The following is a 57,005-nucleotide window of genomic DNA, read 5'->3' on the forward strand; positions in this document are numbered from 1 at the left end:
CACCCCAACCCCGCCACCGGCCGAGCCGCCGCCGCTCGATACGCCTGCGACCTACCAGCCCGGTGAAGGCGGCATCGACAGCGGCACGGTGCAGATGTCGCCGGTCGAGGGCAGCGCCGTTTCGATCGGCAAATTCCCCGGTGCCGTCGGTCGCGGCAATGCCGAGGACATCAATCGCACCGGCTACACCTACGCGCCGGAAGTTTTGCAGCAGACGGTTCCGGGCGTCATCATCGAGGACGCGCAGGGCAACGTGTTCCAGCGCAACTTGCAGTACCGCGGCTTTGAATCCTCGCCCGTCAACGGCGTGCCGCAGGGCCTTGCAGTCTATCAGAACGGCGTGCGCATCAACGAGTCCTTCGGCGACATCGTCAACTACGACTTCCTGCCCGACAACGCCATCGACGGCATGACCATCATCGGCGCCAACCCGGTGTTCGGTCTCAACGCCATCGGCGGCGCGGTGACCATCTTCATGCGCGACGGCTTCAGCTACGAGGGCGCCGAGCTCGACGTGCGCGGCGGCTCGTTCGGCCGCTACCAGGGCGCACTGACGGTCGGCCACAACAGCGGCTCGTGGGGCGGCTTTCTGGCGCTGGAAGGCATCCACGACAACGGCTATCGCGACTTCTCGGCTTCGCGCATTCGCCGCATGTACACGGACCTGGGCGCCAAGGGCGACGGCTCGGAGTTCCACCTGAACTTCACCGGCGCGGCAAACTTCGTCGGCGTGACCGCGGCGGCGCCCGTGCAGCTGCTGGCGCTCGACTGGAGCAACACGTTCACCTCGCCGCAGACGACCAAGAACCAGGTGGCGATGACCTCGCTCAACGGCAATATCGACGTATCGCCGACCTGGTCGCTGCAGGGTGTCGGCTACTACCGCTGGTTCAAGCAGTCGCACGTCGACGGCAACATCTCGGAAGCAGAGGAGTGCACTGGCATTCCGGGCGTGCTCTGTCTCGAAGGTGAGGACGACGAGCTGCTCATCGGCTCCGGCCCCGGCGTCAATCCGAACGGCACCATCCCCGAGGACATCACCGACCCGATCGGCTCGCTCGACAACACCTCGCAGCTCGCCAACAGTTGGGGCATCGCCGGGCAGGCCGTGAGCAAGGCGCCGCTGTTCAATCTCGGCAACCAGTTCCTCATCGGCGCCAGCTACGACCACGGCAACGTCGGTTATGGCGCCTCCTCGACGCTGGGCGGCTTTGCGCCGAAGTTCGTCGTCACCAGCCTCGGCATCGAGCTGCTCGGACCCGATGAGGTCTCGCCGCGCGACCTGACGACGATCAACGACTACTACGGCATCTACTTCTCCAACACGCTCGACCTCACCACCGACCTCACGCTGACCGTCGGCGGCCGCTACAACTTCGCTCGCGTGCAGATCATCGACGAGACGGGCACGGCGCCACAGCTCAACGGCGACAACACGTTCCAGCGCTTCAATCCGATGGTGGGCAGCACCTACCTCATTCACCCGGGGCTGACGCTCTATGCCAGCTATGCGGAGGCCAACCGCGCCCCGACGCCGGCCGAACTCGCCTGTGCCGACCCGAACTTCCCCTGTCTCCTCGAAAGCTTCCTGACCGCCGACCCGCCGCTCGATCAGGTCGTGTCGCACACCTGGGAGCTCGGTTTGCGTGGCAAGATGATCGGCAACAGCAATCAGCGCCTCGAATGGAGCGCCGGCCTGTTCCACGCCCTCAACAGCGACGACATCATCACCATCGCCGACCAGATCTCGGGCCGCGGCTACTTCGATAACGTGGGCGACACGCTGCGGCAGGGCATCGAAATCGGCGCCCGCTACACCGACCCGCGCTGGTTGCTGTATGCCAACTACGCGCTCGTCGACGCGACATTCCAGTCGAGCTTCGTCATCGCCTCGCCCAACAATCCTTCTCCGGCAGCCTTCAACTGCGAGGACGGACCGGGCACACCCGTCGATCCCGATGAGCCGCTGTGCGTGCAGGTCAACAGCGGCGACACCATTCCCGGCGTGCCGCTCAACCGCTTCAAGGCCGGCTTCGACTACCTGATCACGCCGCAGTGGAGATTCGGCGCCGACCTCGTCGCCGCCTCGAGCCAGATCTTCTTCGGCGATGAAGGCAACGACAACGCCCCGCTGGCCGGCTACGCCAAGGTCGACCTGCACACCTTCTACGACGTGACCGAGAACGTGCAGCTCTATGGCCTCGTCTATAACCTGTTCAACTCGGAGTACGGCCTGTTCGGCAACTTCTTCAATCTCGAGGCGGCCAACGAGGCCTCCGAGGCCAATCCGGCAACCGGCCCGGACTTCTTCACCAACGCGCGCACCATCACGCCGGCGCCACCGCTCACGGCCTACGCCGGCATGAAGATCCACTACTAGCGTTCACATCTGTCATCCCGGAAGCCGTGAACATAGTGAGCGGCTTTCCGGGACCCAGCGTAAGGGTCGTCGAAGACTCTAACGATGGGAGCATTCGCTGGCTCCCGGGTCTCGCTGCAGCTTGCGCCTCCGCTCGCCCGGGATGGCAGACCCAGCTATCAGACGTGCCTTGCGGCCTACATCTGCGTGACGTAGGCGCGCTCCTCGATCACATCGAACTCGCAAACCGGAGAGGGTGCCCCGCCACCAAGCGTCAGCACGACGTGCGGGTGCCTGAAGCGGGCCGGCCAGCGCTCGCTGCTGAGCTGCCAGATCTGCACGTCGACGTTGGAGCGTCCGATGGCGAGATCGACGGAAGCGGGCCGCGTCCATAGCGGAGATGCGCCGCCGGTCGGCGTCAAGGCCTGCGCGCTCTGGCAGGCGGCGATGGCGCGCTCGCGGTAGGCGCGGATCAGCGCCTCCTGGGCGCCGTCGCGGTAGAGGCGCTCCTGGGCCCAGATCTTCGCGCCCGCCAGCACGGCGAGCGTGATAACGAGGGCTCTCAGCATGGCGGACGCGCTCCACCGAGGATAAGACGACCCACCGGTGGCATGCCGCGGCGCACCAAGCAGGGTAGGTCCGAGTTTCCCCGGGGTTGGTGAATAAAGAGTTGCCGAGCGTATCGCCGCGCTTGTCAGGGCGCCGTCATTGCGGCATGGATCGCGGCCAGTTCGCCGCAAGTTCGCATACCCGGGGGGAAGGACCGACCTATGAAGAAGAAAATACTCATCACCTGGCCACTGCCGGAGGCCGTCATGGCTCGCGCCCGGGCCACCTACGACGTGATCGCGCACGGGGACAACCCCAAGATCACCGTCGACGAGATGCTGGAGACTGCCAAGTCGGTCGACGCCATCCTGCTGACACTCAACGAGAAGTGTCCGAAGGCGGTCATTGAGAAGATCCCCGAGAACATCAAGTGCATCTCGACCTTCTCCATCGGCTTCGACCACATCGATCTCGAGGCCTGCAAGGCGCGTGGCATCAAGGTGGGCAACGCGCCGCACGGCGTCACCGTCGCCACCGCCGAGATCGCCATGCTCTTGCTGCTCGGCTCGGCGCGCCGCGCCTCCGAAGGCGAGCGCATGATTCGCACCCGCTCCTGGCCCGGCTGGCAGCCGCTGCAGCTCGTCGGTCAGCGGCTCGACGGCAAGAAGCTCGGCATCTACGGCTTCGGCAAGATCGGCCAGGCGTTGGCGCAGCGCGCCCGCGGCTTCGACATGGAAATCCATTACTACGATATCTACCGGGCCAAGCCCGAGGTCGAGGCGAAGTACAACGCCACCTACCACGACAGCCTCGATAGCCTGCTCAAGATTTCGCAGTTCTTCTCCATCAACGCGCCCTCTACACCGGAGACGCGCTACTTCTTCAACAAGGACGTGATCGAGAAGCTCCCCCACGGGGCCATCGTGGTGAACACGGCGCGTGGCGATCTGGTCAAGGACGAGGACATGATCGCTGGCCTGAAGTCGGGGCGTCTCGGCTATGCCGGTCTCGACGTGTTCGCCGGCGAGCCAAAGATCAACGAGGGCTATTACGATCTGCCCAACACGTTCCTCTTCCCGCACCTTGGGAGCGCGGCGATCGAAGCGCGCAACCAGATGGGCTATGAGGCGCTCGACAACATCGACGCCTTCTTCGCCGGCAAGGAGATGCCGTTCAAGCTCGCGTAAGCTGCGGGGTCGGCAGAAGCAAAAAGGTAAGACGAGAGGGGGAAGCTCGGGGGATGGTGTGAGGCGGCGCCAGGCTCCGCTTGGGGAAGCGGGGCGGCGCAATGAGGAGCACTGCCAATGGAACCTACCGAGCAAGCCACGACCGAGCAGCGCAAGTCCACCTTCGGTGATACCGCCGTGTGGATGCGCGGACTGTTCATGCTTCTACTGCTGCTGGCCTTCGGCGTCGGCCAGGGCCTGCTGTGGCTCTTGGCGATCGTGCAGTTCTTGTGGCTCATCTTTGCCGGGGAGCCGAATGCCTTTCTTGCGCGGTTCGGCCAGTCCTTGTCTCTGTGGCTTGCCGAGACGGGACGCTATGTCTCCTGCGCCAGCGACGTGAAGCCGTTCCCGTGGGCACCCTGGCCGTCGGCGCAGTAAGCATCAGTCGGCGACCTCGGTCACAAGCCAGCGCGCGGTGCGCAGCAGGCGCGCATCGTCGTGCCGCGGGCCGACGAGCTGCACACCGACCGGCAGGCCTTTGGCTTGCAGTAGCGGCAGCGACACGGCCGGCATGCCGAGGTAGGTCCACAGGCCGTTCATGATCGGACTACCTGTCGTGCCGAGACCCTCCGGCGCCGGCCCTAGCGCGGCGGGGGTGAGAATGGCGCTGAACGTCTTCAGCGTCGCCGTGATGGCGCGGTAGGCAGGCTCGCGGCCGGTGATGGCCCGCAGGTACAGCTGCGCGTCGATGTCACGACCCGCTTCGAGGCGCTGCGTCAAGCCGGGCGAGATCAGCTGCGGCGCTTCATCCATCAGCGGGCCGTAGTAGTGCGCGTTCTCGGCCAGCTGCACGATCCGCTGCCACTCGATGACGTCGGCGAGCAGCGGGATGTCGAACTCGACGACGCGCTCGCCGAGCCGCGCGGCAAGCGCGGCAAATGCGGTTTGCATCTCAGGGTCGGTATCCACCCAGGGCGGCGGTTTGACAAACGCCAGACGCGGCGGGATCGGTGGACGCGCCCGCGCCGTGCCGAGCAGCCCCGGCCGTCCACGACGGATGCTCGTCGCGTCGTCGGGATCGAAGGCAGTCATGCAGTCGGTGAGGAGGGCGAGATCCTCCACCGAGCGCCCGTAGACGCCGACGGTGTCGAGGGTATGCGACTGCATCAGGACGCCGCCGCGCGGGACGAGGCCGAGCGTCGGCTTGAAACCGTAGACGCCGCAGAACGAGGCGGGGCGGATGATGGAGCCGGCGGTCTGACTGCCGAGTGCCGCGGGCACCATGCCGTCGGCGACGGCCGCCGCCGATCCGGCCGACGATCCGCCGGGCGTGTGGGCGAGGTTGTGGGGATTATGCGTGCGCGCCGGCGTCAGCAGGGCCAGCTCCGTCGTCACCGTCTTCCCCATGATCACCGCACCGGCACTGCGTAGGGCGGCGACGCAGGTGGCGTCGCGCTCGGGCCGGCGCCCGGCGAAGACGGGTGAGCCATTCTCAGTCGGCAGATCGCAGGTATCGATGATGTCCTTGATGCCGATCGGCACGCCGTGCAATGCACCCGCGGCGGGGCGCGCGCGCAGCGCGGCGTCCGCCTCGCGCGCCTGCGCCAGCGCCAGGTCGGGATCGAGGTGCTCCCAGGCCTGCACCTCGTCCTCCCGCGCGCCGATGCGCGCCAGGCAGGCGCGGACGAGCTCCTCCGAAGAAAGCACACCGTCGCGGATGGCTTCGGCCGCGGTGGTCGCCGTGAGCGCGGTGGGGTCTGCTATGCGGGGTCGACTCATACTTTCGGCGAAGCTCCGGCGGGCAGGCTGTGTCTCGAGGGTGGCATCAGCGCAGCCGCCACAAGGCTGCAAACACTTGGTTTCCTCATCCCTTAACGGGCCCGAGCCTCCTGCTCAATCTCAGCGCAGATGGCTTGACGGACCTTCGTCTTCCTACCTATAGCTGCTCCCTTCGCCGACAAAAGAATACCCCCTGGGGTGCCTCATGCTCGGTTTCGACCGGGGCGCCATAGGGATTGCTGCGAGATGCGAAGAGCATTGCCGAGGGGAACGCCAATGGCCAATCAGACCGGCCGCCATTTCCTGCAGATTCCTGGACCGACGCCGGTGCCGGAGCGGATTCTCAATGCCATGTCGCGGCAGATGCTCGACCATCGCGGCCCGGCGTTCGGCGAGTTCGGCCTCAAGCTCCTCGCCGACATCAAGTCGATCTTCAAGACGTCGAACCCGGTGATCATTTACCCTTCCTCCGGTACCGGTGCCTGGGAGGCGGGCTTCGTCAACACGCTGTCGCCGGGCGACCATGTTCTCGTCATCGAGACCGGTCAGTTCGCTGTCCTGTGGCGCAACATGGCGGAGCGACTGGGCTTGAAGCCCGAGGTGCTGCATACCGATTGGCACAGCGGTGGCGATGCCGATGCGCTCGAGGCGCGCCTGAAAAAGGACAAGGCGCACGACATCAAGGCCGTGTGCGTCGTGCACAACGAGACCTCGACCGGCGCTCGGACGTGGATCGATGACATCCGCAAGGCGATGGACGGCGCCCGTCATCCGGCGCTGCTGATGGTCGATGCGGTCTCCTCGCTGGCGGCCATGGATTTCCGCCACGACGAGTGGGGCGTCGACGTCGCCGTATCCGGCTCGCAAAAGGGTCTGATGCTGCCGCCGGGGCTGTCGTTCACCGCCGTCAGCCAGAAGGCGCTCGCCGCCTCGAAACAGGCGAAGCTGCCGCGCTCCTACTGGAATTGGGACGATATGCTCGCCATCAACGCCGCCGGCACGTTTCCCTATACGCCGGCCATCGGCCAGCTTTACGGGCTCGCCGAGGCGATCGCCATGCTGCACGAGGAGGGCCTCGACAACGTCTTTGCGCGCCATGAGCGCCTGGCCGAGGCCACGCGCAGGGCGGTGCGCGGCTGGGGGCTCGAGACGTGGTGCCGCGATCCCAGAGCGCATTCGCCGGCCGTCACGGCCGTCGCCATGCCCGATGGCCACAACGCCGATGCCTTCCGCAAGCTGGTGCTTGAGAACTTCAACATGTCGCTCGGCACCGGCCTCAACAAGCTGGCCGGCAAGGCATTCCGCATCGGCCACCTCGGCCATACCAACGAGCTGACCATACTCGGCGCGCTCGCCGGCGTGGAAATGGGGCTGGAGCTTGCCGACGTGCCGCATCAGAAGGGCGGCGTCGCCTCGGCCATGGCGTATCTTGCCGAGACGGTGCGGCCCGCGACCGCCAAGGCGGCCTGATCGCGAGCCCTTGAGCTCGCCTACTGCGCGGCAGCGCGGATGGCGGTGGCCTTGATGCCGGTCCTCGGCACGATCGACGGACCGGAATAGCCGGCCGCGGCCAGCTCGACCTTACATTTCTGGCCGAGCTTCATGTACTTGGCGACCACGCAGCTCTTGACCTTGGCATAGGTCGGCGACGGGCCGATGCACCCCAGGCGGCGCACGTCGCTCTCGCACGCGGCGCGCAAGGCAGGTGTGACTTCCGGTGGAAGCTTCAGCTCTTCCGCGAATGCGGCCGAGCTTGCCGCCAACGCCGCACACGCGACCAGAACGCGTGATCTGCGCATATTTGACTACCCCTCGAGTGAGTGACCCATGGCCACCATCACACACATCGAGGCAGCAGAATGTTGACCGATGGCGCACATGCGACAGCGGACCACACGAACAAGTCGCATATCAAGTCGCATATATCGGATTGTTGCGCCGGCGGCTGGCCGGCAGGTGGCTGTGCCGGCTCAACTTTCTCGCTTCGCCCGGTTCGCGACGCGGGCGCGATCGAGCGCCTCGGCAACGCGCACGCTGTCGACCTCATCCTTGTGGATGACGTCGCTGGCACCGGCAGCGATCAGGCGCGTGCGATGTGCCGGCGTCACGGTGCCGCTGACGACGATGATCGATCCGTCGAATCCGGCGTGACGCAGCTTGGGAATGGTCAGCAACGCTTCCGCCGGTGGATTGCGCATATCACCAAGAAAGGCGAGTGCCGGCATCTTTTGGCAAAGGTTGTCGAGCGCATCCGCCAGCGAGCATGCCCACCGTATCGGCACCTGATAGCCGAATAGAACATGCAGCGTAGCGGTGAGGCGTTCGGCATCGACGGCCCTATCGTCGATGATCAGAACTTCGCTCGGCAGCTCCTGCCGGGCGCGCGACGTGGCGAGATTGCTGCGCTTGGTCAGATGCCCGCAGCCAGTCGTCCGGCCGGCTGGCTCATCCTGAGGTTGCCGCGCGGATTGAGGCTCGAGACCAGTCGGTGCGGCGTTTTGCGCGCTTTGCGTGTACCTATGTGGAATCATCAACCCAGCGTAGACAGGTGGTGCGCCGTCCGCCAACTGCCAAATGGTAGCAGTTGGGGCCGCCGCCGCCAGAGGCAGTGCGGCTACGGGCAGGGTCGTGTTTCGGCGCAGCTTCTCTTACGCGAGCGCAGCGTCACCGCCGACCGCCGCACGCCGAAACGCCGCGAAGCTGTCGCTGATGCGGCGTGTTTGCGGGTCAGAGCCGGCAGTATGTGCGACCACCGCATCGGCGACGCGCCGGATGGCATGCGCCAGCTCGCCGGCGAGCGGCCAAGTCCGCTCGGCAGGCGCCTCGGGGTGCAGGAGTAGGCGGTGGGCGTCCTCCTCGGCCAGCGACAGCTGGAACTCGCCGGCTGCAGCGGCAGTGAACATGGCCTGCTCGTCGACGCCAAGGCTGTTCCACAGCGAGCGGCGGATGCCGAGGAACAGCGCCGTGCCATGCCGATTGATGCTGGCCCCGGCCGAATACGGTGCGACGCTCGGCAGGCCTAGCGCATAGCTGACAATGGCGCCGCCGCATTCGGCCGCGAGCACCTCGCCGCGCTGCATCGCGTCGGCAAGCTGCCCCGGCGGCAATGACACCGGATCGAGGCCCAGGCCGCGGGCGACGTCGCGCGCAAGGCCATGCACCTGGGCCTTGCGTCCGGCGAGGGCGCTCATCGTCTCGATGCGCTCGGCAGCCAGCAGGTAGCTGTGCGCGCCGGTGTGCGCGGCGAGCAGGGGCTTTATCCCGATATCGCCGCCAAGATCGTCCCACAGCGCCTGACCGCCGCCGACCGAAATCCAGGTCTGTAGGTGCTGCGGGCTGACTCCACGATCGCCCGGCAGCCCTGCGAAGTACGCGAGGCCGCGCGGCGCCTGCGCGAGGTTATGGGCGCCGCCGAAATAGAGATCGGCGGCTCCTTCGCGCACGCCGGCGAGACCGTCGGCAACTCCAAATTCCAAGACGATGCGGTAGCGCCCGTCGCTCATCGCGGCGATGTTCTGCCCGAGGCGTCGCGCCCAGTCGGCAGGACCGGCGCAGCCCTCCTGCCACGGCATGGCGAGGTGCAATTCCCGCAAACCTTTGATAGCGGCGGGGGCCGCGAGCGAATTCGTGGCCGTGGCTGTCGCAGCGGTGGCCGCGGCTGCGGCCGCGCCCGTCGACTTCAGGAAATCGCGCCGGTCCATCGAGCCCGTCCCCTCTCGCCAAGCGTCGCGCGCATCAAAGCCGATCAGTGCCGAATTGACAACGGGGGCAGCCCTCTGGCCGCGCTAAGCGCGCGTTACAGACGGTTGAGCACCAGCAGGTTCAAGACTTTGCGCACTCGATGGCGACGGTCTTGCTGGAGCCGAGGCTGACCGTTCCGGCGCTGCTCATGGTGCCCGATGCGCCTGGCTGCTGCGCGTCCTGTCCGAGTGCGCTGGAGAAGGCATCGTTAAGCGCCTGCGTGTCGCTGTCGTCGGGCGGCTCGTGGATCGCCGGCTTGCAGCTGGCCGGCGCGTTGGCGCCGAGCTTGATGGCATCCGCCTCGGCGAAATCAAAGGCGATGAAGTAGCTCGAGTCGAAGACCGCGAAATTGAAGCCCGGGGCGTCAGCAGGGACGGGCGCCTCGAGCGGCAGCGTGAAGTGCAGCGTGAGAATGCCCTTGTCGCTGTAGTCGAGCCAGTAGTCGACCGGTGGCTTGAACTTCAGCGTCTTGTCGCCGAGCTTGGCGAAGGTGAAGTACTCGAACTCCTTGAGCCCGTCGATATTGACCTGCGCCAGCTCTTTCAGCTCCTCGCGGTCGTATTTGCCGTCGCCGTTCTTGTCGAGGCCCTCGATGGCTGTCTGCGTATAGATCTCGTCGAATGTCCACGCCTGCTGTAGCCCCGTGATGGTGCCGTTGTCGTAGAGCACCGTCTCCTTCATCGTCACCCACACGTGCGGGTGGGCGCCGGCGCTCGAGGCGGAAAGGCTCAGCCCGGCAGCGATGGCCGCCACAGCTAGGATGAATTTCGCGGGACGCAAGTCGCTTCTCTCCTAGGTCGATGCAGTAATCACAGTGAGCCCGAACCGGTGACTGCGAAAAGTGGATGGAGCAGGAACGTGGCGGTTGCGTGGTTGGCGAGGCTGCACTAGCGTAGCCGGATATTATCACATCCAGCAATCGAATGGATCTATAGCATGGCGGGCGGCCTTTGGACGCTGGGACAGACTTTGCGCGATGCTTGTGCCGGCGCCATGCGGGCGGTTGGCCTTATGCGCCTGCTTGGCCTGGCCATTACTCCGGTGACGGCGCACGCCGAGGTTGCGGATGTCGTCGTCACCATCAAGCCCATTCATTCCCTCGTCGCGCGCGTCATGGAAGGCGTCGGAGCCCCGACGTTGCTGGTCGAGGGCGCCGCCTCGCCGCACAGCTTTTCGCTCAAGCCGTCGCAGGTGCGTGCAATCAATGCTGCTGCCGTATTCATCCGCGTGTCGGAGCGTCTGGAGCCGTTCACTGCCAAGATCGTCCGCTCGCTGCCCGCAGGCGTTGAGCTCGTGACGCTCGTCGACATTCCTGGCCTTCATCTCCTGAGCCAGCGCAAAAACGGAACCTTCGAGGCTCACCGCCACGACCATGCCGCGGCGGACCACGCGGACAAGGACGATGCCGTCGATGACAGTCATATCTGGCTCGATCCCGACAACGCCAAGGTCATTGGCAACTATGTCGCCGGCGTACTTGGCGCGCGTTATCCGCAGCACGCCGCGCAGTTCCGGACCAATGCCGAGCGGCTGAGCGCTGAAATCGGTGCGCTGACGAGCGAGCTCGAGGCGACGACCGGGCCGCTGCGCAACAAGCCGTTCGTCGTCTTTCATGACGCCTATCGGTATTTCGATGCTCGCTTCGACCTCGATGCCGTCGGCTCGATTACGGTTAGCCCCGACGTGCAGCCGAGCGCCAAGCGCTTGACCGAGCTGCGCCAGAAGATCCGCTCGCTCGAAGCTGTGTGCGTCTTCGCCGAGCCGCTGTTTCAGCCGCGCCTCGTCGCCGCCGTCATCGAGGATACCGATGCCCGTGCGGGCACGCTTGATCCGGAGGGCACGGGCCTGGAGCCGGGTCCGCAGCTCTACTTCGTGCTGATGCGCAATCTCGCTGCTAGTCTGAAGTCGTGCCTCGCCCCGGCATCGTGAGGCCGAAAAGCGAAAGGGCAGCGCGAACGCTGCCCTTCAGCGTTGAAATATCGCGCCCGGCCTGGCTTAGAGCGAAGCGCTCTTGCCCGGCTCGTCCGAATGGACGGACGTAGCCTTTTTGGCATCCTCGGCGGCCTTCTTGGCAGCCTCGGCAGCGGCGCGGGCAGCCTCAGCAGCCTTGGCGGCGGCTGCCGCCGCCCTTTCGGCGATGGCCGCCGCGTCGTCGTGCGGGGCGGCAGCGGCGGTCTCATGCTTCTTGTGCGCTTCGGTCTTCTTGGGGACCTTGCGCTCGAGCGGCTTCTCAGCCGCGGCGGCGAGCGTCGCGTCGTCGGCGTTGGGGTCGACGGCAGGCGCACCCATGTCGTTCGTTGCCGCTACCGTCTCGACGGCAGCCGACGGCGTGCGCGGGCGGATGCTGCGCGGTGGGCTCTTGTAGGCGGGTGCCGAGGCCATCGGATTGAAGGGCGCCGGCTCGTCGCCGGAAGCGACCGCCTGACTGTTGAAGCGTTGCCAGGTCACGGTGACCTTGGTGCCGACGGGCACGCGCGGATAAAGGTCGAGCACGTCCTCGTTGAGCATGCGGATGCAGCCCTTCGATACCGCCTGGCCGATGGTCCACGGCGCGTCGGTGCCGTGAATGCGATAGGTGCTGGAGCCGAGGTACATGGCGCGCACGCCGAGCGGGTTCATGCGATGTCCGCCCGGGACCCACAGCGGCAGCTTCGGGTTTTCGCGCAGCATCTCGGGGGTCGGGCGCCACGATGGGTTCACGCGCTTGTCGGTGACGCTGGTCGTGCCCTGCCAGCGGCTCTGCTCGCGCGGCACGGCAATGGGATAGCTGGTGGCCGTCCCGGCCTTGGTGATGAGGTACAGCCGGCGATCGCCGAAGCTGACGATGATCTGCCCGGGCGTGTATTTGGGGTCGAACGAAACAGTCTGCTTGCCGCCGCCCCACTCCTGGCTGCCGCCCCAGAGAAATTCGAACAAACCCTGGGCGTGCGCCTGCGGCGCAGCGACGGGGGCGGTGGCGGCGAGGGCTGCCAGGGCAAGAGAACTCATCAGACTGCGGGAGGGCATTGCTGAATGGCTCCGGAAGGTTCAGCTCGGTTGGAGGGAGCTTGAGGCGATATGGTGAATGCAGCGTATATAACAGTCCCACTTTTTCGCGGCAGAGCATGCAGGACACAGTTGTCCTCGGATCGCACCCTGGATGGCGGTTTGGGGATTTTTTGCCCGCGTTGTTTCCTTCATGCACGCTGAAGGGCCTGGATATGCGGCATTTGCCTGCTTGAAGGTGCGGCAGGCGAGTCGCGCGTCATGCTGATTCGGTGCTTGGCAAGAGCTGTGCTGTGGAAAAAACCGCACATCGAAGTGGCGCCTGCGCAACCATAATTTCCTCTTTTTGTTCCCTTTTTGATCTTGACCTAAATCGCTCTCGCGTCTAGAACAAAAAAAGAACGCGACGGCATTCGAGCTGCCGTCGCCTCGGTTGGTGCGAGAGCGTTCCCGTGGACCAGGCGGCCCCATCCCCCACCCCACCGTCCGGCCGTCTGCAGCGGATCTCGCGGCCAGAGCCAAGCCCCAGTGCGTGTCCGCGTAACGGGTTGCGTAGCGTTGGGCTTAGGCGCTCTTGCCCGAACCGGAACGGCGAGTCCCTCCTCGCCGTTCCGGAGGACGGGGTCTTGGCGGGCAACCAGGCGGATGTGCTCGCCGATCTGCGCACGCGCATTACGGCGCTGGAGCGTAGCCATTCTCTCATCGCTTCGCCCGAGTCTGCGGTGCAGCCCCAAGGCTCTCTCGCGGGTGTGTGGACGCTCGGCGCCGCCGAGCTCGACCACCGTCTTGGCGCTGGCCTAGATGCCGCCTCCCTGCACGAGGTGAAGGCCGAGCCGCACGCATCGGGCGTTGCGGCGGGCGCCGGTGCCGGCAATTGGGCGGCAGCGCTCGGCTTTGCCTTGCGCCTGGCCGTGCGCCGGCTGCACAGCATCGAGACTTCGCATGCGGGCCCTCCACGCATCCTGTGGTGCTGGCCGTCCGTGTTCGCGCGCGAACTCGGCGCGCTCTACGGGCATGGTCTTGCCACGCTCGGCCTCGAGCCATCGACGTGGCTGTTCGCCGAGACGGCGCGTGCCGGCGACGCGCTGTGGGCGATGGAGGAAGGCCTGCGCTCTGAGAGCCTGGCGCTCGTCATCGGCGTCTTGGGCGAGGTGGAGCTGACGCCGGCTCGCCGCTTGAGCCTTGCCGCGGCGGAGCATTCGACACCCTGTCTCATCGTCACCGATCCACGTCTTTCCCCCGCCGGATCTACCGCCACACGCTGGCGCGTCGGAGCACGCAAGAGCGCCTCGCATCCTTTCGACGGGGCGGCGCCCGGTGCGTCCCGCTACGCGGTCGCGCTGGAACGCTGCCGGCATCGCCCGCTGACGCGTGAGCCGCTGCCTTACCTCTTGGAATGGTCGGATGAAACGCATCGTTTCCGTGTGGCTGCCGCTGTGGCCCATCGAGCGGATGCGCCGCGCGCAGCCGTCGCTGGTTCCCGATGATGCGCCGCTGGCGCTCGTCGAAACGGGCACGCATGGCATCCGCATCACCGCCGTAAACCCCTATGCGGCGGGGAAAGGCGCGCGCATCGGTCAGGCCCTCGCCGATGCGCGCGCCGCCTTGCCGGGGCTCCTGACGCAGCCGGCCGATAGGCGCCGCGACCGCGCCGCGCTGTTGCGCCTCGCCCGTTGGTGCGGACGCTACGGTCCCAATCGCAATATCGATGGCGACGACGGGTTGTGGATCGACATCACTGGCGTTGCGCACCTTTACGGCGGCGAAGCGAGATTGCTCGATGATCTCATCGCCAGGCTCTCACGCTTTCAGCTGACGGCACGCGCCGGCCTCGCCGATACACTCGGTGCTGCGCACGCGCTCGCCCGCTATGCCCCCTCACCAGCGCTGGCGCGTGAAGGAAAGGCCGAAGCGCAGCTTGCCAAGCTGCCCGTCGAAGCCTTGCGGCTGGCGCCGGACACCGTGCTGCTCTTGAAGCGCCTCGGCCTCAACCGCATCGGTGATCTCTACCGTCTGCCGCGCGCGGCATTGCAGCGCCGCTTCCGCTCGGCCAAGGGCGTCGAAGCGGTGTTGACGCGCCTCGATCAGGCCCTGGGCGTACGGGCCGAGCCTTGCCAACCGCTCATCGAGCCGCCGGCCCTCTACGTGCAGCGCTGCTGGCCCGATCCGCTCATCTCGCCTGAGCGACTCGAAGCCGAGACAGCGCGGCTGGCGCAAGAGCTGTGCGCGCATCTTGCCGCGCGTGGGCTCGGCGCCCGTCGTCTTTGCCTGTCGCTCTACCGCGCCGACGGCAGCATCGCCGAAGCGCGCGTCGGCTTGAGCTCACCCTCGTGGGCGCCCGAGCATATGACGGTGCTCATCGGCGAGAAGCTCTCGGCGCTCGATGCCGGCTTCGGCGTCGATGTGATGGTGCTGGCGGCGGTGCAGGTGGAAAAGCCGTCCGGGCAGCAGGGTGCGCTCGCCCCGCGCTTGAAGGGCGGGGCACGTGCCGATGCGGCGCAGCTCGTCGACCGCCTGGCCAACCGTCTCGGTGCGACGCGTATCACGCGGCTAGAGCCGCGCTCGAGCCACATCCCCGAGCGTGCCGAGGCGCATGTTGCGGCGCTCGCGCGCGCGCACGAGCACTCTTGGCCGCTGCCTTGCGGTCCGGCGCGCCCGCCGCTGCTGCTGGCGCACCCGGAGCCGATCGGCGTCGTCGCCGAGGTGCCGGAGGGGCCGCCGGCGCGCTTTACCTGGCGCCGGGTTGAGCACCGCATCGTGCGCGCGCAAGGCCCGCAGCGCGTCGCGCCCGAATGGTGGGACGAGATCGCGCAGAGCGGCACGCGCGACTACTACCGCATCGAGGACGAGGGCGGCGCCGGCTACTGGGTGTTCCGCGAGGGGCTCTATGGGCGCGAGGAGGCGGCGCCGCGCTGGTTCCTGCACGGACTGTTCGGGTAAGGAAGTGAGTACGGGGAGTGAGTATGACGATGAGCTTTGATACTTTATCGTTTGCCAAGCGATTGACCGAGGCCGGCGAGAAGCCGGCAGTGGCCGAGGCACACGCCATGGCGCTCAAGGAATTCGTGATGGATACCATCGCTACCAAAGCAGATCTACGTGATCTCAGCCGCAGCCTCGGCGAGGAGATCCAGGATGTGCGCGATGATATCCAGGGGGTGCGTGGCGAAATCGCCGATGTCCGCTCCGAGATGCGGGGCGAGTTCGCAAAGGTGCGCACCGAGATCGACGGTTTGCGTGGCGAGCTTCATCAGGAGCTTGCTTCCTTCCGCAAGGAGGTGAATGAGCGCTTCGCCACCAAGGACGAGCTGCGTCACGAGATCGGCCTGTTGCGCAAGGACATCGACGCCATGGGTCTGAAGCTCACGGTGCGCATGGGCGGCATGCTCGCCGTTGCCGTTGGCGCGGTGGCGACGCTCGGCAAGGTGGTCTGATTGCCGTGAGCGCTTTTAAGAACAAAACGACAACACGTTACGCCGAGCTGCAGGTGACGACCAACTTCTCGTTCCTGCGCGGGGCTTCGCACGCCGAGGAGCTCGTCGCACAGGCGCATGCGCTAGGCTTGTCGGCGCTTGCCGTCACCGATCGCAACACGCTCGCCGGCGTCGTGCGTGCGCACCTCGCGGCGAAGGAGCTGGGTCTGAAGCTGATCGTCGGGGCGCGGCTCGACCTGCAGGATGCGCCGAGCCTCTTGTGTCTGCCGCGCGACCGGCAAGCCTATGGGCGCCTGTCGCGGCTTTTGTCTTTAGGTCAGATGCGCGCCAAGAAGGGCGCGTGCACGCTCTTTCTCGATGACGTTGCGCGCCACGCCGAGGGTCAAATTTTCCTCGCGCTTCCCCCTGACGACTGGGATTGGCGCATGCTCACGCCTGCCGCCGCAGAGGTGTCCTCTACTGCCGCCATCCTTCCTTTCCGCAATACGAAAATTTCCTCCTCTTCCCGCGTGCGTCACGCTGAAAGCGTGCCTTCGGCACGACGAGAGGGCGGGGGTGAGGGGCCGAAGTTGGCGCCGAAGCAAGAGGTTGCCCCTCACCCTAACCCTCTCCCCATGCAAAAGGGCATGGGGAGAGGGGATGTGACCTTCGAAGCGGAGCTGCGGCGCGTGAAGCAGGTGCTGGGAGATGGAGCGCAGCTCTATCTCGCGGCGAGCTACACCTATCGCGGCGACGACCGGGCGCGCATCGCCGCGCTGGGCGCGCTGGCAGAGCGTTGCGGCACTCCGCTCGTCGCCACGGGCGACGTGCTCTATCACGCCCCGCACCGGCGCCCGCTGCAGGACGTCCTTTCCTGCGTGCGCGAGAAGACGACCATCAGAGAAGCCGGCCTCGAGCTCGAGGCCAACGCCGAACGTCACCTCAAATGGCCGATGGAGATGACGCGCCTGTTCCGCGGCCACGAGGACGCCATCGCCCGCACGCTGCAGATCGCCGAGGCCTGCCGCTTCTCGCTCGACGAGCTCGTCTACGAATACCCCGACGAGCCGACGCCGTCCGGCAAGACCCCGCAACAACACCTCGAGCAGCTCTCCTGGGAAGGCGCGCGCTGGCGCTTCCCCGACGGCATCCCCGACAAGGTGCATGCCCTCATCGCGCGCGAGCTGCAACTGATCGATCAGCTCAACTACGCGCCCTACTTCCTCACCGTGCACGACATCGTGCGCTTCGCGCGTTCGAAGGGCATCCTCTGCCAAGGGCGCGGCTCGGCCGCCAACTCCGCCGTCTGCTACTGCCTCGCCATCACAGCGGTAAACCCGACCGAGATCGACGTGCTGTTCGAGCGCTTCGTCTCCCCCGAGCGCCGTGAGCCGCCCGACATCGACGTCGACTTCGAGCACGAGCGGCGCGAGGAGGTGATCCAGTACATCTACGCGCGCTACGGTCGGAATCGCGCCGGGCTCGCCGCCACCGTCATCTCCTATCGCGCGCGCTCGGCGGTGCGCGACGTCGGCAAGGCGATGGGGCTGTCGGAGGATACGGTCGCGGCGCTCGCCGGCATGGTGTGGGGCACGACCAGCGGCGGAGAGCTGCCCGAGAAGCACGTGCGCGCCGCCGGTCTCGATCCCAAAGATCCGCTGCTGGCAACGGTGCTGGAGCTGGCGCACGAGCTGATGGGCTTTCCGCGCCACTTGTCGCAGCACGTCGGCGGCTTCGTTCTGACGCGCGGGCCGCTTATCGAGGTCGTCCCCGTCGGCAACGCGGCGATGGAGGACCGCACCTTCATCGAGTGGGACAAGGACGACATCGCCGCCCTCGGCCTGCTCAAGGTCGACGTCCTGGCGCTCGGCATGCTCACCTGCATCCGCCGCGCCTTCGACCTCATCGAGCGTCACGAGGGCAAGGCGATGACGCTCGCCTCGGTGCCGCGCGAGGATCCTGCCGTCTACGACATGCTGTGCAGGGCCGATTCCATTGGCGTATTCCAGGTGGAAAGCCGCGCGCAGATGAACATGCTGCCGCGCCTCAAGCCGCGCTGCTTCTACGATCTCGTCATCGAGGTGGCGATCGTGCGCCCGGGGCCCATCCAGGGCGACATGGTGCACCCCTACCTGCGCCGCCGCGACGGTGTGGAGCCGGAGCATTATCCCTCGCCATCCCCTGAGCACGGCCCCAGGGACGAATTAAAGAACATCCTCGGCAAGACCAAGGGCGTGCCGCTATTCCAGGAGCAGGCGATGCGCATCGCGCTTATCGCCGCCAAGTTCTCCGACGCGGAGGTGAACGAGTTGCGCAAGGCGATGGCGACCTTCCGCCGCCGCGGCACCATCGGGCTTTTAGAGGAGAAAATGGTCTCGCGCATGACGGCGCGCGGCTATGATGCGGCATTCGCGCAGCGCTGCTTCAACCAGATCAAGGGCTTCGGCGAGTACGGCTTTCCCGAGAGCCACGCGGCGAGCTTCGCGCACCTCGTCTATGTGTCGTCGTGGATCAAGTGCCACCATCCGGCGGCGTTCGCGGCGGCGCTCTTGAACTCGCAGCCGATGGGCTTTTACGCGCCGGCGCAGATCGTGCGCGATGCGCGCGAGCATGCCGTCGAGGTGCGCGAGGCGGACGTCAATCTCTCCGACTGGGACTGCACCCTGGAGGCGGGAGGCGCCGACGGCCGGCCGGCGCTGCGGCTCGGCCTGCGTCAGATCGACGGCCTGCAGGAGGAGGAGATCAAGAAGCTCGTCGCCGTGCGCGGAGCTTCCCTCTCCCCATCGTTTCTTCAGCGATGGGGAGAGGGTCAGGGTGAGGGGCAGTCGCTGGCTCCGGCGCAAGTTGTTGCCCCTCACCCCGGCCCTCTCGTCGTGCCGAAGGCACGCTTTCAGCGTGACGCTAGCGGGGAGAGGGGGAAGTTCCGCGACGTGCACGATCTGTGGGCGCGGGGGCGGCTGCGCCTCGCCACGCTCGAGAAGCTCGCCGCGGCGGATGCCTTCCGCTCCGTCCAAGCGGAGCTTGGCTTCGCCAAGACGGGCCTCGACCGCCGCCAGGCGCTATGGGAGGTGAAGGCGCTCGCCGCCGCCGAGCCGCTGCCGCTGTTCTCCTGGAGCGAGACGCGCGAAGCCGCCGCCGAGCCGTTCGTGCAACTGCCCGAGATGCGGCTGTCCGAGCACGTGGTGAGCGACTATCAGACGCTGCGCCTATCGCTCAAAGCGCATCCCATGAGCTTTCTGCGCGAGCGCTTCAAGGCGCGCCGCGTACTCGCCTGCGATGAGCTGCGCAGCATCAAGGACGGCGCCTGGGTCGCGGTCGCCGGCGTCGTCTTGGTGCGCCAGCGCCCCGGCTCGGCCAAGGGCGTCGTGTTCATGACCATCGAGGACGAGACCGGCATTGCCAACGCCGTCGTGTGGGCGAAGACGCTGGAACGCTTCCGCAAGGAGGTGATGGGCGCCCGCCTCATCGTCATCCACGGCCGCGTGCAGCGTCACGAGGACATCATCCACGTCGTGGCGGCACGGCTGGAGGACCGCAGCGACTGGCTGCAGCTATTGTCGGCCGAGGGCGCTGCGATAAAGGCGCCGGTCGCCAACGCCGACCACGTGCGCCATCAGGACACCCGCGCGGCACCGCAGGGGCAGCACAGCGGGCACCCGCGCTGGGCCGGCCACCCGAGGAACGAGCGCATCATCCCCAAATCGCGCGATTTTCATTGAGGCATATAGCCCGGCAGCATCACCGTGTTGGGCACACCGTCGGCACCCATGAACACCGCCAGGATGCGTGCTGGTATTTTGCCCGTGTTGCGTCCGTTGTGCGGCCAATCGATCGCCTCGATCAGCGCGTCGCCCTGGCGATAGACGCGCGTGCCCTTGGCGCCGTAATCGACGCTGACCTCGCCTTCGAGGATATAGCCGAACATCGGCACGTCGTGCTGGTGCCAGCCGGTCTCCTCGCCGGGCAGCATGGTGACGATGGCCGAGACGATTCTCGCAGGCGCCTGCGTGGGATAGGCGATCGGCTGGGTAAGGATCGTCTCCCCAGTGCTGAGCAGCGAGGTAACGGTCTCGCGCGTCATGCCGCGGTCGGCGATGGCGATAATAAGCGCCGCGCCCAGGAGAACCGTCGCCAGCTGCCAGACGAGTGATCGCGCCTTCGACATACGATGACCTTTCCAACGCCCATTGTGCTCGGCGGCATGATGGCGGAAGTTGATGAACAACTCTCGCCTCGCCGGTGGCCATGCTCCCTCGCCAGATCCTACGCTTCGCCGCGCCTGCCCTGGCTATCGTCATGGCCGCGTCCGCCCAGACGCAGCTCGTCGATCCGCGCAGTGCGCCCGAGGCTGCGACGGGGACCGAAAACCACCAGCTGGCGACCGCCAAGCGGCACATGGTCTCCGCCGCCAACGCCATCGCCGCCGATGCCGGCCGCGACATGCTGCGCGCCGGCGGCTCGGCCATCGATGCCGCCATCGCCACACAGCTCGTCTTGAACCTCGTCGAGCCGCAGTCGAGCGGCATCGGCGGCGGGGCGTTCATCCTCCACTGGGATAATGCCAAGGCGGAGCTGAAGGCATACGACGGGCGCGAGACGGCGCCGGCATCGGCGCGTCCCGACCGCTTTCTTGTCGACGGCAAGCCGATGCCGTTCGACGAAGCCGTGCTGTCGGGCCTCAGCATCGGCGTGCCCGGACTGGTGCGCCTATTGGAGGACGTCCACAAGCAGCATGGCAAGCTGCCATGGGCGAAGCTGTTCGAGCCGGCGATCCGCATTGCCGAGCAGGGCTTCGAGATTTCGCCGCGCCTGCATTTCCTTTTGCGCCTCGAGGGCGCCGACAGCTTCGTGCCGGCGGCGCGGCGCTACTTCTTCACCGAAGGCGGAAGCGCGCTGCCAATCGGGCACCGGCTGAAGAATCCGGCCTTTGCGGCGACGCTGCGCGCCATCGCGGCGGGCGGTTCGGCCGCCTTCTACGAGGGCCCGATCGCGCAGGCGATCGTGGACGCAGTGGCGTCAGCGCCGACCGCTCCAGGCGGCATGACGCTCGACGACCTCAAGGGCTACAAGGTGAAGGAGCGTGCACCGCTTTGCGTGACCTACCGCGGGCACGAGGTGTGCGGCATGGGCGCGCCGTCCTCGGGGGGCACCACCGTGGCGCAGACCCTGAAGCTGATCGAGACCTTCGACCTCGGTAGCAGTCCGGATGCGGCGCTCAATGCGCACGCCGTGCATCGCATCGCGGAGGCGCAGAAGCTCGCCTATGCCGACCGCAACCGCTTCCTCGGCGATCCCGACTTCGTCGCCATTCCAGAGGGGCTGCTCGATGAGACCTACCTCGCGCAACGTCGCGCGCTCATCGATCCGCAGCGCGCTGTCGACAAACCGCAGGCCGGCGCGCCACCTGCACCCAAGCGCCAGTCGTTCGGCGTCGATGCAACCATCGAGCGGGCGGGCACCAGCCATATTTCGATCATCGATGGCGACGGCAACGCCGTGGCCATGACAACGACCATCGAGGGCGCATTCGGCTCGCACAACTGGGCGGCGGGCTTCCTACTCAACAACGAGCTGACGGACTTCTCCTTCGTGCCGGTCGACGCCGCCGGGCTCCCGGTCGCCAATGCCGTCGGAGCGGGTAAGCGCCCGCGCTCGTCCATGGCGCCGACCATCGTCTTCGATGCACGGCGGCACGTCGAAGCCGTGCTCGGCTCGCCGGGTGGCAGCCGCATCATCCTCTATGTCCTCAAGACGCTGATCGCGTTGCTCGACTGGCGCATGGACGCCCAGCAGGCGGCGGACCTCACCAACTTCGGCAGCCAGGGGAGCGGTCTCGAGATCGAACTCGACTGGCCGGCGGTGCCGCTGGCGCTCACCTTGCGACCGCTGGGGCACCGAATCGCACCTTCGCTGATGAATTCCGGGATCCACATCGTCATGCGGCGAGGGGGTGGGCTCGAAGGCGCCGCTGACGCGCGTCGGGAAGGGGCCGCACTAGGGGATTGAGCGCGGCGCCGCGGCATGCGAACGGTAGGCGCCCCGCAACCCAACAATGAAGCAATGCCCGCGAGCTCCCGCTCCATCACGGTGCTCGGCGCCGGAATCCTCGGTCTCTGGCAGGCGCTGACGCTTGCCCGCGCCGGGCATCGCGTGCGCCTCCTCGAGGCCAGCGCCGAGCCGTTCGCGGATGCGGCGAGCCTCTATGCCGGCGTCATGCTGGCGCCCGAGCGCGAGGCCGAGACGGCGCCCATGATGCTGCGTCAGCTCGGCCGTGAAGGGGTGGCGCTGTGGCGCAACCTTTGTCCGGCCTTGAAGACGAATGGCAGCCTCGTCGTTGCCGCCGCCCGCGACCGCGGCGAGCTCGATCGCTTTGCCCGGCGCACGCAGGGACATCGTCTCCTCGATGCCGCCGAGATCGATGTGCTGGAGCCCGACCTCAAAGATCGCTTCACCGCCGCGCTGTTCTTTCCCGAAGAGGCGCACATGCCGGCGCCGGCCGCGCTGGCGTTCTTGCTGGCGGAAGTGCAACGGGCCGGCGTCGACATCGTGTTCGGGGTCGCATCGCCGGGTGAGGAGGAGACGGTCATCGACTGCCGCGGGCTGGCGGCGCGCGATGCGCTACCCGAGCTGCGCGGCGTGCGCGGCGAGCGGGCGCTGATCCGCACGCGCGAGGTCGCTCTGCGGCGCCCCGTGCAGCTGCTGCATCCGCGGCTGCCGCTCTATATCGTGCCGTGGGAGGACGGCCTCTACATGATCGGGGCGACGGTGATCGAGAGCGAGGATGCAGGTCCCGTGAGCGTGCGCTCGGCGTTGGAGCTGCTGGGCGGTGCGTATGCCGTGCATCCCGCGTTCGCCGAGGCGGAGATCGTCGATCTCGGCGCTGGCGTGCGTCCTGCCTTCCCCGACAACATGCCACGCGCCATCGTGCGCGAGGGCGGAAAGCGTATATTCGTCAACGGTGCCTACCGGCACGGCTTTCTGTTGGGGCCGGTGCTCGCGCGCGCCGTTGCCGACTACCTAGAGAGTGGTGCAACGTCGGAACTGATACGCGCAGAGAATTGATGAGCTTAGCCGGCACGGGCGAGGAGCCCTGCTGCGCGCCCCTGCGCGACGGCGCGAACCTGGGCTCCGATCTCCGGGTTGCGGTCGATGAAGCGATGGAAATCGTCGCAGTCGAGCACCAGGAGATCGGTCGACTTGACGGCCGTCACGGTTGCTGTGCGGCGCTCGCGCGTCAAAAGCGCCATCTCACCGCAAAAGTCGCCCTCTCCAAGCCGCACCTTGCCCGTCGGAGCGTCGACCTCGAGCTCTCCACTGGCGATCAGATACATAGCGTCCCCCGGCTCGCCCTTGCGGATGATGACGGTACCGGCGGGGACCGTGCGCGCCTTCAAGATGGCGACGAGATCGGAGATCGAGGCCGCATCGAGGTGGGCGAACAGCGGCACGTGGGCGACCATGGCGAAGGTCACGACGAAATCCCTGCGGCGGATCTCCTCGTAGAAGCCGCGCCCGATGATGGCGACGGGCAGCGCGAAGCAGAAGATGCCAAGCATCACAGTGATCGCCGCGATCATGCGGCCGAGCGCCGTCACTGGAGTGAGCTCGCCGCCACCGATCTTGGCGAGCATGGCCGCCGACCACCACATGGCTTTCGGCATATCGCCAAGCCGCTCGGGCTGCATTTCCCCTTCCACCGCGTGCATGGCGGCAGCCGCTGCCAGCATCACGCCGCCCAAGATGATGACGCAGGCGAGCAGTGCGCGCCGTTCCGCCGCGAGCACGCGCCCGATGGTCGCCAGCGCCGGCGAATAGCGGGCAAGCTTCAAGAAGCGTACCAGCCGGGTCAGGCGCAGGGCCGGAACGCCGGGGAAGAGAAGCTCGAGCAGCAGCGGCACGAAGGCCAGCGCGTCGATGACCATCATCGGCGTCGCGGCAAAGCGGGCCCGGGCCCGCCAAGCACCGAGCTTGTGCAGCAGCGGATGCTCCGGCGCCACCCACAGGCGCGCTGCATACTCGACGGCGAATACGAGCACGCACAGCCTGTCGAAGAGCTGCAAGTTCTCTCCGTAGGCGGTTTCTATATCGGGAAGCGTCTGCGCGAGCGTTGCCGCGACGTCGGCGAGAATGACGAGCACTAGGATCCAGTCGAGGACCCGCGAGGCGAAATCCCGGCGACGTCCATGTTCCAGGATGTCGAACGCTCGCTCGCGCGCAGTCGGATGCCTGGGTTCCGCGTCGCTCAACCAGCACCTCTTTCAAGGCCGCTTCGGGCATTGCGGCTCGAAAGCCGCCGTGCATGCCCGTTGCGCCAGTCTAGCCCAGGAGCATCGGCTTGGGAGCGGACGTTCGAATGGTGGTTACGCGGACACGTCTCGCGGGCTCGTCAGGTGACGACGGTCGCCTTGGGGCCCATCATCGCCTGGATCTGCCGCAGCGAGCGCGAAGCGCGCCACACGTTCTCGATGCGGAACACCTCGTTGCCGCCGCCGAAGATGGCGATCTTGCCTTCGATGTCGCTGGTGCCGAGGCCGACGATGCCGAGGCCGAGGATCTTGTGGTCGAGGATGTCGTCGCTGAAGCGGGTCAGGCGCACGTGCATCACCGAATAGCTTTCCGGAGCGCGCCCCAGGATGCTGGCGAAGCGCTGCACACGCTCGATCTGCGCGCCGCGGAAGCGCCAGTAGCTCAGGCGGTCGAAGCCGAAGACGATCACCACCCAGACGACGAACAGAGCCGCGGAGACCATCATGTAGAAGGCGAGGTTCATGTGCACGAGAATTGCGGGCGGTGTCTTGAACAGACCCTCGATGCTCATGATGAACTGCGTTCCGACGGCCGCGCCGATGAGCAGCAGGATGAGGAGAATGGAGCCGATGCCGCGTGCCTTGACGGTGGTGGCGAGCGCGACGAACAGCAACAGCATGGTGAAGGAGATGCCGACCCAGGCGCTAGGGTGAATGAGCAGCGGCTTGCCGCCGCCGATGGTGAAGGTCTCGCCCTGCGCGTAGGTGAGGAGGGCGCAGAAGAAGCCGTAGGCCCACACGACCCACCAGTAGAGAATGGGAGAGTGTGGATAGATGCGCACTTCCGTCGGAGCGCCAGCCGCAGGTGCGGCCTGCGGAGCCGTCTCAAGCCCAGTCGACGCCATGCTATCCCCCCGAGCCCTGGTGCTGGGACGTTAGCGAGCCTGGCGGCTATAAATTCAACTAATAAACTCGCTTCGTCCCTATATGCAGCTATTCATGGCACTGGGCGTGGAGTACGTCAACGCGAGTAACGGCCGAGCGCGCTTGAGATTTCGGGCCTGAAGCTGTTGAATTGCGGGCAGATGCACGGCGAGGACGACGATGCGGGGAGCCGCGAAGTGAGCGTTGAGACGCGCTGCAAGGTGGACATCCTGGTGAACGGCGAGACGCTGGCGACGTCGGCGGCGACGCTGCACGAGCTCGTTGCCGAGCGCGGGCTTGCCGGCGCGCGCATTGCCACGGCGCGCAACGGCACCTTTGTCCCCGAGCGTGCACGCGCGATGACCGCACTGCAGGCCGGCGACCGCATCGAAATCGTCTCTCCCCGTCATGGCGGCTGAGCTGCATCAATGAACGCTCCCGAGCTGCCAGCCAAGGCAAAGAGCGCGCTGACGCTATACGGCGTGGAGCTGCCTTCGCGCATGCTCATCGGCACTGCGCAGTATCCCTCCCCGCACGTGCTGGCGAGCGCGGTGGAGGCGTCCGGCGCCGGTATCGTCACCGTGTCGCTGCGGCGCGAGCAGGCGCGCGGGCGCACGGGCGAGCGGTTTCTGGAGCTGATCGAGGCGCTGGGCGTGCGGGTGTTGCCCAACACGGCGGGCTGCCACACGGTCAAGGAAGCAGTGACCACCGCGCACATGGCGCGCGAGGTTTTCGACACCGACTGGGTGAAACTCGAGGTCATCGCCAATGACGACACGCTGCAGCCGGAGTTATTCGGGCTCGCCGAGGCAGCGGCGGCGCTCAACGCCGATGGCTTCAAGGTGCTGCCCTATACGACCGAGGATTTGTCGGTCGCCGAGCGGCTGCTCGGCGCCGGCTGTCAGGTGCTGATGCCCTGGGGGGCACCGATCGGCACCGGGCGCGGTCTTGCCAACCCTTACGCGCTGCAGAGCCTGCGCGCCTACTTCCCGGGCGTGCCGCTGATCGTCGACGCCGGCATCGGCGCGCCCTCGCACGCCGCGCAGGCGATGGAGATGGGCTTCGACGGCGTGCTGCTCAACACGGCGGTGGCCAAGGCCGGCGACCCGGTACGCATGGCGCAAGCGTTCGCGCGTGCCATCGACGCCGGCCGTACGGCCTATGAAGCCGGCTTGATGGGCGTGCGGGACATGGCCCAACCGTCGACACCAGTGGCCGGCACGCCGTTCTTTGAGCTGAAACGCGACCGATGAGTGGCACACGCTGCGGCGGGCTCGACGTTTTCTATCCCATTGTACCGGATACAAGTTGGGTCGGCCGTTTGGCGCCGCTCGGCGTGCGCACCCTGCAATTACGCATCAAGGCCGCAACGGCTGCCGAGGTGCGCCGGCAGATCGCTGAAAGCCTGACGGTTACGCGGCGCTACGGTTGCCAGCTGATCATCAACGACTTCTGGCGCGAGGCGATCGAGGCCGGTGCCGACTACGTCCACCTCGGGCAGGAGGACCTTGCCGGCGCCGATGTTGCCGCCATCAAGTCGGCAGGAATGCGCCTCGGCATCTCGACGCACAGCGAGGACGAGCTCTCGACAGCTCTCGCCGCCGGCCCCGATTACGTGGCGCTGGGACCGATCTACGAAACCAAGCTCAAGGCGATGAAATGGGCGCCGCAAGGGCTGACGCGCATCAACGCCTGGAAGGCGCGCATCGGATTGCTGCCGCTTGTCGCCATCGGCGGCATTACGCCGGAGCGCGCTGACGGCGTTGTCGCAGCCGGCGCCGATAGCGTCGCCGTGATCACCGACTTTATGACGGCGCAACATCCTGAGCGGCGCGTCGAAACATGGCTCGACTGGGCAAAGGCGCATCGCCCATCGGAGCCGAGATATGTTCGCTGACACGCTTGCACTCGCGCGTCATGTAGCATCAAATGTCGTGCATCGTGTGCGGCATCGGTCCGGCGTACTGCCGATCGCGGACATTGCATGGCTTTTCGCTTCAAGCTCGGTGAGCCCTTCGATGAGGGTTGCAGGCGTATCGCCGTCGAGCAGATCGAGCGTGCGCAGATTTTGCTGCAGGGCAAGGGCGATCAGGCCATCGCCGTGCATGAGACTCGCAAGTCGCTGAAGCGCCTGCGGGCGCTGTTGCGTCTCATTCGCCCGGCCATGGGCGAGCAGGCCTTCAAGGCCGAGAACGGGCAGCTGCGCGACGTCGGCCTCAGTCTTTCTGGTGCCCGCGACCGGCACGTTCTGCTCGAGACCGTGAACAAGCTGGATGCCCTGGCCCGCTTCGGGCGCAAGGGGCTCGCGGAGAGCTTGCGTCAAGCCATAGTTGCGGCCAACGGCCAAGGCGCACCGCTCACCATGAAACAGGCGCATGCTCGGCTGGCGGACGCCAAGAGGCGCCTTTCCAGGTTGCACGTCGCCGGTAGCGGCTTCGACGTTGTCGGCCCCGGATTGGAGCGGTCGTATCGGCGGGCGCGGCGCGCCTTCACGGCCGCCTACCGCGATCAGACGGATGAAGCGTTCCATGAGTGGCGCAAGGGGGCGCAGGCGCACTGGCGGCAAATGGCGCTCTTGTCGCGCGCCTGGCCTGACTATCTCGGCGCGCGCGCGCTCGAGGCCCGCAACCTGTCACAGCTCCTGGGCGATGACCATGACCTCGCCATGCTCGTCGCCTTCGTCCATTCCGAAGCTGCCGCCTCTCTTCGCGGCGAGCAGGCAGCGCTAATCGAACGCGCCGCGAGGCAGCGCCAAGCGGAGCTGCGCGACACCGCCAAGCCACGTGGGGAGCGGCTGTTCGCAGCCAGCCCCAGGAGATTGCGCCGCAGCATCGGGATCTATTGGGATGCGGCCGTGGCGCTGAAGGAGCACGAGCTGGACAAGGAGGGGGCAGGCGCCAAGGTCGCGCCCGCCCAGCCGACCCGACGGGTGCGCCGGCAGAGCGCACCCCGCCAGCGGCCGCCTGCCGCCGCGAAGGTTTGAGACTTCGCCTCGGCCGACCATATTGGCTATGGTGCGCGCCGCTACCCGCCGCAATCCGAGGTTTGCCCGACCGTGAACGAGATCAAGACGCCCACCGCGTTCGAGCGCGATGTGACGCATCGGCCGGCCAGCCACCCCGCCGCGCGTTGCGGGCGCATCGGCGTTCTGCTGCTCAACCTGGGCACGCCCGACGGCACCGACTACTGGTCGATGCGCCGCTACCTCAAGGAGTTCCTGTCGGATGAACGGGTCATCGAGCTGCCGCGCTGGAAGTGGTGGCCGATCCTCAACCTTATCATCCTTACCGTGCGCCCGGGCCGCAAGGGCAAGGACTACGCGACGATCTGGAACAACGAGCGCAATGAAGGCCCGCTGAAGACGATCACCCGCGCGCAGGCGCAGAAGCTCGCCGCCGCGCTGGGGATGCCGGAGCGCATCGAGGTCGACTTCGCCATGCGCTATGCCAATCCGACCACCGAAAGCCGTATCCGCGCGCTGATGGACAAGGGCTGCGATCGCATCCTGCTCGTGCCGCTCTACCCGCAGTATGCAGCGGCAACCACGGCGACGGCCGCCGATCAGGCCTTCCGCGCGCTGATGCGCATGCGCTGGCAGCCGGCGGTACGCGTTGCCCCGAGCTATCACGACGATCCCGTGTACATCGACGCGCTGGCGACGGCGATGCGCCGCGATCTCGCCGCGCTCGACTTCACGCCCCAGGTCATCATCGCCACCTTCCACGGCATGCCGCAGGCCTATCTCGAAGCGGGCGATCCCTACCATTGCCAGTGCCAGAAGACGTCGCGGCTGTTGCGGGCGGCGCTCGGCTGGCAGGAGGATAAGTGGCTGACGACGTTCCAGTCGCGCTTCGGCAACGATCCCTGGCTCCAGCCCTACACCGACGAGACGGTGAAGCGGCTTGCCGCCGAGGGCGTGAAGCGCCTGGCGCTGGTAGCGCCGGGGTTCTCGGCCGATTGCCTGGAGACGCTCGAGGAGCTCAACGGCGAGAACCGCCACTACTTCGAGGCGGGGGGCGGGGAAAAGTTCGCCTATCTGCCGGCGCTGAACGACAGCGATGACGGCATTCGCGTCATTGAGGCCATGGTGCGGCGCGAGCTGCAGGGCTGGCTGTAGCGCCAGTTCGTGCACGTTCATGCACCAGTTCATGCACCGCCTGCGCGCTGTTCCATAAGTAACTGCCGCCGAACTATTTTTTAACCTTATGTTTTCCTCCGAGCGCTACCTTGCGCACCAGCCCTCCTATGCCTTTTCCCGGGGATCCAATGGAACCTGACGTCTTCAGCCCGTTTTCGGGCGGCTTCGAAATCTTCGGCGTGCTGCTCGTCATCCTGGCGATCGTCACCCTGTGGTCGACGGTCAAGATCGTCCCGCAGGGCACCAACTACACGGTCGAGAACTTCGGCCGCTACACCCGCACCTTGCAGCCCGGCCTGCACATCCTGATCCCGGTCATGGAGCGCGTCGGGCACCGCATGAACATGAAGGAGCAGGTGCTCGACATTCCGAGCCAGGACGTCATCACCCGCGACAACGCCATGGTGCGGGTCAACGGTGTCACCTTCTTCCAGATCCTCAACGCGGCACGCGCCGCCTACGAGGTGGACGCGCTCGAGCCCTCGATCGTCAACCTGACCATGACCAATATCCGCACCGTCATGGGCTCCATGGACCTCGACGAGCTCCTGTCGAATCGCGACCAGATCAATGCGCGGCTGCTACAAGTCGTCGACCAGGCAACGGAAGCCTGGGGCATCAAGGTCACCCGCATCGAGATCAAGGACATCGACCCGCCGCGCGACCTCGTCGACAGCATGGCGCGGCAGATGAAAGCCGAGCGCGACAAGCGGGCTCAGATCCTCGAATCGGAAGGTCTGCGGCAGGCGGCCATTCTGCGCGCCGAAGGCGAGAAGCAGGCCGTCATGCTCGAGGCCGAGGGCCGGAAAGAAGCTGCCTTCCGCGACGCCGAGGCGCGCGAGCGTGCCGCGCAGGCGGAAGCGACGGCTACGCAACTCGTGTCCGACGCCATCGCCAAGGGCAACGTGCAGGCGATCAACTACTTCGTTGCCAACAACTATGTGAGCGCGCTGGAATCGCTGGCCAAAGCGCCGAACCAGAAGGTTATCTTGATGCCGCTCGAGGCGTCCTCGGTGATCGGCTCGCTCGCTGGCCTGGCGCAGATTACGGGTGAAGCTTTCGGCGGCGGTGCTCCAACGCAACCGGCGCCGTCGCGTGGCAGTGTCCCGCGCGCATAGCGATGGCGATCAGACGCCAACCCTTGCTATGCTGCGGTGTCGCGTTGGAGGTGTGAGCCATGGGTTTGTCCGAATTCTTCTGGAACCTTGGCGCGTGGAACTGGTTCATCGTCGCCGTGGCGCTGTTCGCGCTCGAATCGGTCGTTCCTGGCGTGCACTTCGTCTGGTTCGGCGTCGCGGCGGTGATCGTCGGAGGCCTCGGCCTCACACTGGACATCGCATGGGAGTGGCAGCTGATCACATTCGCCATCATTTCTTGCATCACCGTGTTCTTCGCGCGTCGCTACGCGGCGCCCGACATAACCGCCAGCGACCAGCCCGATCTCAACGTACGCGCTGAACAGTACGTGGGGCGTGTGGTGACGGTCGAGGAGGCGATCTCCGGCGGCCGTGGCAAGGTGCGCGTCGGCGATACGGTGTGGAATGCGCAGGGGTCCGATGCGCCGCACGGCGCGCGCGTCAGGATCACCGGGACGAACGGCACCTGTCTGCTTGTCGAGCATGCCTTCAACTGAGCAAGACCGGCGTCCGAGCGCCCTCATCTGGCTGCTTGCCGTGGTGAGCCTCGTGCTGCCCATTACCGGCGTTGGCGCGGCGCTCTACGGGATTTTCAAGATTGTCAATGACGCCGCGATCGGCTGGGCCTGGCTCGCGGCCGGCGTCCTGCTGCTCATCGGCGACCTCGTCATCGACCAGAAGTGGTCGCGCTCCATCACCTCGAGCGAGCCGGATCTCAACCGCCGCGGCGAGCAGCTCGTCGGACAGGTGGTGACCGTCGTTGAGGCAATCCCGCCTGACGGTCGCGGCAGCGTACGCGCGGCTGACACCGTCTGGCCCGCCGAAGGTGCCACGGCTGCTGCGGGCGCGCGCGTGCGCGTCTCCGGCTGCAAAGGCACCGTGCTGACCGTCGAAGCGGTCTAAATTCGGCTGAATTGGCTCCCAGCGGCGCATTTGTTAAGATGGCAGCATGAACGAACGTGTCAAACGGCTGACTGAGGAGATTCGCAAGCTCCCCCCAGAGGAGCAGGCGGAACTTATCGACGAACTCGTCGTCCTCACCTATCGCGAGCCTGATCCCGAGGTCGATGCCGCTTGGGCGGAGGAGGCCGAGTGCCGTCTGGCCGCGATCCGTAGCGGGCAGGCGCAGACCATTCCGCTGGAAGAGGTCATGGAAAGGCTTCGCAAGCGGTTCGGCCGCGTGGAATGAATGTCGACTTCTACCCAGCAGCTGCTGCTGAGTTGGAACTGGCCGCTCAATGGTACGAAGAGCGGAGCATCGGGCTAAGGCAGGAGTTTCTCACCGAGTTCCGCCCAGGGGTTCGGCAGATCATGGAACATCCGCACGCTTGGCAGCACCTTGGGTGCGGCGTGAGGCGCTACCGGTTGGGGCGGTTCCCCTACGGCATCGTTTACGTGACTGAGGATGATCAAATCGTGGTCCTCGCCGTCGGGCATTTGCGTCGCAAGCCAGGATACTGGAAGCCCCGGCTGAAAAACAAACGCTAGGCCGCAATCAGGCGATGCCGGCGCGCAAGAGATCGTGCACGTGCACGATGCCGACCGGCTTGCCGCGCTCGACGACGAACAGCGCCGTGATGCGCGAGGCGTTGATCAGCTCCAGCGCCGCCGAGGCAAGCATACCCGGCTTCACCGTCTTGGGCGCGCGGGTCATGATGTCGACGGCGCGGCGCCGAATGAGGTTCTCGCCCATGTGACGGCGCAGGTCGCCGTCGGTCACGATGCCGACGAGCTTGCCCTTGGCGTCGATAATGCCGAGGCAGCCGAGGCTCTTCTGCGTCATGACGACGAGGGCCGCGCTCATCGGCTCGGTATCGCGCGCCAGCGGAACGCGATCGCCCGTGTGCATGACGTCGGATACGTATTTCAGGCTGGCGCCGAGCGAGCCGCCGGGGTGGAACGCCTTGAACTCCTGCGGCGTGAAGCCTTTGGCCTCGAGCAGCGCCATGGCCAGGCAATCCCCGAGCGCAAGCTGCATGGTGGTCGAGGTGGTCGGCGCCAGGCCGTGCGGACAGGCCTCCTTGCAGCGCGGCAGCTCCAGCACGATGTCCGAGTGCTGACCGAGCGCCGAGTCGGCGCGCGAGGTGATGGCAATCAGCGGCACGTTGTAGCGCCGCGAATAGGTGATCAGCGGCTTCAGCTCCACCGTTTCACCCGACCACGACAGGGCGAGGAGCAAGTCGTCGGGTGTGATCATGCCGAGGTCGCCGTGCGAAGCCTCGGTCGGATGCACGAAGAACGCCGGCCGCCCGGTCGAGGCGAAGGTCGCAGCGATTTTCTGCCCGACGTGGCCGCTCTTGCCGATGCCGGTGACGACAACGCGCCCACGCGCCGCGCGCAGAATGCGCAGCGCATCGCCGAAGGCGCGGCTCATCGGACCGGTCAAAGCCTCGCGCAGGCGGCTGAGACCTTCGCATTCGAGGTCGAGCGTCCGCAGTGCGGATGCAACCGGCAGGCGGCTCAGCTTCTTGCCGTCCTCAACCGCAGCGAATTTGCGCAAGGGCCCCTCGGCCGCCGTCATGGCTTCAACACCCCCGATGCCTCCAGCGACGCGTAAGTCTTAATAGCTTCTTACAATTTTCCCGCACTGTCCAGCGCGTGCGGACCGCCGTTCACCGCCGCAGCGGGCAAACTAAACAGACCGTTAACCGACGCTCTCTAGCGTTTTACCGGGCACGTACGGCGTTCGCGTGACGAGTGGTCTCATGGGAGCGCCTTTGGCTGGCGAACGCAAGATCGTCGGGTTGGTACTGGGCTTCGCCGCGTTCGCCGGCGTTACGGTCGTGCTCGCCCCGATCCCCGCCGCCGCGCAAATCCTCGATCCGCCGGCGCGTGGCATCGAGCCGCGCCGGCCCGTGCAGCTGCGCCCCACCCTCCCCGACGATGCGGTCCTCGAGGAGGAACGGCGCCGGGCCTTCGACGATGGCCGCTTCGGGCCCAACGAGACGGCGCCGGTGCCGCCGGTTGCCCCGCGCCAGGACGGGGACGAGCAGGCAGGGGAGGCTGGCCCTGGAGCCGGGGGCGACGACGAGGCCGCGGTCGAGGACGATGGCCTTGCCGGGGACCAGGCGGCACGCCTACGCCGCCTCGCCGTACCGCAGGACGGCGACCCCATCACGGTGGTCGAGCCGCCGGCCCCGCAGGACGGCCTGATCGATCTCAGCGAGCCTACGGCGCCCATCGAGGGCGAGGAGGACATCACCCAGGTCGACATGCGATCGCCCGAGGACGTACGCGCGTTCGCCGCCGAGCCGGCAGGCTACGACCCGCTGCTGCTGCAGGCCGAAGAAACCAACCCGGTATTCAGCGAGAGCAGGTTTCAGGGCTTTGTGCTCGACCCGTTTCCGCCCATCGGCACGAAGATCGGCAGCTTCCTGTTATTTACAACCGTCGAGGCCAACTACGACTACAACAGCAACCTTTTCGCCTCGCCCGTGGCCTTCGGTGACAGCTCGCTCGAGGTGCGGCCAGCGGCGCGTCTGGCGTCGAACTGGAGCCGGCACGCCCTTGAGGCGCGCGCCAGCGGCGATCTCAGCTTCCACGACCGTTTCCCGTCGGAAGACGATCGCGCCTACCTCGTGGAAGGCTTGGGACGCCTCGACGTGACCAGCCGCACCAACCTTCAGGGCTTGATCGCCCACGAGGAGGCGCAGGAAAGCCGCTCGGCGATCAACGCGAATACCGCCGGCTCGCGCCCGAACATCAATGTCGAGCGCTACCGCGCCGCCTTCAATCACCGTTTCAACCGGCTCTCGGTGCAGATGCGCGGTGGCATCATCGACACCGCCTACGGCGACGACATCATCGACGGGCAGGTGCAAAGCAACGCCGACCGCAACTACACGCTCTATGAGCAGGCAGTGCGCCCGAAGTGGGAGTTCTCGCCGTATCTGTTCCTGTTCTCGGATATCGCCATCAACCAGCGCGACTACGACGTGGCGGCATTCTCCGACGGCATCCTGCGCAGCTCCACCGGCCAGCGATACCGCGTCGGTGTGTCGTTCGGCGATGTCAGCGAAATCCTGCGCGGCAACATCAGCCTCGGCTACGGGCGGCAGACGCCCAACAGCCAAGAGCTCGAGGTCATCGATGGGCTGCTCATCGATGCCGATCTCGCCTGGCAGGTGACGCCGCTCACCGTGCTGCAGTTCACCGCGTCGAGCGAGGTGGCGGAGACGACGACGGCCGGCTCGGGCGGCGTCATGGAGCGCAACTACGGGCTCGAGGCACGCCACAGCTTCACGAAATACCTCGTCGGTCTGGCCGGCCTTGGCTACCTGACCCGCGACTTCGTCGGCGCCGGCATCACCGAGGAGCAGCTCACGGCGGCCGTCGGTAGCGAGTACTACCTCAACCGCTGGGCAGTGCTGTTCGCGCGCTATGAACACACCGACTTCCAAAGCTCGCAGCCCGCTAGCAGCTATACCGTCGAGGAGGTGCAGGCCGGCGTGCGCCTGCGTCACTAGCTGAAAAGCCGATCGGCCTAGACGAGCTTGGCGATGCCGGCCTTGAGCGCCGGGGCGAGATCGGGCCGGTCGAGGCCATACGCGACGTTGGCGAGCAGGAAGCCGATCTTGGTGCCGGTGTCGTAGATGGTGCCGTCGAAGCGGACGGCATGATAGGGCTGGCCCGCATTCAGCATGGCGAGCATGGCGTCGGTGAGCTGGATCTCGCCGCCGGCGCCGCGCTCCTGCGTGGCGAGGATATCGAAAATCTGCGGCTGCAGAATGTAGCGCCCGGTGATGTGCAGGTTCGACGGCGCCGTGCCCTGCTTCGGCTTCTCCACCATCTGCGTGACGCGCGAGACCTTGGCCGCCTTATCCTCGACGCCGACGATGCCATAAAGATGCGTCTCGCTTTCCGGCACCGGCGAGACCGCGATGTGATTGCCCCCATGCGTGTTGTAGGCCGCAATCATCTCGGCGAGACACGGCTTGCCGCCGTAATGCAGCATGTCGGGTAGCAGCAGCGCGAACGGCTCGTCGCCGACGATGTCGCGTGCGCACCACACGGCGTGCCCGAGCCCGAGTGGCGCCTGCTGGCGCGTGAAACTGGTGCGTCCGGCCTCGGGCAGAGCTTGCGCCAGCTCGGCCAGCTCCTTGCTCTTGCCGCGCTCGGCAAGCGTCGCCTCGAGCTCGGGCTGGCGATCGAAGTGGTCCTCGATGGAACCCTTGTTGCGGCCGGTCACGAATACGAAGTGCTCAATTCCTGCGGAACGCGCCTCGTCGACCACGTGCTGAATGACCGGACGGTCGACGACCGTCAGCATCTCCTTGGGGATCGCCTTGGTGGCGGGCAGGAAGCGCGTGCCAAGCCCCGCCACGGGAAACACGGCCTTGCGGATACGCTGCGGGGAGGCGGGCATGGGGAACTCCGAGCCTTGCTAGTTGTGGGATGGGGCAACTGGTGCGGATCTTGAATGGCGGGCGGCAAACCTGTGTGTGCGATTGAATCAATGCATAGTTAACGCCCCGCAATGGTAAGGTGCGCCCTCGAACGGCCGCAGCATCCGGAAGGCACGAAGCAACGATGAGCATCCTCGTCACCGGCGGAGCCGGGTACATCGGAAGCCATATGGTTCTCGAGCTCCTCGATAGTGGGGAAAGCGTCGTCGTTCTCGATAATCTGTCGACCGGGTTCCGTTGGGCGGTGCCGCCCAACGCCACGCTCGTCGTCGGCGACATCGGCGACCAGGAACTCGTCCGCAGCATCGTGCGCAAGCACGGTGTGAAGTCGATTATCCACTTCGCCGGCTCGATCGTCGTGCCGGAATCTGTCGTCGACCCGCTCGGCTACTATCATAACAATACCGTCAAGTCGCGCGCCCTCATGGAGGTCGCGGTGGAGATGGGGATCGAGAACTTCATCTTTTCCTCGACGGCGGCAGTGTACGGCATGCCGAAGGAGATTCCCGTGCGCGAGGATGCCGCGCTGGCGCCCATGTCGCCGTATGGCTCGTCCAAGCTGATGACCGAGATCATGCTCGCCGACACCGCGCGCGCGCATAATTTCCGTTATGTGGCGTTGCGTTATTTCAACGTTGCCGGCGCCGATCCGAAGGGCCGCTCGGGCCAGTCGACGCCGCACGCGACGCACCTCATCAAGGTTGCCTGCGAGACCGCGCTCGGAAAGCGGCCCTACATGGAGGTATTCGGCACCGATTATCCGACGCCGGACGGCACGTGCATCCGCGACTACATCCATGTGACGGATCTGGTGCGCGCGCACATGGCGGCGCTGCGCCACCTGCGCGACGGCGGCGACTCCGACGTGTTCAATTGCGGCTATTCCAAAGGCTTCTCGGTGCTGCAGGTGATCGAGGCTGTGAAGCGCACGTCGGGCGCCGATTTCGAAGTACGCATGTCGCCTCGGCGCGCCGGCGATCCGGCTGCCATTGTGGCCGCCTCCGACAAGATCCGCGTGCGCCTCGGGTGGCGTCCCGAGTTCGATTGCCTCGAGACCATCACCGTGCAGGCGCTGGCTTGGGAAGCGCATTTGCAGCAGTTCAAGCACGCGAGTTAGCCCGCGCTTGGTGCTGGGCCGCAAATTTGCCGGGAAAATTGCGTTGACGAAGGTCGGTGGGCGCCGGCCGCGCGAGGCGTTGTGAGGAGGATCGAGTGAGGATTGCCAGCATCGCAATTCAAGCCGCGCATCTAGGTCGGCGCGCGGTCGCCGCTGCCGGCGCGGCGCTGACCTTGCTCGCCGTCATGGCCGCTCCCGCGCTGGCCGCCGATCCGTTTGCCGACTTCCTCGAAAGCCTGTGGCCGGAGGCGCAGGCCGAGGGCGTCTCGGGTGCCACGTTCGACGCCGCCTTCCGCGGCCTGAAGCCGGACTACTCGCTGCCCGATCTCATCATCGCCGGTCGCAAGCGCGACGACAGCGCCGGCCAGGCCGAGTTCACCAAGTCGGCGTTCGAATATCTCAATCCAAAATATCTCGCTTCGCTGGCCGTGCAGGGACGCAAGTTCCTCAAGGAGCATGAGAGGGACATCCTCAACATCGAGAAGAATACCGGCGTCGACCGCTACATCATGGTCGCCATCTGGGGCCGCGAGACTGCGTACGGCACCCATAAGCTGCCGCACGACGCCATCCGCGTATTGGCCACGCAGGCCTTCACCGGCCGACGCAAGGATGAGTTTCGCCTCGAGATCATCGCCGCGCTGAAGATGCTGCAGGCCGGCGTGCCGCGCTCGAAGATGCGTGCTTCCTGGGCCGGCGCGGTGGGGCTGACGCAGTTCATGCCGACCGAATATTTCAAGCACCTTGAGGACGGCGACGGCGACGGCAAGGCCGATATTTTCGATAGCGTACCGGATGCGCTCGCTTCCGCCGCCCGCCAGCTCGCCAACAAGGGCTGGGTGCGCGGGTTGCGCTGGGGCTACGAGGTTCACATGCCCGCGCGCGGCGACTGCTCACTCGAGGGACCGCCTGGCGAGCGCACGATCGGCGAATGGATGCAACTCGGCTTCCAGCGCACCGGCGCCAAACCCTTCCGCCCCGAGGAAGAAGGCATCCGCGCCTACCTGATGATGCCCTCGGGCGCCTATGGGCCCGGCTTCCTTGCCACCGAGAATTTCAAGGTCATCCGCCTCTACAACACGTCCGACCTTTATGCGCTGTTCGTCGGCGATCTTTCCGACCGGATCGCGGGCGCCGGCGGATTCCACGTTCCCGCTGCGCAGGTCGCCCAGCCGCGGACGGCGCAGGTGAAGGAAGTCCAGGAGCGTCTGTCGCGGCTCGGCTATCCCATGGACAAGATCGACGGCAAGATCGGCTCCAACACCCGCCGGCAGGTCGGCACCTACCAGAAGACGAGCGGCCTCAAGATCGATTGCTGGCCCACCGAGGCGGTGCTCTCCCACCTGCGTTCCAACGCCGCGCGCGCCCCGCAGTAGGCGCGCCAATCGCCAGTAGAAAATTCCGCTCCGCGTGCTATGCCCTGCGCGCCGGCAGTCCCCCTTCATGCCGGCTGTCCGGTCGCGGAGGAGGCACCATGGATCGCTGGGTCGAGGAGACGTTTCACCCCCATTGGCGCGTGCGCCTGGCCGCAGACGAGGTGCTGCACGAGGTGAAGACGGAGCACCAGCACCTGGTGATCTTCAAGAACCGGACGTGGGGCACGGTGCTGATGCTCGATGGCGTCTGCCAGCTCACGACGTCGGACGAGTTCATCTATCACGAGATGATGGCGCACGTGCCGCTGATGGCGCTCGACAAGCCCAAGCGCGTGCTGGTGATTGGCGGCGGCGACGGCGGCGTCATGCGCGAGGTGTTGAAGCATCCCACCATCGAGAAGGCGATGCTGTGCGAGATCGACCGCGAGGTGATCGATACGGCGCTGAAGTATTATCCCGAGATTCCCGGCAGCACGTTCGACGACGAGCGCACCGTCGTCGTTATTGCCGACGGGCGCAAGTTCGTCGCCGAAACGGATGAGCGCTTCGATGCCATCATCGTCGATTCATCCGAGCCGATCGGCCCCTCGGCGGTGCTGCACACGCCGGAATTCTTCGCCGCGTGCAAGCATGCGCTGAAGGAAGGCGGCATCCTCGTCACGCAGAACGGCCTGCCGTTCCTGTTCCCCGACCATCTGCGCGACACGACGCGCGCCTTCGCGTCCCTGTTCGAAAACGTGGCGCCCTACTTCTGCACCCAGCCCTGCTATTTCGGAGGGCCGTTTGCGCTCAACTGGGCCTCCGATGAGGACGAGCACCTCGACATCGGCGAGAAGAAGCTGGCCAAGCGCCAGGAGAGGCGCGGCATCACGACTAAGTACTGGACGCCGGCGGTCCACGACGCCGCGTTCGCGCTGCCGCGTTACGCCGAGACCGTCGTCGAGCAGGCGATCATCGATGGGTGCACCGATCGCGCTGCGGCCAAGAACAACGGGCGCGGCAAGAACAACAAGAACAAGAAGACGCGGCAATAGGCGGTGTCAGGTGGGCTCGGCCAGGTGCGTCCCGAGCAGGCTGTCGTAAACCTGCAGCGTCTGCTGCTTCATCTGCTTGAGCGAGAACGCCTTGAGTACGTGCCCGCGTGCGCGGGTCCCCATGCGGGCGTGCTCGTCGGGCGCCATAGCCAGCGCCTCGGCGATGGCATCGGCGAGGCGCTGGGGATCCTCGGGCGGCACCAGCCAGCCGGTCGCACGGTCCGCGGAAACGCCGGGACGGCCGAGCACGGTCTCTGGCGGGGCGCCGATGTCGGTGGCGATGACCGGCGTCGCCATGACTTGCGCCTCGGTGGCAGCCCGGCCGAAGGCTTCCGGCTCGATCGAGGCGACGACAGCCACGTGCGAGGCACGGAAGGCTGCTGCCATGTCGTCCTCGTGCCCGACGATGCGCACGTGCTCATCCAGCCCGGCCGAGCGAATCTGTTGTGCCAATCCTGCTTTGTAGGCGCTGCGCCGCTGCGCATCGCCAGCGAGGATGAACACCGTGTCGTCGAGAACGTCCCGCTGCGCCAGCAGCGCCGCCGCCGCGATGACGACCTTCTGGCCTTTCCACGGTGTCAGTCGCGCGGCGTGCAGCACCACGCGCCTATTTGGCTCTATCCCCCAGCGGCGGCGCACGGCAGCGACGCGCTCGGGCGCTACGTTGGCGGGATCGAACAGCCTTCCATCGACGCCGCGATAGATGACGTGCAGCTTGGCGCGGGGCGTTCCGTAGCGCATCCGAATGAGGTCGGAGGTGTAATGCGAGTTGGCGATGACCGCATCGCCGCGCGCCATGACGCTGTTGTAGAGTCGCTTGAGGTCGGATTTCTCCGAATAGGCGCCATGGTAGGTGGTGACGAACGGCACGCCGGTGCGGCGCGCGGCGATGAGCGCGCTCCAAGCCGGGGCGCGGCTGCGCGCGTGAATGAGATCGACGCCAGTGCGGCGCACGACGTTGGCGATGCGATGGGCGTTCCACAAAAGGCGAAACGGACTCTTTGCCGCGGCCGGAAAGAACTGCACCTCGGCGCCGGTATCGCGCAGGCGCTGCACGAGGCGACCACCCTCGGTCAAAACGATGCAGTGGCCGCCGGCCGTGTGCACCGCATCGGCAATCTCGATGGTGGAAAGCTCCGCTCCGCCGGTATCGAGCTCGGGGATGATCTGCAGTATGGTCGGGCGCTTCTCGGCCACAAGCTATCCTCCGGCGGCGAAAAGGTTGTTTAGATTGAGTGAGAGCGAACCGCAATTCCTCGACTTGGGTCCAGGCGAAACGGCCCCGCCGCGGCGCATTGCCTATCGGGTCGACCCGCCGCCGCCCGGCAGTGTCGGCCTATTCTGGCTATCGGGCTACAAATCGGACATGGCGAGCACCAAGGCGACCGAGCTCGCCGGCTTTGCCTGCGCCAACGGCTACGGCTGTACCCGCTTCGACTATTCCGGCCACGGCGTATCGAGCGGCAAGTTCGAGGATGGCACCATCGGTGCGTGGCTGGAGGAGGCGGAGGCGGTGTTCCGTCGCCTCACCGAGGGGGGGCAGATCGTCGTCGGCTCCAGCATGGGCGGCTATATCGCGCTGCTGCTCCTGCGCCGACTGATGCAGGTGGCACCAAACGACGCCGCCCGCATCCTTGGGCTCATCCTCATCGCGCCAGCCTGGGACATGACCGAGGAGCTGATGTGGAAGCAGTTCAACCTCAGCGCGCGGCGTGAGCTCGAGGACACCGGTGTCTTTCGTCAGCCGTCCGAATACGGCGAGCCCTATGCCATCACGCGCGCCCTCATCGAGGAGGGTCGCAGTCATCTCATGGCCAAGAAACCGTTCGACCCCGGGCGACCGGTCATCATCCTTCAGGGGCGACTCGATACCTCCGTGCCCATCGGGCACGCGCGCGCCTTGCTGCAGCTGCTGCAAGGTGGCTGGGCAGAGTTTATCGAGGTTCCGGACGGCGAACACCGTCTTTCGCGCCCCCAGGACTTGTCGTTGCTTTTCACAAAAATCGACGAGCTGGCGGCCCGTTATGCGCCGGGCAATTGAGGCATCGACAGCCGCCTCGGTCCGTGGAAAGCTGTCACTCGCGTTTGTAGAATAGCGAGCTCCGCCATGAAGCAAGCGGGACTTCTTGTCCTTGGCGTCGCGTTCTCGGTACCCCTATTTCCATTGGCCGCTGCAGCGGGCGCAGCCTCCGATGACGGGACCAGCATAGAGGTGGAGGGGCCGGCCGCCCTGCCCGTCGAGAAGGAGATGGGCTATCGCCCGCGCTGGGCAGATCCCAATGCCAAGCCATCCGAGCCTGGTATCGAGAACGACCCGACGCCGTTTGACCCCACCGACGTCGATGCCAACTCGGACACGCTCAACAACAACCTGAACAACATGGACCAGTAACCCCGCGCGGTGCGGCGTCCGTCGCACTGCGTGAACCTCTGGAGGTGTGATGCGTTGCCAACCTAGCGATCGTCTCAAATCACAAGTTCCGCCACATTTGCAGCAGCTTGCGCGGCGTCAATGAACACGCGTACGCCATAGGGCGACCATGCGCGGACGCTTTCATCTACCAACTGCCACGTGACGACACGAAACCGGAGAGAACGATGGAAAGACCCCTGCAGATCGCATTCAAGAACGTGGAAAGCTCGGCTTCCTTGGAAACGTTGGTCCGCGACCGGGTGGAACGGCTGCAGCGCTTCCATCCGAACATCACGGGCGCGCGCGTCGTCGTCGAGGTCCCGCATCGCAGCCCCGAAGGCGCCAAGCCACCTCTTGGGATTGCGGTGGAGATCGACGTCCCTGGACGCAGCCCGGTAATCGCCAAGGGCCAGCAGGAGCGACGCGAGCTGAAGGGCGACAGCTCGGCGATCGTTAACCGCGTTTTCGAGGCGGTCGAACGCCAGCTCGAGCAGATCACCGCCATCCGCAAGGGCGAGGTGAAGCAGCACGGTTCGGCCGGTGACACCGGCGTGGTGGTACGCCTGTTCCGCGAGCAGAACTACGGCTTCATCGAGGTCAAGGACTCCCCGGACCTCTACTTCTCGAGCGACGTCGTAGGCAACGGGTCGTTCGAGAGCATCAAGGTTGGCTCGATCGTGCACGTAACGCGAGCCACGACCGAGGGTCCGATGGGACCGCAGGCGAGCTCGGTCAAGCTGATGGGCGCCGGTCGTAGCCCTTCATGATGTTGCCAACATGCATCCGTCGTCTTTGCCCGGCATGCTAGGGAGGAGCAAGGAAAGGGGAGGGACCGGATGCTGCATACCACGCCCCGCCGACGGCTGGAGGACGACCTCGCGGCCGTCGAGGAGATTGTGGCGCGGCCGGCTACGACCGCTAAGGAGCTGGCCACCAATCTCAGTGCGCTCTACGAGGCGACGTTCAATGTCAGCCTCGATCGCTACGATATGCAGAGCCTGCTGCGCTCGGCGCCTGAGATCGCCCGCTCGATTTTCGCGCTGCGGCTGCGCTTGCGCGATCAAATCTCCGACTGGCACGCGCGCGGATTCCTGACGCTCGCCGGGCAGCGCGCCGTGCGCAACGCGCTGCGCATCGCCCGCTACGCAACCGACATGCTGGGCGAGCTCAACATTCGCTACGCGCAGCTCGGCCCGGAGGAGAAGACGCTGCGCGGGTTCAGCGGGCGCGACATCAATACGTTCGTCAACCCGGCCTTCGATACCGGCAGCGACCTCGACTTCCGCTCCGGCGATCTCCTCTTGATGCGCGGCATGCATCACAACAGCGCGGCCATCGCGCGCATCGGCGACGTCGACAGCCAGTTCAGCCATCTCGCCATCGTGCACACCGACGAGAACGGCAAACATTGGGTGGTGGAGGCGCTGATCGAGGAAGGCTCGGTCATCAATCCGCTCGCCGCGACGCTCGAGCACGGCCTCGGACGCTGCGTTCTGTTCCGCCACCGCGACAAGCAGCTCGCCGCACGTGCCGCCGCCCTCATCCACGACGTGGTCAGCCGCTCGCATGAGAAGCCCGGTAGCCACATCTGGTACGACTTCACCATGGAGCTCGGCGGCGACAAGGAGTTGTTCTGCTCCAAGCTGGTGCGCAAGGCCTACGGGCTGGCCAGCAACCAACAGTTTCTCCTGCCGACGTTCACCACTCGCTTCGACATGAAGAACCGCGACTTCGTGGATCGCATCGGCGTTACGGCGCGAGAGACGTTCGCGCCGGCCGATATCGAGCTCGAGCCGACGTTCGACCTCGTCGCCGAGTGGCAGGACTACCGCGTGACCTCGCGCCTGCGCCTGCAGGACTTACTGATGGATCGGCTGTTCCTGTGGATGGAGCAGTACCATTACCATTTTCGCGAGGACCTGCCGATCAAGCTGATCGGATTCTTCGGCCGGCTATCTGGGCAACTGTCGACGCGCGCCAAGAACCTCATTGCCGATGTGGTGCCGAAGGTGCCGCCCAACATGCGGCGCTCGACCATCCAGGCGGTCGCCATGTTGCACAAGACGGCCGAGCCGCTGCTCGCCGAGCTGCAGGCGCTGGAGCGTCGCAGCATCGACCGGACCGGGCGCCCGCTGCACGCGCGCGAGGTCAACGATTTCCTCGAGGCCAAGCGGCAGGCCGCGAACGGCGAGATCGGCTACCTCGTCGGCAAGGCGTGAACGGACGGGTCCCAGCCGCCGTAGGAAGCGGAGCGGGCCGCGGGCAGGCCGTCATCGAGCGCGCGCTCGAGCACCCGCGCGCCGGCCGCGTCGGCTACCGCCTCCGGCACGATCCACGCACGGTATCGCGTCGATACGACGGGCGCCGAGCAGGAGAGCTCACCGGCACTCACGTCGCATGAGCGGTCCGGCTCGATGGTGCGGACCTCGCGCCGATCATGGCGCAAGAATCCCATGTCGACCGGCTGCATCGTCGTCATCGGCGAGGGCAGCGTGATGCCGCGGAACACGCATGTCGTCTGGTGGCGGCAGACGCCGGCGTTACGACCCAGCGTATTGCCGGGGCCGAGCGCCTGCGCGCGCCGCATAATGGTGGCCGGCGATGTGGGCCCATTGCTGACGTAGCAACTTTGGCCGACGCACAGCACTGGATTGGCGGTCAGGCGCTTACCGGCAAAACCGTGTCGGCGCGGCTGCATGATGACGAGCACCGTGACGCGCTGCGGATAGGTCGCCGGCGCCGTGACCGGCTCGTCGATGAAGGGCGACGGCAGCGCCTGCTCGGCCATGGGACCGCCGAGGCTGTTGCGCGTCTCCTTGCTGCGCTCGCGCGCCTCGCGGGCAAGCCTGAACCTCTCGGCGATGCGCCGGGCTTCCTCCTCGCGCTGCCTCTCGAGCGCGGCACGCTGCTGGGCCAACCGCGCTTCTTCCATCCGCTGCTGCTCGGCGAGCCGCGCCTCCTCGGCCCGGCGTTTGGCCTCGGCCTCCTCGGCCTGTCGCTTGAGCTCGGCAACGCGCGCCTCCTCGGCCTTGCGCTTGGCTTCGGCTTCCTCCGCCTGGCGTTTCACCTCGGCGATGCGGGCTTCTTCCGCCTTGCGCCTTTCCTCGGCGACGCGCGCCTCTTCGGCCCGGCGCCGGGCCTCGACGCGGCGCGCTTCCTCGGCCTTGCGCTCTGCCTCCGCCTTCTCGGCGGCGATACGGCGCTCATCGGCGAGGCGCTTCTCCTCGGCCAGCCGCTGCTCCTCGACCTCGCGGGTGAGACGCGCTGCTTCGGCGCGACGCTGCTCCTCGGCCTGGCGTTCCATCTCGGCGCGCTGCTTCTGCGCCTCTTCGGCGAGGCGCTGCGCCTCGGCGCGCGCGGCGCGCCGCTCGTCCTCGATGCGCTGCTGCTGTTCGCGAGCCAACTGCTCGCGCCGGCGTGCTTCCGCTTCTTCCTGAGCACTGCGCAACATCTCTGCCTCGTCGGCGGCGCGCTGCTCGGCGGCTTTGCGCTTTGCCGCTTCGGCTCGCTTCTTGGCCTCGGCCTCGGCCTTGACGCGTGCCTCGGCCTTCTTGGCCTCCGCGGCGCGCTCGCCTTCCTCGGCGGCGCGGGAGAATTTCTCCGCCAGCGCGTGCGCTGCGTCCTCGTTGGCGGCGGCCGTCTGGAGGCTATACATCCAGCCCATCAACGCCACGGCGCACACTGCGCCGCGACTGAGGCCACTCGCTGCTGACCGCATGACATCCTCGCCACAATAATGGGGAGCGGGGGCTCCCGGCGGCCGCGGCAAAAGCACGACCGGATTTCGCCTATAAAGCGAGGGCCGCTTGAACGGCGGCTGAACGGCGGTGGTGAGGTGCCACCGGCTGTGGATCGTTCAGTCCTGCGACGCGTGCGCCAAGATGGCGCGCAGACCTTCCCGGTAGGTTGGGAATTTCAGAGCGACACCAAGCTCTTGCCGCAGGCGCGCATTGCTGATGCGCTTGTTGGCGGCATAGAAGCTCGCCGCCATGGGGGTCAGCTCCGCGTCCTCGAACGGGACCGCCGGCGGCGGCGGCATGTGCAACAGCTGGGCGGCATAGACGATGACGTCCTGCGGCGGCGCCGGCTCGTCGTCGGCGACGTTGTAGATCTGCTCGCCGCCTCGCCCGGCAATGCCGGCGCATACGGCTTGCGCGATGTCGTCGACGTGGATGCGGTTGAACACGTGGCCCGGCTTGACGATGCGGTGCGCCGTTCCTTCACGCAGGCGGTCGATGGCACTGCGGCCGGGGCCGTAGATGCCGGCGAGGCGGAAGACCTGCGCGCGCACGCCGCGTCGCTCCGCCAGCGCCAGCCATGCCTGCTCGGCCGCGATGCGGCGCTGGCCGCGCACCGACGTGGCGTCGGCCGGCGCCGTCTCGTCGATCCAGGCACCCTGGCTGTCGCCGTAGACCCCGACGGTTGACAGGTAGCCGATCCAACTCAGCGCCTTTGACCGCTCTAGATCATCCGCGTAGTGGCGCAGCACCGGATCGCCGCCGGCGTCCGGTGGTATGGAGACTAGGACGTGCGTTGCGCGGGCGAGCGCGCGCTGGACTTCCGGACATGGCTGCGTGCCATCGAAGACGATTGCGTCATAGCTTTGTGCGGCGATCGCATCGGCGCCCTCGCGGGTGCGTGCCGTACCGGCCACGCTCCAGCCCTCATCCGCGAGCCCACGCGCGATGAACGATGCGCTGTAGCCGAGACCGAAGCAGAAGAGGCGGTTCATGGTGCGGCAGGCGCCTGCCATTCGGCGCGTACGGCGCTGTCGCCTTCGCGCGCTAGATGCCGGTGGCGCACGCCCTCGCCGATGCCGTCGTCGGTAAGCTGTCGCATCGCCCATACGGCCATGGCGCGTACGAGCGGGGAATGATCACCAAGCAACGCCTCGATGCGCGGCAACAAGCCGGTGTCGCCGGAGTTGCCGGCGGCGATGAGCACGTTGCGCAGGAAGCGATCGCGGCCCGTGCGCTTCACCGGCGTGCCGGCGAAGCGCACGCGGAAGGCGGCATCATCGAGCTGCAGCAACTCGGCGAGCGGCGGGTTGTCGGTCTCGGCGCGGGCGTGGAAGCGTGCTTCGCGTGCCGTGACGGCGAACTTGTTCCACGGGCACACGGCGAGGCAGTCGTCGCAGCCGAACACGCGGTTGCCCATGGCGCGGCGGAACTCGACCGGGATGTGCCCTTTGTGCTCGATCGACAGGTAGGCAAGGCAGCGGCGAGCGTCGAGCTGGTAGGGGGCCGGGAAGGCCGCCGTCGGGCATACGTCGAGGCAGCGTCGGCAGCTGCCACAGTGATCCTCATCCGGCGGATCGGGGGGCAGCTCGGCGGTGGTGAAGATGGCGCCGAGAAACAGCCAGGAGCCATACTCGCGCGACACGAGCATGGTGTTCTTGCCCTGCCAGCCGAGCCCCGCGGCGGCGGCGAGCGGCTTCTCCATCACCGGCGCGGTGTCGACGAAGACTTTGACATCGGCGCCGCCCGTTGCGGCCAGATGCGATGCAATCCGCTTGAGCTTGCCCTTCAGGATGTCGTGGTAGTCCTTCCCCTGCGCATAGACGGAGATGGCGCCGCGCGAAGCATGCTCGAGGGCGTCGAGCGGGTCCGCCTGCGGCGCGTAGCTCATGCCGAGCATGACGATCGAGCGCACCTCCGGCCACAGCCGCGACGGGCTCTGGCGCCGCTCGGCATTGGTCGCCATCCACGCCATGTCGCCGTGCCGGCCGGCTTGCAGGAACGTAGCGAGGCGCTCGCCTGCGGCGCTCGCCGCGTTGGGCGTCGTCACCCGCACGGCATCGAAGCCGAGTGCGGCAGCCTCGCGCAGCAGCGTGTCCTTGAGCGCCGTCGTCACGGTAGAGCCGTCAGAAATCGAGGTCGGCGTAGTGCGCGGCGGGGAGCGCACCGGGCACGCGGTCGGCCAATATCGTACGGAATGCTCGCCGCGACTTGAGGCGCGCATACCAGACCTTGGCGACGGCAAACTCCTCCCATGGCACTTCGCCCAGATAATCGACCGACGACAGGTGCGCGGCGGCGGCGAGATCGGCGAACGACAGATCCTCGCCCGCCAGCCAGCGCCGATGGTCGGCCAGATAGCTTATATAGCTCATATGGTAGCGCAGGTTGGCGCGGATGGCGCGCAGGAAGTCGACGTCCGGCGTGCCCGGCGCTCCTGGCCGCAGGCGGGCGTAAACCCTTTCCTGCAGTAGCTCGTGCGTCACCTCGCGGTTGAACTTGCCGTTGAACCAGTCGACCAGTCGCCGGACCTCGGCCCGCTGAGGGCGATGCCCGGGAAACAGTGGGAAGACCTCGGCTTCGCCTTCGTCGGTCTCCTGCGGCGTTTCCTCGGCCAGGTATTCGGAAACGGCATAGACGCCGCACAGCGCCGGGCCGCCCTCGATCTGCAGCACCGGAAGCTCGCCGGCAGGGTTGAGGGCGAGAAACTCCGGGCGCCATTCCCACGGCCGCTCTTCGACGAGCTCGACCTCGATGTCGAGCTCGGCCAGCGCCAGACGAATGGCGCGCGAGAAGGGACAGAGGCGGAAGTGCGTCAGTGTGTGCATTGCTCGGTGTGGCGTCGTTGTCTTTGATTGCGGCCTGCGGTCCCGCTGGTAAGGCCCCGCGGCGCATAAGACAATCGCCTCGTGTGGCGCGGAAGTGGCACCGCGTCCACGCAAATCCTGCTAATCCTCGCCGCCGCACAGAAAAATTCAGCGCACACGGTACGGGGCCATCAATGCCGATCTGGGAAGTGATCCTGCTTGGCCTCATCGAGGGCGTGACGGAGTTTCTTCCCGTATCATCGACCGGCCATCTCCTGCTCACCGAGCACTTCCTCGGCATTTGCACGCCGGGCAAGACGTTCGAGGTGCTGATCCAGCTCGGCGCCATCCTCGCCATCCTCAGCGTCTACGCGGTCAAGCTGACGCGCATCGCCGTGGCGATGCCGTACGATCCACGCGCCAGACGCTTCGTATTGAGCGTGCTGCTCGCCTTCCTTCCGGCGGCGGTCATCGGCGTGCTGGGACACAGCTTCATCAAGGGTGTGCTGTTCGAGACGCCGATGCTGATCGCCATCATGCTGATCGTCGGCGGTGTCGTGCTCTTGCTGGTCGACCGTATGCAGCTTGCCGTGCACTACACGAACGCCATGGACTTTCCGCCCTCGCTCGCCTTCAAGATCGGCGTGCTTCAGTGCTTTGCCATGATCCCGGGCGTATCGCGCTCCGGCGCCACCATCGTCGGCGCCATGCTGCTGGGGACCGACAAGCGCTCGGCGGCGGAATTCTCCTTCTTCCTTGCCATGCCGACCATGGCGGGCGCCTTCGCCTACGACCTCTACAAGAACTGGTCGATCCTGCACGCGGGCGACATCGCCAACATCGCGCTGGGCTTCGCCACCGCCTTCATCGCCGCGGTGTTCGTGGTGCGCTACTTGCTCGACTACGTGAGCCGCCACGGCTTCGCGCTGTTCGGCTGGTGGCGCATCATCATCGGCGGCCTGGCGCTGGGGGCCATGCTCGTGCTCGGGCAAACGACGGGCTGCCCAGCGGCCCCCTGATTCTGCGTGCTAAGCGGCGTGCGAAGGCACCGGTCGCGTCAGCGCGAGCCGCAGCGCGGCTACGTCGGGCGCGTTGCGCAGCGCATCCATCACCGACGGCTCGCGCACCACGCGTGAGATGCTGGCCAGCGCCTTCAGGTGATCGCCGCTGGCGTGCTCGGGGGCGAGTAGCAGGAAGAGCAGATCGACCGGCTCGTTGTCGTTCGACTCATAATCGATGGGCTCGTCGAGGCGCGCGAACAGGCACAGGATATTGCGCATGCCGGCGAGCTTCACATGCGGAATCGCGATGCCGCGCCCGAGGCCGGTCGAGCCGAGGCGCTCGCGCTGCAGCAGCGTATTGAAAATCTCGCGCTGATCGAGACCCGTCCTCGACGCGGCGATCGTCGCCAGTTCCTGCAGGGCGTGCTTCTTGCTCGTCGCCTTGAGGGAAGCAATGATGCCATCGGAAGCCAGCAGGTCACAGAGATCCATCGTCAAATCCCGTTCCAGCCTGTTGCGGAGCGCCGGCGCTGCCTCCCCCGTGGGCTGCAGATAACGGCCGGCGACTCTTACAATTCTACCTTTACGCTCGTGCCCCCGCACGTACCCTCTGCTGCCGGCCGCCGCGCTGTCCCCTCGCTAGATGCAGCGACCCCGTTGAGAAACCAAAAAGATGGCGCTCGCAAGGTCAGCTGCACAGGAATATAGCAGTCGGCTTCCCTCAAACGTTCGGCTAAGCCCTCGGTTCACAGGTGTTTTCCTGGCCCGCGGGCGCCAGCCTTATGCTCTTTCCCGAAAATGTGCTCCAGCTCGAAGCCTGCCCAAGATGCGGCCCCGGGGATTGCGGTGCAAGAACGGGGCCATGCCCTATGTGCGCTGTGAAGAATAGCGGACTGGCTGCCTTTCCTAGGCGCGGCCGGCACCGCGGACCGAGGCTATAGAGCAGTCCCGCGAGCCATACAAGTCTGTCGGCCAAGGCTCAGGTCGGCCCGACCCGCTCGATCAGCCGCTTGTCCCGCCGACGCTGCACCGAAGAGGGGATGCGCATCGCCTCACGGTACTTGGCAACGGTGCGGCGCGCGATGTCGATGCCGTCGCTCTTCAGCTTCTCGACGATCTTGTCATCGGACAGGACACTCGCCGGCGTCTCCCCGTCGATCATCTGCTTGATGCGATGGCGCACCGCCTCGGAGGAGTGCGACTCGCCCTCGTCGTCGGCGGAGGCGATGGCCGAGGTGAAGAAATACTTCATCTCGAAGATGCCGCGCGGCGTCGCCATGTACTTGTTGGAGGTGACGCGCGACACGGTCGACTCGTGCATCGAGATGGCGTCGGCAACGGTTCGCAGATTGAGCGGTCGCAGGTATTGCACGCCGTGCGTGAAGAAGCCATCCTGCTGGCGTACGATCTCCTCGGCCACGCGCAGGATGGTGCGGGCCCGCTGGTCGAGGCTCTTCACCAGCCAGTTGGCGGTCTGCAGGCACTCGAGGAGATAGTTGCGGTCGGCTGCCGAGCCGGTCGCCTGCGAGACGGTGGCAAGGTAGGTACGGTTGACCAGCACGCGGGGCAGCGTCTCGCTGTTGAGCTCGATGATCCAGGTACCGTCGGGCGCGGCGCGCACCAGAACGTCGGGGACGACGGGCTGCAACTGCACGGATCCGAACTTCAGGCCTGGTTTCGGATTGAGCTTCTTGATCTCGGCGACGATCTCCAGGAGCTCGTCCATCTCGACGCCGACAGCCTTGCGCAGCGCCGGAAAGTTATGCCCGGCGAGCAGGTGCAGGTTTTCCAGGAAGCGACTGACGATCGGATCGTAGCGGTTCTGCTCTTTCAGCTGCAGCGCCAGGCATTCGGCCAGCGAGCGCGCGAAGACGCCCGGCGGGTCGAGCGTCTGCAGGCTCGCCAGCACCTTCTCGACGAGCGACTGCGGCGCCCCGAGCTTTTCGGCGATGACGTCGAGATCGGCCGGCAGGTAGCCCGCCTCGTCGACCATATCGACGAGATACTGGCCGATCAGCCGTTCGGCCGGCTCCTTGAGGACCAGCGGGACCTGCGCGCTCAGGTGCTCGCGTAGCGACACGTCGTTGGCCAGAAACGCTTCGATGTTGACGTCGTCGGTCGTGCCCGCTCCGCGTTGCCGCAGCGATGCCCAGCCCGATCCGGCATCGGCGCCGTGCATCTGGTCCGATGGCGCGCTGTCGGGATAGACGTTCTCGTACTCGGTATCGAATGTTCCCTCGGGATCGGCCACAGGCTTGTCGAGGTCGACCCAGTCGCCATCGCCCGCGGGAGCCGCCTCCTCCGCCTTGCCGAACTCCGCCTGGTCGTTCTCGGACCGCACCGGCGCTTCGCTGCCGTCGTCGGCCTCGAGCAGTGGATTGCGCTCGAGCTCGCTCTCGACGTACTGCGCCAGCTCGATATTCGACAGCTGAAGCAGACGAATAGCCTGCTGCAGTTGGGGGGTCATCACCAACTGCTGGCCTTGTCTCAGCTCCAGCTTTGTCGAAAGCGCCATGCGCTCGTCCAGGTGTCTCGGCTACCGCTGACTAATCAGCGCGCATTAACGAACATGTCTCCGAGGTACACTCGCCGCACGTCGTCATTGGCTATGATTTCCTCAGGCTTACCTTGTGTCAGAACTTGACCGTCGTAGATGATGTAGGCCCGATCTATCAGGCTAAGCGTTTCGCGGACGTTATGATCCGTGATGAGTACGCCGATGCCGCGATCGGTCAAGTGCCGCACCAACTCCTGAATGTCGCTGACGGCGATCGGATCGATGCCGGCGAACGGCTCGTCAAGCAGCATGAACGAAGGCCCAGAAGCCAGGGCACGGGCGATCTCGCAGCGACGGCGCTCGCCGCCGGAAAGCGCGATCGACGGGGACTTGCGCAGATGCGTGATGCGGAATTCCTCGAGTAAGCTGTCGAGCTTCTCGCGCCGCTTCTTGGCCGAGGGCTCGACGATCTCCAGCACGGCCATGATGTTCTTCTCGACCGTCAGACCGCGGAAGATGGACGCTTCCTGCGGCAGGTAGCCGATGCCGAGCCGAGCGCGCCGGTACATGGGCAGCCGCGTCACCTCCATGCCGTCGATGGTGATGTTGCCTTTGTCGGCGGGGACCAGCCCGGTGATCATGTAGAACACGGTCGTCTTGCCGGCGCCGTTGGGGCCCAAGAGCCCGACCGATTCACCGCGTCCCACGGCGAGGCTGACGCCGCGCACGACCAGTCGCTTCTTGTAGCTCTTCTGAATGTGGTGGACGGTGAGCCACCCCTCGCCGCCGAGCTGCTCCGATGCGCCGTTGAGGACAGGCTGCTCGCCGTAGGCATAGCCCTCGCCGCCCCACTCACCGTAGGGCTCGGGCTGCGCGCGCTTGGAGCCGAAGGACAGGATTTTCAGCACAGTGTCGCGAACCTCGAAAAGGGCGCTGCCGACGGCCCGCAAGCATGGTGCGCCGATCGGAAGCCCTGTCAATCGGCGTAATGGCCGCGATCAGCCTCAGCGGGAGGGGTTCGCGGGCGCCCAGCCCCCGTCCGAACCGGCCCCATCGCTAGCACCGGCAGAAGGCTTCTTTTCGGCCGCTTTCTTGTCGCGAGGGTAAAAAATTGCGCTGGGGCGGCCTGCTGTACCGGGCCGCATGGTAAAGCCACCGCCATTCTTGGCATCCGGGGCGGCCGTGGCCGCCCACGCTCCGCTCCCGTCGCTATCGATGACGCTTTCGCCGGTCAGCATGTCGATCGTCAGCTTGGTTCCGCGCACCACGTTCTTTCCCTGGGTCAGGATCACGTCGCCCCCGAGCAGCACCTGATTCTTCTTGACGTCGTAATCGGCCCAGTCGCCGGTGGCGTTCTGCCCGTTCTTGGAGGAGGTGACGATCACCTTGCCGCGCGCCTCGATGCGGGTGACTTGCGCCGGGGTCTTCTTGTCGGCGGGATTGCCCTGCTCGGCGAGCCCCGCCGCACCCGTGTAGTAGGCGCGCAGCTCCGAGGTGCGCACGATGAAGTCGCCCTGCACGGCGCGCACGTCGCTGCGGAAAACGGCCTGCTTGCTGCGATCGTCGACGTCGAGGTGCCCCGCCTCGACGTCGATAGGCGCCGTCGGATCCGTTTTGAACATGGTTGCGGCGCCGGCTGCTGCACCGGTCGCCGCATCGGCGAGCTGCTTCACTTTCTCCGTGGCGGTTTGCGGCGCGCCCGCTTCTCCGCGATAGAAGCGCGTGAAGATGCGGCCCGGATCATCGCCTGGGGCGGCGGGGGAGGACAGCTGCGTGCGGCCCGTGGCGCGCTCGACGTAGAGACGCTCGCCTTTCAGCTCATTGCGCCCCTGGGTGGCGACAACGCTGCCAGTCAACAGAATGGTGTCGGCGCGCTGATCGACGGTCACCTTGTCGGCGCTGGCGTGGCGCTCCGGTCCCGATGTCATCTCGACATTTCCGCTGACCACGGCAACCTGGTTGACGGCGTCGTAGTCGAGGCCGGAACCGGTGACGCGGTCCTGCGGCGCGCGCGTCATGACGACGGGGGATTTCGACACGATGCGTTGTATCTTGGCGCCGGCGCCCGGTGTCGCCGCCGCGCCGGTGGCACCCGTTTCGCCGCCCTCATAGCGCACCTCGAGGGCGGCGGTCTCCAGGGCGGCGTCGGCCTGCTGCGCCTTGACGTTGCCGGTGAATGTCGCCGTCTTGCCCGTATCGTCGATGTCGAGCCGGTTGGCGGTGATATCGATGGGACCTTCGCCGCCGCCGATCAGCGGCGCCGCCGGCTTGGTGGCACCGGTCGTCGGTGTCCCTGCCGCCTCGCCCTTTTCCGGGACGAGGTGCGCCTTCACGTCGTCGATGAAGGCGATTTCGCGGCTCTTGTTGAGCAGGCGCATCTCGTTGGATCGGATCGTGCCCGAAGGCATGTCGACGACGACCGGCTCCTTGGAGAAGATGACGTTGTCGTTGGTGAGGATGGTGGCCCGCGACAGCTTCGCCTTCAGCCCGCTGTCGGCGACGATGTCGATGCCGCCTGACAGATCGAGCTGATTGGTCTTGGTGTTGAACTCCCCGTGCGCCGCGGTGAGATGCGTCTTCGACTTGTTGGCGTCCGTCATGTCGCCGGTAATGCCGTTGAGGCGCACGAACTGCGTATTGACGAGATCCTGCACGGCGGTTTTCGCACGCACGACGTACTTTCCGCCGTCCTTGTTGAACCCCTCGTAGCTGGGGTTATCCATGGTGAGGTTATCGGGGATGATGCGCGGCACTTCGAGGTGCGGCAGACCGGCGACCCAGCCCGTGGTATCGAGGATCATCACGAAGTAGAGGACGACGATGCCGACCCCGGCACCGGGGAGCGACCAGCGCAGGGCGCGCACGAGGCGCGTATGACGCCGCGCACGGGCAAAATTGCGCGCCCTGTCGGCGGCGGTCGTGCCGGCGAAGGGATCGCTGCCCGTCCATGTCTCGCCGGAGGCGAAATGGGTCGTCGTTGCCATGCGCTCGATCGAAGCTGCCCGGACCGTAAATCGCCGTCAAATGGGGTTATATTGGGACTTGTGGGCAAGCAAAGCCGTGGCGTCACCCGATTGGCGCATGGGTTTAGGTTGAACGGCGGTTGGCAAAGCCCGCCGCTAACCCTCAATGGGAAAAAATGTCGTCCTCGCCGAAGCCGGCGAGGTCGAGCTTGGCGCGCGTTGTAAGGAAGCCGAACGCGGCTTCGGCGAAGGCCTGCCGGCCGTCACGGGCCAGCATGGCGTCGAGCTTGGCCTTCACCGCGTGCAAGTGCAGTACGTCGGAGGCGGCGTAGGCGAGCTGCTGCTGGGTGAGCTCGCGCGAGGCCCAATCGGAGCTCTGCTGCTGCTTCGACAGTTCGACCCCGACCAGCTCGCCGACGAGATCCTTGAGGCCGTGGCGGTCGGTATAGGTGCGCACCAGCTTGGAGGCGATTTTCGTGCAGTAGATCGGCGTCGTGACGACGCCGAGATACTTCTCCAGCACGGCGACGTCGAAACGTGCGTAGTGAAAGATCTTCAGCACGGAAGTATCGGCGAGCAATGCCTTGAGGTGCGGGGCCGAATAGTCGCTGCCGTCGAACTGCACGAGGTGGGCGCTGCCGTCGCCGGCGGAAAGCTGCACGAGGCACAGGCGGTCGCGATTGACGTTGAGACCCAGCGTCTCGGTGTCGACGGCGACACTTGGGCCGAACGTAAGTCCGGCCGGCAGGTCGTTCTTGTGCAGCGTGATGGAGGACTTGGCCATCGTTGTAGGGCCCTTGCATTGCTGGGCTGCGATGGGGCAGCCGGCCAGTATACGCCCGAAGGCATTAACTGCAGTTCACCTATCGAATTCCGGGGCGCCAGGGCAAGGGCGGTGTCGGAAGCATGCACATGCACCAACGCGCCGATTGAGACGCTTGCGGGTGTAGGCTAAGCGCGGCAATAACCAATCGGCCGGGCGATTCTAGCTCCGGCCTGCCTTCCCTTGCTAGCAATCGAGGCGAACTGTCAGGGAACTCCGGCCGTGGCCAGCACCAAGAGCATCAGGACGATCGCGATCGTTGCAGCGCTGTTATTCGGGCGGATCGATGCGGCAGGCGCGCAAGAGCTCGATGCATTGTTCCTGGGGGGGTACTGGTGCAACACCCAGACCGACGCCAAGTCGGAAAACATTCCGCGCAACCGCAACTTCCTGCTTAGCCGACGGATCGATGGCACGCCCGAGGATTCATTCACCGAGCGCCTAATCGACATCGTCGGCGATGTGCGCGGACAGCGGATCATCCTCGCGCAGATCCTGAAAAACAAAGACGGCACGGACTGCAAGACCAACTGCTTGACGGCGCAGCGCGTCGTGCACAAGGACATGCTCGAGGTCGGGGATTGGAACTCCAGCACGGCGGTGTTCAAATCGAACTCGCCGCGGGAGTACGTTCATCGCTGCGATAAGTGAGACTTATCCGGGGCGGGCTGCCACGCCGCCACAACGATGGTGCCCAGGAGAGGACAGCCGAATCGTCGAGCTAGCGATTGATCTCTAAAGGGATTTCGGGCCGCTTCGCTGATCATGTGTACCGGTCCTGTGGCCCGGTGGCAAGCGCGCAAGCCGCACGGGGCGGCCAAGACCTCGGTACCCCAAGGGTCAGCGGCCCCGAACAAGTAGCTTGTCGATTTCCTCTATCTGCACGTTCAACTTCTCTATTCCGTCAAGCAGAGCTTTGACCGCATCAAGGTCGGGCCGCTGGCCCCTCTGTCCGTAGCGGTTGACCTCATCTTGAATGTCTTTGCGCAGCGAAATCTTCCCCATGCGTATGAAGTCGAGCGTGCGCGCATCCTCGATCGGTATAGTCGGGTCATCAATGTGTGGAAGTCCAGTTCCCGAAGCGCATCCCTCACATCCCACTCCCTGTCATTAAAGCTGGATAGCGCCTCTTGGATGCGCTCGCGAGATGGCTCACCTCCCGCTGCGATCTCGTTGAGCAGTGACTTGATGCCGTTTGGTTGGAAGTAGATCAGACGAAGAACGCCGATTATTCGTCCCGCGTCGTACGGGTTTCGGTTGGCGCGAAGTGCGTCCTTAATGGCAATCAGAAGTCCAACCAATGCAGCAGCACTCTGTATCGCATCTGAAAACATAAATTGTTCCCTTAGTTGCGTGACGAAGGACCAGGCGGCCGTCACCAGTCCTCCCACCCCTG

The 57,005-nt window shown here is 66.1% G+C and carries 54 protein-coding genes; 31 read left to right on the plus strand and 23 right to left on the minus strand.

Translation table 11 applies throughout. The features are described from left to right. Positions 1–2,380: TonB-dependent receptor (locus F9K20_RS05815; RefSeq protein WP_290998486.1), on the plus strand; the 2,380-nt coding region annotated here is incomplete at its 5' end. 176 nt (positions 2,381–2,556) lie between these two features. Here F9K20_RS05815 and F9K20_RS05820 read toward each other — a convergent pair. Continuing rightward, entirely contained in the window at positions 2,557–2,928 is a 372-nt protein-coding gene (locus tag F9K20_RS05820; RefSeq protein WP_290998490.1) for a hypothetical protein, read from the minus strand. 201 nt (positions 2,929–3,129) lie between these two features. On the opposite strand from F9K20_RS05820, the gene F9K20_RS05825 reads away from it, so the two are divergent. Both F9K20_RS05825 and F9K20_RS05830 read left to right on the plus strand, forming a co-directional pair. Beyond that, entirely contained in the window at positions 3,130–4,095 is a 966-nt protein-coding gene (locus F9K20_RS05825) for a D-glycerate dehydrogenase (RefSeq protein ID WP_290998493.1), read from the plus strand. 117 nt (positions 4,096–4,212) lie between these two features. After that, complete coding sequence (locus F9K20_RS05830; RefSeq protein ID WP_290998496.1) at positions 4,213–4,512, plus strand: DUF4389 domain-containing protein; 300 nt, start codon at positions 4,213–4,215, stop codon at positions 4,510–4,512. Between the two features lie 3 nt (positions 4,513–4,515). Here F9K20_RS05830 and F9K20_RS05835 read toward each other — a convergent pair whose 3' ends face one another. After that, entirely contained in the window at positions 4,516–5,853 is a 1,338-nt protein-coding gene (locus F9K20_RS05835; protein WP_290998499.1) for an amidase, read from the minus strand. A 276-nt stretch (positions 5,854–6,129) separates the two neighbouring features. Between F9K20_RS05835 and F9K20_RS05840 the strand changes: the two genes are divergently transcribed. Next, positions 6,130–7,323, plus strand: a complete 1,194-nt coding sequence (locus F9K20_RS05840) for an aminotransferase class V-fold PLP-dependent enzyme (protein WP_290998503.1) — start codon at positions 6,130–6,132, stop codon at positions 7,321–7,323. 20 nt (positions 7,324–7,343) lie between these two features. On the opposite strand, the gene F9K20_RS05845 is transcribed toward F9K20_RS05840, so the two are convergent. The 4 genes from F9K20_RS05845 to F9K20_RS05860 all read right to left on the minus strand — a co-directional run bounded on the left by F9K20_RS05845 (position 7,344) and on the right by F9K20_RS05860 (position 10,374). Continuing rightward, entirely contained in the window at positions 7,344–7,652 is a 309-nt protein-coding gene (locus F9K20_RS05845) for a hypothetical protein (RefSeq protein WP_290998506.1), read from the minus strand. A gap of 171 nt (positions 7,653–7,823) precedes the next feature. Next, positions 7,824–8,384, minus strand: a complete 561-nt coding sequence (locus F9K20_RS05850) for a response regulator (protein ID WP_290998509.1) — start codon at positions 8,382–8,384, stop codon at positions 7,824–7,826. Between the two features lie 117 nt (positions 8,385–8,501). Next, positions 8,502–9,554, minus strand: a complete 1,053-nt coding sequence (locus F9K20_RS05855; RefSeq protein WP_290998512.1) for a twin-arginine translocation signal domain-containing protein — start codon at positions 9,552–9,554, stop codon at positions 8,502–8,504. A 121-nt stretch (positions 9,555–9,675) separates the two neighbouring features. Then, complete coding sequence (locus tag F9K20_RS05860; protein ID WP_290998515.1) at positions 9,676–10,374, minus strand: DUF1007 family protein; 699 nt, start codon at positions 10,372–10,374, stop codon at positions 9,676–9,678. Between the two features lie 156 nt (positions 10,375–10,530). Here F9K20_RS05860 and F9K20_RS05865 point away from each other — a divergent pair, with 156 nt between their 5' ends. Beyond that, positions 10,531–11,523, plus strand: a complete 993-nt coding sequence (locus tag F9K20_RS05865) for a zinc ABC transporter substrate-binding protein (RefSeq protein WP_290998518.1) — start codon at positions 10,531–10,533, stop codon at positions 11,521–11,523. A gap of 66 nt (positions 11,524–11,589) precedes the next feature. Here F9K20_RS05865 and F9K20_RS05870 read toward each other — a convergent pair whose 3' ends face one another. Next, positions 11,590–12,582 carry a L,D-transpeptidase gene (locus F9K20_RS05870; RefSeq protein WP_290998521.1) on the minus strand — a complete coding sequence of 331 codons (993 nt, stop codon included), beginning with the start codon at positions 12,580–12,582 and terminating at the stop codon, positions 11,590–11,592. A 623-nt stretch (positions 12,583–13,205) separates the two neighbouring features. On the opposite strand from F9K20_RS05870, the gene F9K20_RS05875 reads away from it, so the two are divergent. From F9K20_RS05875 to F9K20_RS05890, 4 genes are read left to right on the plus strand one after another with little or no spacing between them, the layout of a single operon-like run. After that, positions 13,206–14,066 carry a hypothetical protein gene (locus tag F9K20_RS05875; protein WP_290998524.1) on the plus strand — a complete coding sequence of 287 codons (861 nt, stop codon included), beginning with the start codon at positions 13,206–13,208 and terminating at the stop codon, positions 14,064–14,066. Then, the gene (locus F9K20_RS05880) at positions 13,984–15,519 is read left to right on the plus strand and encodes a DNA polymerase Y family protein (protein WP_290998527.1); all 1,536 of its coding nucleotides are present in this window, start codon (positions 13,984–13,986) and stop codon (positions 15,517–15,519) included. The genes F9K20_RS05875 and F9K20_RS05880 overlap by 83 nt, the downstream gene beginning before the upstream one ends. Positions 15,520–15,548: 29 nt before the next feature. Further along, on the plus strand, positions 15,549–16,013 hold the full coding sequence (locus F9K20_RS05885; protein ID WP_290998530.1) for a hypothetical protein: 465 nt from the start codon (positions 15,549–15,551) through the stop codon (positions 16,011–16,013). A gap of 5 nt (positions 16,014–16,018) precedes the next feature. Further along, complete coding sequence (locus F9K20_RS05890; protein WP_290998532.1) at positions 16,019–19,711, plus strand: error-prone DNA polymerase; 3,693 nt, start codon at positions 16,019–16,021, stop codon at positions 19,709–19,711. Here F9K20_RS05890 and F9K20_RS05895 read toward each other — a convergent pair. Then, positions 19,705–20,157 carry a cupin domain-containing protein gene (locus F9K20_RS05895; protein ID WP_290998535.1) on the minus strand — a complete coding sequence of 151 codons (453 nt, stop codon included), beginning with the start codon at positions 20,155–20,157 and terminating at the stop codon, positions 19,705–19,707. The genes F9K20_RS05890 and F9K20_RS05895 overlap by 7 nt on opposite strands. A gap of 131 nt (positions 20,158–20,288) precedes the next feature. Between F9K20_RS05895 and ggt the strand changes: the two genes are divergently transcribed. Both ggt and F9K20_RS05905 read left to right on the plus strand, forming a co-directional pair. Continuing rightward, positions 20,289–21,998, plus strand: a complete 1,710-nt coding sequence (ggt, locus tag F9K20_RS05900; protein WP_290998538.1) for a gamma-glutamyltransferase — start codon at positions 20,289–20,291, stop codon at positions 21,996–21,998. A gap of 54 nt (positions 21,999–22,052) precedes the next feature. Beyond that, positions 22,053–23,054, plus strand: a complete 1,002-nt coding sequence (locus F9K20_RS05905; protein WP_290998540.1) for an FAD-dependent oxidoreductase — start codon at positions 22,053–22,055, stop codon at positions 23,052–23,054. A gap of 5 nt (positions 23,055–23,059) precedes the next feature. Here the strand turns inward: F9K20_RS05905 and F9K20_RS05910 are convergent, their stop codons facing one another. Together F9K20_RS05910 and F9K20_RS05915 are read right to left on the minus strand one after the other, a co-directional pair. Continuing rightward, positions 23,060–24,238, minus strand: coding sequence for a cyclic nucleotide-gated ion channel (locus F9K20_RS05910; RefSeq protein ID WP_290998542.1), 1,179 nt, complete (start codon positions 24,236–24,238; stop codon positions 23,060–23,062). Positions 24,239–24,378: 140 nt separating this feature from the next. Beyond that, positions 24,379–25,143 (minus strand): hypothetical protein, encoded by a 765-nt coding sequence (locus F9K20_RS05915; protein WP_290998544.1) that lies wholly within the window; start codon positions 25,141–25,143, stop codon positions 24,379–24,381. Positions 25,144–25,359: 216 nt separating this feature from the next. Here F9K20_RS05915 and thiS point away from each other — a divergent pair, with 216 nt between their 5' ends. The 10 genes from thiS (at position 25,360) to F9K20_RS05965 (ending at position 31,924) form a co-directional block, all read left to right on the plus strand. Further along, complete coding sequence (gene thiS, locus F9K20_RS05920; protein WP_290998546.1) at positions 25,360–25,581, plus strand: sulfur carrier protein ThiS; 222 nt, start codon at positions 25,360–25,362, stop codon at positions 25,579–25,581. 9 nt (positions 25,582–25,590) lie between these two features. Beyond that, complete coding sequence (locus F9K20_RS05925) at positions 25,591–26,415, plus strand: thiazole synthase (RefSeq protein WP_290998548.1); 825 nt, start codon at positions 25,591–25,593, stop codon at positions 26,413–26,415. Continuing rightward, entirely contained in the window at positions 26,412–27,059 is a 648-nt protein-coding gene (locus tag F9K20_RS05930; RefSeq protein ID WP_290998550.1) for a thiamine phosphate synthase, read from the plus strand. Before F9K20_RS05925 ends, F9K20_RS05930 begins: the two co-directional genes overlap by 4 nt. Before the next feature lie 87 nt (positions 27,060–27,146). Then, entirely contained in the window at positions 27,147–28,145 is a 999-nt protein-coding gene (locus F9K20_RS05935; RefSeq protein WP_290998552.1) for a CHAD domain-containing protein, read from the plus strand. 111 nt (positions 28,146–28,256) lie between these two features. After that, positions 28,257–29,279, plus strand: a complete 1,023-nt coding sequence (gene hemH, locus F9K20_RS05940) for a ferrochelatase (RefSeq protein ID WP_290998963.1) — start codon at positions 28,257–28,259, stop codon at positions 29,277–29,279. Between the two features lie 149 nt (positions 29,280–29,428). Beyond that, positions 29,429–30,418 (plus strand): SPFH domain-containing protein, encoded by a 990-nt coding sequence (locus tag F9K20_RS05945; protein ID WP_290998554.1) that lies wholly within the window; start codon positions 29,429–29,431, stop codon positions 30,416–30,418. A gap of 59 nt (positions 30,419–30,477) precedes the next feature. Further along, entirely contained in the window at positions 30,478–30,933 is a 456-nt protein-coding gene (locus tag F9K20_RS05950) for an NfeD family protein (RefSeq protein ID WP_290998556.1), read from the plus strand. Next, positions 30,920–31,339: an NfeD family protein gene (locus F9K20_RS05955; protein WP_290998558.1), complete on the plus strand. Its 420-nt coding sequence runs from the start codon at positions 30,920–30,922 to the stop codon at positions 31,337–31,339. Before F9K20_RS05950 ends, F9K20_RS05955 begins: the two co-directional genes overlap by 14 nt. 46 nt (positions 31,340–31,385) lie before the next feature. After that, positions 31,386–31,625, plus strand: coding sequence for an addiction module protein (locus F9K20_RS05960; protein ID WP_290998560.1), 240 nt, complete (start codon positions 31,386–31,388; stop codon positions 31,623–31,625). Continuing rightward, positions 31,622–31,924, plus strand: a complete 303-nt coding sequence (locus tag F9K20_RS05965) for a type II toxin-antitoxin system RelE/ParE family toxin (RefSeq protein ID WP_290998562.1) — start codon at positions 31,622–31,624, stop codon at positions 31,922–31,924. The genes F9K20_RS05960 and F9K20_RS05965 overlap by 4 nt, the downstream gene beginning before the upstream one ends. Before the next feature lie 7 nt (positions 31,925–31,931). Here the strand turns inward: F9K20_RS05965 and F9K20_RS05970 are convergent, their stop codons facing one another. Then, positions 31,932–32,957 carry an SIS domain-containing protein gene (locus F9K20_RS05970; protein ID WP_290998563.1) on the minus strand — a complete coding sequence of 342 codons (1,026 nt, stop codon included), beginning with the start codon at positions 32,955–32,957 and terminating at the stop codon, positions 31,932–31,934. A 196-nt stretch (positions 32,958–33,153) separates the two neighbouring features. Between F9K20_RS05970 and F9K20_RS05975 the strand changes: the two genes are divergently transcribed. Next, positions 33,154–34,902 carry an outer membrane beta-barrel protein gene (locus F9K20_RS05975; RefSeq protein WP_290998564.1) on the plus strand — a complete coding sequence of 583 codons (1,749 nt, stop codon included), beginning with the start codon at positions 33,154–33,156 and terminating at the stop codon, positions 34,900–34,902. A gap of 17 nt (positions 34,903–34,919) precedes the next feature. Here the strand turns inward: F9K20_RS05975 and galU are convergent, their stop codons facing one another. Then, entirely contained in the window at positions 34,920–35,801 is an 882-nt protein-coding gene (gene galU, locus F9K20_RS05980) for a UTP--glucose-1-phosphate uridylyltransferase GalU (RefSeq protein WP_290998565.1), read from the minus strand. 164 nt (positions 35,802–35,965) lie between these two features. On the opposite strand from galU, the gene galE reads away from it, so the two are divergent. From galE to speE, 3 genes are all read left to right on the plus strand, one after another. Then, a complete protein-coding gene (gene galE, locus F9K20_RS05985; RefSeq protein WP_290998567.1) occupies positions 35,966–36,958 on the plus strand; it encodes a UDP-glucose 4-epimerase GalE in 993 nt (330 codons plus the stop codon). Positions 36,959–37,053: 95 nt separating this feature from the next. Further along, entirely contained in the window at positions 37,054–38,334 is a 1,281-nt protein-coding gene (locus F9K20_RS05990) for a lytic murein transglycosylase (protein WP_367115786.1), read from the plus strand. A gap of 98 nt (positions 38,335–38,432) precedes the next feature. After that, positions 38,433–39,368, plus strand: a complete 936-nt coding sequence (gene speE / locus F9K20_RS05995; protein WP_290998570.1) for a polyamine aminopropyltransferase — start codon at positions 38,433–38,435, stop codon at positions 39,366–39,368. A 6-nt stretch (positions 39,369–39,374) separates the two neighbouring features. On the opposite strand, the gene F9K20_RS06000 is transcribed toward speE, so the two are convergent. Beyond that, entirely contained in the window at positions 39,375–40,565 is a 1,191-nt protein-coding gene (locus F9K20_RS06000; protein WP_290998572.1) for a glycosyltransferase family 4 protein, read from the minus strand. Between the two features lie 34 nt (positions 40,566–40,599). Here F9K20_RS06000 and F9K20_RS06005 point away from each other — a divergent pair, with 34 nt between their 5' ends. The 4 genes from F9K20_RS06005 to F9K20_RS06020 all read left to right on the plus strand — a co-directional run bounded on the left by F9K20_RS06005 (position 40,600) and on the right by F9K20_RS06020 (position 44,000). Beyond that, positions 40,600–41,409: an alpha/beta hydrolase gene (locus F9K20_RS06005; RefSeq protein ID WP_290998575.1), complete on the plus strand. Its 810-nt coding sequence runs from the start codon at positions 40,600–40,602 to the stop codon at positions 41,407–41,409. Between the two features lie 66 nt (positions 41,410–41,475). Further along, entirely contained in the window at positions 41,476–41,760 is a 285-nt protein-coding gene (locus F9K20_RS06010; RefSeq protein WP_290998578.1) for a hypothetical protein, read from the plus strand. A gap of 206 nt (positions 41,761–41,966) precedes the next feature. After that, entirely contained in the window at positions 41,967–42,548 is a 582-nt protein-coding gene (locus tag F9K20_RS06015; protein ID WP_290998581.1) for an HPF/RaiA family ribosome-associated protein, read from the plus strand. Between the two features lie 69 nt (positions 42,549–42,617). After that, positions 42,618–44,000: a YiiX/YebB-like N1pC/P60 family cysteine hydrolase gene (locus F9K20_RS06020; RefSeq protein WP_290998584.1), complete on the plus strand. Its 1,383-nt coding sequence runs from the start codon at positions 42,618–42,620 to the stop codon at positions 43,998–44,000. On the opposite strand, the gene F9K20_RS06025 is transcribed toward F9K20_RS06020, so the two are convergent. From F9K20_RS06025 to F9K20_RS06040, 4 genes are all read right to left on the minus strand, one after another. Beyond that, complete coding sequence (locus F9K20_RS06025; RefSeq protein ID WP_290998586.1) at positions 43,979–45,499, minus strand: hypothetical protein; 1,521 nt, start codon at positions 45,497–45,499, stop codon at positions 43,979–43,981. The genes F9K20_RS06020 and F9K20_RS06025 overlap by 22 nt on opposite strands. Before the next feature lie 138 nt (positions 45,500–45,637). Next, a complete protein-coding gene (locus F9K20_RS06030; RefSeq protein WP_290998589.1) occupies positions 45,638–46,513 on the minus strand; it encodes an SDR family oxidoreductase in 876 nt (291 codons plus the stop codon). Then, entirely contained in the window at positions 46,510–47,634 is a 1,125-nt protein-coding gene (gene queG / locus F9K20_RS06035; protein ID WP_290998592.1) for a tRNA epoxyqueuosine(34) reductase QueG, read from the minus strand. The genes F9K20_RS06030 and queG overlap by 4 nt, the downstream gene beginning before the upstream one ends. A 10-nt stretch (positions 47,635–47,644) precedes the next feature. Further along, a complete protein-coding gene (locus F9K20_RS06040; RefSeq protein WP_290998595.1) occupies positions 47,645–48,346 on the minus strand; it encodes a glutathione S-transferase family protein in 702 nt (233 codons plus the stop codon). A gap of 173 nt (positions 48,347–48,519) precedes the next feature. Between F9K20_RS06040 and F9K20_RS06045 the strand changes: the two genes are divergently transcribed. Beyond that, positions 48,520–49,344 carry an undecaprenyl-diphosphate phosphatase gene (locus F9K20_RS06045; RefSeq protein ID WP_290998598.1) on the plus strand — a complete coding sequence of 275 codons (825 nt, stop codon included), beginning with the start codon at positions 48,520–48,522 and terminating at the stop codon, positions 49,342–49,344. Between the two features lie 9 nt (positions 49,345–49,353). Here the strand turns inward: F9K20_RS06045 and F9K20_RS06050 are convergent, their stop codons facing one another. The 5 genes from F9K20_RS06050 to F9K20_RS06070 form a co-directional block, all read right to left on the minus strand. After that, positions 49,354–49,818, minus strand: coding sequence for a PTS sugar transporter subunit IIA (locus F9K20_RS06050; protein WP_290998601.1), 465 nt, complete (start codon positions 49,816–49,818; stop codon positions 49,354–49,356). Positions 49,819–50,305: 487 nt separating this feature from the next. Continuing rightward, complete coding sequence (gene rpoN / locus F9K20_RS06055; RefSeq protein ID WP_290998603.1) at positions 50,306–51,841, minus strand: RNA polymerase factor sigma-54; 1,536 nt, start codon at positions 51,839–51,841, stop codon at positions 50,306–50,308. A gap of 35 nt (positions 51,842–51,876) precedes the next feature. Beyond that, on the minus strand, positions 51,877–52,773 hold the full coding sequence (gene lptB / locus F9K20_RS06060) for an LPS export ABC transporter ATP-binding protein (RefSeq protein WP_290998605.1): 897 nt from the start codon (positions 52,771–52,773) through the stop codon (positions 51,877–51,879). A 54-nt stretch (positions 52,774–52,827) separates the two neighbouring features. Continuing rightward, positions 52,828–54,807 carry an LPS export ABC transporter periplasmic protein LptC gene (gene lptC, locus F9K20_RS06065; RefSeq protein ID WP_290998608.1) on the minus strand — a complete coding sequence of 660 codons (1,980 nt, stop codon included), beginning with the start codon at positions 54,805–54,807 and terminating at the stop codon, positions 52,828–52,830. Positions 54,808–54,949: 142 nt separating this feature from the next. Further along, positions 54,950–55,570 carry a ribonuclease H-like domain-containing protein gene (locus F9K20_RS06070; protein ID WP_290998611.1) on the minus strand — a complete coding sequence of 207 codons (621 nt, stop codon included), beginning with the start codon at positions 55,568–55,570 and terminating at the stop codon, positions 54,950–54,952. Positions 55,571–55,831: 261 nt separating this feature from the next. Here F9K20_RS06070 and F9K20_RS06075 point away from each other — a divergent pair, with 261 nt between their 5' ends. Continuing rightward, positions 55,832–56,260: a hypothetical protein gene (locus tag F9K20_RS06075; RefSeq protein WP_290998614.1), complete on the plus strand. Its 429-nt coding sequence runs from the start codon at positions 55,832–55,834 to the stop codon at positions 56,258–56,260. Positions 56,261–56,449: 189 nt separating this feature from the next. On the opposite strand, the gene F9K20_RS06080 is transcribed toward F9K20_RS06075, so the two are convergent. Beyond that, positions 56,450–56,614, minus strand: coding sequence for a hypothetical protein (locus tag F9K20_RS06080; RefSeq protein ID WP_290998616.1), 165 nt, complete (start codon positions 56,612–56,614; stop codon positions 56,450–56,452). Between the last annotated feature and the right edge of the window lie 391 nt (positions 56,615–57,005).

Origin of the sequence: Hyphomicrobium sp. (assembly GCF_009026145.1) — a bacterium.
Lineage (GTDB): Bacteria > Pseudomonadota > Alphaproteobacteria > Rhizobiales > Hyphomicrobiaceae > Hyphomicrobium_A.

Bases quoted from the DNA above. Each gene is read 5' to 3' on its own strand.
- F9K20_RS05885 (WP_290998530.1), top strand. From the start codon at position 15,549: ATGAGCTTTGATACTTTATCGTTTGCCAAGCGATTGACCGAGGCCGGC.
- F9K20_RS06045 (WP_290998598.1), top strand. From the start codon at position 48,520: ATGCCGATCTGGGAAGTGATCCTGCTTGGCCTCATCGAGGGCGTGACG.
- F9K20_RS05830 (WP_290998496.1), top strand. From the start codon at position 4,213: ATGGAACCTACCGAGCAAGCCACGACCGAGCAGCGCAAGTCCACCTTC.
- F9K20_RS05950 (WP_290998556.1), top strand. From the start codon at position 30,478: ATGGGTTTGTCCGAATTCTTCTGGAACCTTGGCGCGTGGAACTGGTTC.
- F9K20_RS05880 (WP_290998527.1), top strand. From the start codon at position 13,984: ATGAAACGCATCGTTTCCGTGTGGCTGCCGCTGTGGCCCATCGAGCGG.
- F9K20_RS05825 (WP_290998493.1), top strand. From the start codon at position 3,130: ATGAAGAAGAAAATACTCATCACCTGGCCACTGCCGGAGGCCGTCATG.
- F9K20_RS06080 (WP_290998616.1), bottom strand. From the start codon at position 56,614: ATGGGGAAGATTTCGCTGCGCAAAGACATTCAAGATGAGGTCAACCGC.
- galE (WP_290998567.1), top strand. From the start codon at position 35,966: ATGAGCATCCTCGTCACCGGCGGAGCCGGGTACATCGGAAGCCATATG.
- F9K20_RS05930 (WP_290998550.1), top strand. From the start codon at position 26,412: ATGAGTGGCACACGCTGCGGCGGGCTCGACGTTTTCTATCCCATTGTA.
- F9K20_RS06020 (WP_290998584.1), top strand. From the start codon at position 42,618: ATGCTGCATACCACGCCCCGCCGACGGCTGGAGGACGACCTCGCGGCC.
- F9K20_RS05970 (WP_290998563.1), bottom strand. From the start codon at position 32,957: ATGACGGCGGCCGAGGGGCCCTTGCGCAAATTCGCTGCGGTTGAGGAC.
- F9K20_RS05845 (WP_290998506.1), bottom strand. From the start codon at position 7,652: ATGCGCAGATCACGCGTTCTGGTCGCGTGTGCGGCGTTGGCGGCAAGC.
- lptC (WP_290998608.1), bottom strand. From the start codon at position 54,807: ATGGCAACGACGACCCATTTCGCCTCCGGCGAGACATGGACGGGCAGC.
- F9K20_RS05960 (WP_290998560.1), top strand. From the start codon at position 31,386: ATGAACGAACGTGTCAAACGGCTGACTGAGGAGATTCGCAAGCTCCCC.
- galU (WP_290998565.1), bottom strand. From the start codon at position 35,801: ATGCCCGCCTCCCCGCAGCGTATCCGCAAGGCCGTGTTTCCCGTGGCG.
- F9K20_RS05865 (WP_290998518.1), top strand. From the start codon at position 10,531: ATGGCGGGCGGCCTTTGGACGCTGGGACAGACTTTGCGCGATGCTTGT.
- F9K20_RS06015 (WP_290998581.1), top strand. From the start codon at position 41,967: ATGGAAAGACCCCTGCAGATCGCATTCAAGAACGTGGAAAGCTCGGCT.
- speE (WP_290998570.1), top strand. From the start codon at position 38,433: ATGGATCGCTGGGTCGAGGAGACGTTTCACCCCCATTGGCGCGTGCGC.
- F9K20_RS05945 (WP_290998554.1), top strand. From the start codon at position 29,429: ATGGAACCTGACGTCTTCAGCCCGTTTTCGGGCGGCTTCGAAATCTTC.
- F9K20_RS06050 (WP_290998601.1), bottom strand. From the start codon at position 49,818: ATGGATCTCTGTGACCTGCTGGCTTCCGATGGCATCATTGCTTCCCTC.
- F9K20_RS05820 (WP_290998490.1), bottom strand. From the start codon at position 2,928: ATGCTGAGAGCCCTCGTTATCACGCTCGCCGTGCTGGCGGGCGCGAAG.
- F9K20_RS05965 (WP_290998562.1), top strand. From the start codon at position 31,622: ATGAATGTCGACTTCTACCCAGCAGCTGCTGCTGAGTTGGAACTGGCC.
- F9K20_RS05855 (WP_290998512.1), bottom strand. From the start codon at position 9,554: ATGGACCGGCGCGATTTCCTGAAGTCGACGGGCGCGGCCGCAGCCGCG.
- F9K20_RS05840 (WP_290998503.1), top strand. From the start codon at position 6,130: ATGGCCAATCAGACCGGCCGCCATTTCCTGCAGATTCCTGGACCGACG.
- F9K20_RS05895 (WP_290998535.1), bottom strand. From the start codon at position 20,157: ATGTCGAAGGCGCGATCACTCGTCTGGCAGCTGGCGACGGTTCTCCTG.
- ggt (WP_290998538.1), top strand. From the start codon at position 20,289: ATGGCCGCGTCCGCCCAGACGCAGCTCGTCGATCCGCGCAGTGCGCCC.
- F9K20_RS05850 (WP_290998509.1), bottom strand. From the start codon at position 8,384: ATGATTCCACATAGGTACACGCAAAGCGCGCAAAACGCCGCACCGACT.
- F9K20_RS06010 (WP_290998578.1), top strand. From the start codon at position 41,476: ATGAAGCAAGCGGGACTTCTTGTCCTTGGCGTCGCGTTCTCGGTACCC.
- rpoN (WP_290998603.1), bottom strand. From the start codon at position 51,841: ATGGCGCTTTCGACAAAGCTGGAGCTGAGACAAGGCCAGCAGTTGGTG.
- F9K20_RS06070 (WP_290998611.1), bottom strand. From the start codon at position 55,570: ATGGCCAAGTCCTCCATCACGCTGCACAAGAACGACCTGCCGGCCGGA.
- F9K20_RS05870 (WP_290998521.1), bottom strand. From the start codon at position 12,582: ATGAGTTCTCTTGCCCTGGCAGCCCTCGCCGCCACCGCCCCCGTCGCT.
- F9K20_RS06025 (WP_290998586.1), bottom strand. From the start codon at position 45,499: ATGCGGTCAGCAGCGAGTGGCCTCAGTCGCGGCGCAGTGTGCGCCGTG.
- F9K20_RS05915 (WP_290998544.1), bottom strand. From the start codon at position 25,143: ATGGCGTCGACTGGGCTTGAGACGGCTCCGCAGGCCGCACCTGCGGCT.
- F9K20_RS05935 (WP_290998552.1), top strand. From the start codon at position 27,147: ATGGCTTTTCGCTTCAAGCTCGGTGAGCCCTTCGATGAGGGTTGCAGG.
- F9K20_RS05925 (WP_290998548.1), top strand. From the start codon at position 25,591: ATGAACGCTCCCGAGCTGCCAGCCAAGGCAAAGAGCGCGCTGACGCTA.
- F9K20_RS05905 (WP_290998540.1), top strand. From the start codon at position 22,053: ATGCCCGCGAGCTCCCGCTCCATCACGGTGCTCGGCGCCGGAATCCTC.
- F9K20_RS05835 (WP_290998499.1), bottom strand. From the start codon at position 5,853: ATGAGTCGACCCCGCATAGCAGACCCCACCGCGCTCACGGCGACCACC.
- F9K20_RS05955 (WP_290998558.1), top strand. From the start codon at position 30,920: ATGCCTTCAACTGAGCAAGACCGGCGTCCGAGCGCCCTCATCTGGCTG.
- F9K20_RS06040 (WP_290998595.1), bottom strand. From the start codon at position 48,346: ATGCACACACTGACGCACTTCCGCCTCTGTCCCTTCTCGCGCGCCATT.
- F9K20_RS06030 (WP_290998589.1), bottom strand. From the start codon at position 46,513: ATGAACCGCCTCTTCTGCTTCGGTCTCGGCTACAGCGCATCGTTCATC.